Genomic DNA, 57,671 nt, shown 5'->3' with positions numbered 1-57,671 from the left:
GACACCGAAGCATTCGAGTTCCGCCAGATCTACGGCCTGGACGTGGTGGTTATTCCGACCAACAAGCCCATGGCGCGCAAGGACTACAACGATCTGGTCTACCTGACCATCGATGAGAAATTCGCTGCCATCACCGCTGATATCAAGCACAGCATGGGTGAAGGTCGCCCGATTCTGGTGGGTACTGCGTCGATCGAATCATCCGAGGCGGTGTCCCGTCTGCTGGACGCGGAAAAGATCCCGCACAAGGTGCTGAACGCCAAGCACCACGAGAAAGAAGCCGAAATTATCGCCCAGGCCGGTCGCCCTGGCGCGGTAACCATCGCCACCAACATGGCGGGCCGTGGTACCGACATTATTCTCGGCGGTAGCTGGGAAGCGGAAGTAGCCAGTCTGGAGAATCCGACTGACGAGAAGATCGCCCAGATCAAAGCCGAATGGCAGCAGCGGCATCAGCAGGTGCTCGAATCCGGCGGTCTGCACATCATCGCCTGTGAGCGGCATGAATCACGCCGTATCGACAACCAGCTCCGTGGCCGTGCCGGCCGCCAGGGGGATCCGGGTTCCAGCCGCTTCTATCTGTCGCTGGAAGATAACCTCATGCGCATCTTTGCCTCTGACCGGGTGAAGAACTTCATGAAGGCGCTCGGCATGGAGAAGGGTGAGGCGATCGAGCACCGCATGGTCACCAATGCCATCGAAAAGGCTCAGCGCAAGGTTGAAGGTCGCAACTTCGATATCCGTAAGCAATTGCTTGAGTACGATGACGTCGCCAACGAACAGCGCAAGGTTATCTACGGCCAGCGCAATGCGATCCTGGCGTCGGAAAACGTCTCTGACACCATCCAGGCCATTCGTGAAGACGTAGTGGCTGGTGCCATCAGTCAGTACATTCCGCCCCAGAGCGTGCCGGAGCAGTGGGATGTCGCGGGTCTGGAGCAGCACCTGAGTGCCGAGCTGGCGCTCAAGGTGCCGTTGCAGCAGTGGCTGGATGAAGACGACACCCTGCACGAAGAAGGGTTGCGTCAGCGCATTCTGGACGAGCTGGTGAGGGCCTATGCCGAGAAGGAAGAGCTGACCGGCGCCGATGCGCTGCGCACCTTCGAGAAGCAGATGTTGCTGCGTGTGCTGGACGATTTGTGGAAAGAGCATCTGGCGACCATGGATCACCTGCGCCAGGGTATTCACCTGCGCGGCTACGCCCAGAAGAATCCCAAGCAGGAATACAAGCGCGAAGCCTTCAACCTGTTCGAGGAAATGCTCGAGTCGGTCAAGCACGACACCATTCGTATCCTCAGCCACGTGCAGGTACGCCGTGAAGACGCTGCCGAAGAAGAAGCGCGTCAGCGCCGCCAGGCAGAAGAAATGGCCAAGCGCATGCAGTTCAAGCATGAGCAGGTAGAGCCGCCTACAAGCGCAGGCAGCGAAGAAGGTGAGAGTGAGCAAAACGAAGCTGCATCCGCCGCCCCGGTCACCCGCGAAGGACCCAAGGTCGGCCGCAACGATCCTTGCCCCTGCGGATCCGGCAAAAAATACAAGCAGTGCCACGGCAAGATAGCCTGAGCTAGCGCCATCGCCCGAGCCAGTGCTCCGCCTTACCCGGGAGGGCCTTCGTCATTCCCGCGAAGGCGGGAATCCACCCCGACCATTGGCGTTCTAGCCACCACCGTCGGTCGAGATGGAACTCGACCTCCCCGGATGGGCACGCCGCCCCTGGGAGTGGCCGAGTTCCACCTCGGCAAGGTTGTTGCCGCCACACCGCCGGCCGAGATGGAACTCGACCCTCCCGGGCGGCTACAATATCCCTCTTATTTCATCCGGAGATTGCACCATGCCCGTCGGACTTGGCCCCCTACCTGTTTTGCATCCCGTTCCAGGCTTTCGCCTGGGCATCGCCTCCGCGGGCATCAAGCGTGCGGGCCGTAAGGACGTGGTTATCATGGAAGCCGCTGAGGGCTCCAGCATCGCGGGTGTGTTCACCCTCAACGCCTTTTGTGCTGCACCGGTAACGCTCTGCCGTCAGCATCTGGGCCAGTCTCCACGTTACCTGCTGGTCAATACCGGCAACGCCAACGCAGGCACCGGCAATCCCGGTATGCAGGCAGCCCTGAAAACTTGCGCGGCTCTGGCGGAGCTGGTCGGCGTCGACAGCAAACAGGTGCTTCCCTTCAGTACGGGTGTGATTGGCGAGTTGTTACCCGCTGATAAGGTAATAGGCGCCTTGCCGGCTGCCCTGGAAAACCTTGACGAGAACAACTGGGCCCAGGCCGCGGAGGGGATCATGACCACCGACACCCTGCCAAAGGGTGTCAGCCGTCAGATCACCCTCGCAGGTGAAACCGTGACAGTAACGGGCATATCCAAGGGCGCGGGTATGATCAAGCCAAACATGGCCACCATGCTTGGCTATATCGCCACTGATGCAAAGGTAGCGCAGCCTGTGTTGCAGGGTTTGTTGCGCGAAGCGGCCGATCTCTCCTTCAACCGCATCACCATCGACGGCGACACCTCCACCAATGATTGCTGCATGTTGATCGCCACGGGTCAGACGCAGGCGGTTGAGATAACAGAGGCCGCAGGCGAGGACTACACGCTGCTGGCCGATACAATCAAGGCCGTCATGCTTGAACTGGCGCAGGCAATCGTCCGTGACGGGGAAGGGGCTACCAAATTCGTTACCGTGCAGGTGAATGGTGGGAATAACCGGGATGAGTGTCTGGATGTGGGCTACGCCATATCGCACTCTCCCCTGATCAAGACCGCACTTTTCGCCTCCGATCCCAACTGGGGTCGTATTCTTGCCGCGGTGGGTCGTGCAGGTGTGCCGGACCTGGATGTGGAGAAGATCGATGTATATCTCGATCAGGCCTGTATTACCCGCAACGGAGGCCGTGCCGAGGAATATACAGAAGCGCAGGGCGCAGCGATCATGGCCCAGGCGGAGATCACCATCCGCATTGAGCTTGGCCGAGGCGAGCATTCAGAAACGCTATGGACAACCGACCTGTCCCACGAATACGTGCGTATCAACGCCGAATACCGAACCTGAAGCGCCGGAGTGACGGGCCCAGCCCCGTCACTCCGGTCCCAGTACCTCTTAATCGCGTCAGTCCTCCCGTCACTCCCGCCAGTCTTCCCGTCACTCCCGCCAGTATCCCCGTCACTCCCGCGAACGCGGGAGCCCATTTTGACCTACCGCTTTACCAGCAAAAACATCAAGGCCCACAATACTTCGCAGCTATCACTGTGCGCTCGACCCGCCACCGCCCCACCTGATTGATTACCAATTTCCGCCCCTCTGCGCCCGACTTGGAAGGGCAAAACCGAAAGGTACCGGCCTGAAAGCCACCATTGAGAAGCTCGGTCTGACCATGGGCATTGAACCGCACATACCTGGAAACCGGCTTGTTTGCGTGTACGCGCAGTTGGGTATCCGGAGGCAGATGGCGTAAAACCTTTTCTCCCCCATCGGGCACCCCGTCGTTATTGGTGTCGACAAAGATCACCCAGCCCTCGTTCCAGTCCCCGCTGATAGGGGCGAGGGTCAAAGTGCGGTTCATTCGCACGGCCTCATCCCTGGTCATTGTCAGACCCAAACCCAGATTATTGAGTCCTGTGCTCATTCGCTGCTGGTCTATCATGCTGCCGAAACCGGGGACCGCAATGCCGATCAGCAGCGCGAACACTGCCAGCGCCACCATAAGCTCAATCAAAGTAAAACCACGGGAACGCATGGGGTATCCTCCCTGAAATGTGAAACAGGCCTACTGCCGTGTATGCCTTGAAAATGACGTCTCGACCTGTCATCACCTCGATCTTACCGGTTATCGAAACGAACGCGACCGCTTGCGGCGGGCTTTCTATAGTGTCAGCACGTGATAAAGGGGATTTTGATGAAAAGTGTGAAGGGTTTCACTCTTATTGAGTTGATGATCGCAATAGCGGTGCTGGCTCTGGTCACCGTTATTGGTTTTCCCGCGTTTAGCGGGATCTTCGAACGCTCACGCGCTGACTCTGATCTCAGCGATTTGCTCCGTGCATTCAGTTTGGCGAGGCTTGAGGCTATCAATCACAGCGAGGATGTAAATGTTAGCGCCCTCACTGATGATGATTGGACTCAGGACCTGGAAATTGTTCGCGATGGGACAGTCATACGGCGTTATGCAGGGCTTCCCTCTGGAGCGACTATTACAGCCACAGGTGATGTTGACACGATTGTGTTCGACAGCCTGGGCGGCCTGAAAACGCCGGCCAATTCTGTCGTATTCAATTACACCCGGGGCGACTCTACCAAAAGTATGGTGGTGTGCCCGACCGGGAGAATTCTCACGGGAGCGTCCTGCATATGAGAAGTAAACTCGGATTGGTACGCAGCAAACGTCAGCGCGGGGTTTCGTTGCTTGAAGTCATGATTGCCGTTTTTGTAACGGCTATTGGTGTGCTCGGAGCTGCAGCAATGCAGCTTAATGCGTTGAAATACACCGACAGCTCGCGACTCAGCTCACAGGCGAGCTTTATCGTGTATGACGTAATAGATCGCATCAGGGCGAATGCCGACCCGGTGCAACTGGATCAATATGATATTGCGAACATAGAGGCCGTGCCCGGCTCAGCAAACAGTGTATTGGCCACTGACCTGATCGATTTCGCCAATGCAGTCAGTGCTTTGCCTGATGGGGCTGGCTCGATAGACGTTAACGGCTCGCAAGTCAGTGTGGAAGTGAGCTGGTCGGAAGGTCGTGCTGGCGGATTAGACGCTGAGGGTAATGTCCAGCGAGGCGAACTGGCGATCACGACCAACGTGGCAGTCAATGCAGTGGGAGCGGCCCCATGAAGTTCAAGAATAGCAGCAAGGGTTTCGGTCTTATCGAGATCATGATTGCGCTGGTGCTGGGCTTGGTGCTGGTGCTGGGCATAACCCAGATTTTTGCCAGCAGTCGTCAGACCGCGTTAGTTCAGGATGCCTCCGCCACCTTGCAGGAAGATGCACGTTACGTGCTGACTCGTATGACGCAGGAGTTGCGCATGGCCGGCATGTTTGGGTGCCTCTCACTTGCGTCGGGCTCCATTACAAATGTACCGGCTGCCTTTGACAATCCGATTGCCTGGGATGGTCCCAACGCTACGCTGCGGATTATCACCTCCAACGCGACACAGGCGGTGGGTCAGAGTTCCAACGCCGACTGGACGCTGGTGACAGACTGCCGGACTGGTGGAAGTGTGGAGGTGGGGTCGGCTACCCCACCGGCTGGTGAGATCGCACTGCCCATCCGCCAGATCGAATATCAACTCGACGCTGCTGAGAATGTCCTCCAAGTACGTTATGGCGGCGGCGCGGGTTTCGAACCACTGATAGGTAACGTCAAGTCCCTGGATATCCAGTTTGGTGTTGCAGCTAACGCTGGTGATACCTACGTGACTGGTAACTATGTTGCTCCAGGGTTAGTCCCCAATCCGGCCGTTATTCGCAGCGTACGAATTGCACTCGTGCTTGAAGACGAAAATCAACGAACCGCCGAGCAGGAATACACGGTGGTTGCAGCCTTGCGGAATCGGTTGTTATGAGGAAGCCCTTTATGTTCAATACCACACCGAAAAAGGCCCAGGGTGGCGTGGCTTTGTTCGTTAGCCTGATTTTCCTGCTCCTGCTGACCATTGTTGGTGTGTCAGCAATGAAGAGTGCGACCTTGCAGGAAAAGATGTCGGGTAATACCCGATTCAAAACTATCACCTTCCAGTATGCGGAAGCTGGTTTGCGCGAAGGTGAGGGCTTTATTGCCAACCTCAACAGCGCGGCCGCGCTGGCAGCTTGTGCGCAATGTAATGGTAATGGGTGCCGAACACCCGACTTCGATAACGCAGCTGCCCAGAACGGTAACAGCGCTTGCGGTATATGGAGAGCAGCGACTGATGGCAATAGTCTCTATCAGATTCAGAAACTGGGTACTTCCAGCGCAGCCATTAATGTCGACCCAGGCGAAAGTGTGATGTTGTATCGCGTCACCTCAGTGGCAACTGTGGGCAATACCACTACCGCGCTGGAGAGTATTTATGCAAAGAATTAATCAGTTTGTCTCCGCGCGATTACCAAGCCAGCCGACACCGGTTACGGCAGGGAGAACTACAATGAAAAAGTTAATCAGCTTTGCCTCGGGTGTCCTGTTGAGCGGATTCGTCACCGCTCCAGTTTACGCCTTCTCTCCCGTGCAAGCGCCGATTCTGAGTGCCTCAGCTGTGACGCCGAACGTACTTGTTCTGCTGGATAATTCGGGGAGTATGCGGAACGCGATAGCTCCTTCAGGAGTAGCAGCTAGCAACTACGATAATGTGGCTTATGCTACAAGCAGGGTTGAAAGGCGATGTAATTTCTTTGGCTGTCGTAATGTGACCGTCGAATTATACCTTGAAGCGGACAACGATAATATAACACTCGGAAATTTGAGCAGAGGTATCGGGTCATTATGTAGTACAGGCCGTGTTGCCTTGTACCTTTTGAGTGGTAATAACGTAAGCGACCGTCGCTGTTTTATGCTTCCAGATCCAGTTGGGAATGGACTTACTCGATATACCAGAAAATATTTATCCTATATTTATAACACTTGGCCTTCTACCTCGAACAACGGGGTCGACTTGAGGAACGTTTTGCCTGACGATTATCGTATGAACGTTGCACGGGAGGTGACCAATCAAATCGTTTCTGATAACCGAGGTTTAAGATATGGGCTTTTTACTTTCAACCCACCTGCTGATGGTAATCGCGGACCGGGTGGGTCTTTACAAATCGAGGTCAAGGATTTTTCTGAAACCGTTTCTCCTGCCGGTTCAGTGATCACTAGTGCGTCTCAGGCTCAAACCAATTTCGAGGACTTTGTAGACGAGGTGAATGATGTAGATGCCTCGACCAATACTCCACTGGCTGAAAGTTATTATGAGATGACGCGATATCTCAGGGGGCTGGCTCCCGATCAAGGATTGCAGACTCTATCGGGCAGCAGTACTTACGAGAGTCCTATTGAGTACCGTTGTCAGCGAACTTTCAGTATCGTGGTAACTGATGGTCTGCCGACCTTTGACCGAAGTTTCCCTAATGACGACCCCAAGCGCAATAATCCCAGTGTGACCGGCAATAACAACCTGCCTAACTGGGATGGTGATAGTGGAAATGACGGTAATGATTCATCGGGCGACGCCGAGGGTGACACGCTCTTTCTAGACGATATAGCCAAATTTGCTTACGATATTGACTTGCGCGATACGACCGCACCTGACTTGGCTGGCAAAAGCTTTAACGCGGCAGGCTTTGCTAAACAGAACATGCAGACATACACCGTCGGCTTTGCTACCAGCAACGACATGCTTGAAGATGCTGCTGATTACGGCAATGGCGAATATTACACTGCCAATGATGCTAGCGAGTTAAATGATAGTCTGTCTAAAGCAATCAACGCCATCACTGCTCAGGCAGGTTCCGGTGGGGCAGGTGCTTCGAGTTCCGCGACTTTAACCGCCGATACGGTCTATTACAAAACCCTTTATGAGCCCTCCTCATGGAGTGGCACGATTGAAGCATATCGTCTCAACTCCGTTACAGGGCGCGCCGATACGTTGCTTTGGACTACGGATAACACCTTCACACCAAGCCTCAATCCCGCGAGTTATCAGGGCTATAACACCGCTACTAACGCGCCGGTAACTCTCGCTTACGGTAATCTTTCCCCTGCGCAGCAGGCACAGTTGAATGGTTCGGTAAGTTCGCCTATTACGGGTGCTGATTTGTTGTCCTGGAGCAAAGGCGCATCGATTAGCGGATTACGCAGTCGTTCAGTTTTGCTGGGCGATGTCGTCAACTCTTCCCTTGAGCGAGTAGCTCCCGAAACGCAAAGCGTGTCTGCGATTGTTGGAGATTTAAGTTACGATAGTTACTTGGCTTACAAGACTTCTGAGCTCGAGACCAGTCTGATCGTTAATGCCAATGACGGTTTTTTCCATATTCTAAACGCGGACAATGGTCAGCACCGTTATGGCTACATGCCCTCAAGTGTGCTCCCTTCCCTGAATATCGTAGCTGAACCTGATTATGCCGAGTCCGGCACTCACCGGTTCCTGGTAGATGGGCAGATATCGGTATCAGATGCCCAGCTTGGCTCTACCTGGTCAACTGTTGCCGTCTCTGGAATGGGCGCAGGCGGCAAGAGCATGTTTGCTGTCAGGTTATTCCAACAAACCGCTACCAATCCAAATACGCCATCTGCGCTCTGGGAGCTCTCTCCTCCGGCTGCCAATACGCCGTCCAACCAGTGGAATGACCTTGGCTACACATACTCCCGTGCTGCGATTGCTAGAACCAAGGATAACCAGTGGGTCGCAGTTTTCGGCAATGGATATGGTAGTCATACTGGCAAGGCAGCTCTTTACATTGTCGACCTGGCAACGGGCGCCCTGGTTCGCAAGATTGTTGTAGATGAGAACACCTCCGGGACAGCAGCTGAGCAGGCGAGGGGCTCGGGGCTGGCCTCTCCACAGATCGTGGTAAACGCGCAGCACCAGATCGAGAAGATCTATGCCGGTGACCTGCGCGGCAATCTCTGGAAGTTTGATACCTCTTCGACATTGGAAAGCGACTGGTCTGCAAGCAAATTGTTTGCTGCTGGTTCAACACAGCCGATTACAACGTATCCGCTGATTACCGAACATCCCCAAGGGGGGCACCTGGTATCGTTCGGCACGGGTAAGTTGGCCGAAGCCCCAGACAAGCTGACAAAGACTCAGCAGGCGTTTTACTCGATCTGGGACTCTCCGACAAACACCGGGGAGGTTGTGCTGGCAAATCTGCAGCCTCAGTCCATTACTGATGAGGTTACGATCGGTGGTCAGGACTACTTCCGCACCAGCGCCAACCCGGTCGACTTCAACACGCAGAAAGGGTGGTATCTGCCTTTGATTTATAACGGTGTCGCCGAGGGTGAGCGGGTGATCTTCCCGGCTCAGACAACAGAGGGCCGGGTAGTCTTTGTAACGGCGATCATTGATGCTGAGGACCCTTGTGTTAGCTCGGGTAGTGGTCGACTTGTTGAGCTCGATCTACTCACAGGCGGTATGCTCAATTATGAGGTGCTGGATACCAACAGGGATGGCAGGATCGACGATAATGACTCGATTGTTGCGGGCATCGATATCAATGAGGGGCTACCTGGTTTGCCTGTCATTATCGATCGAGGTGATGACAAGCCGACGCAAACCAAAGCTGTCTTGCTGTCCACAGGTCAGACTCTATTCCTTGATGAAAGAGCTGCCGCTTCTGGGCTATCCCGTCGTATCATGTGGCGACAGCTGCAATAAGGAAGTGCTATGAGAAGCAAGGGATTTACTTTGATCGAGGTCATGATTGTGGTCGCCATTGTAGGCATTCTGGCGGCCATCGCGTACCCGAGTTATGTTGAGTACACGAAGAAGACCCGTCGCGCGGAGGCCTCCGCGGTGCTGTTTGAGGCCGCGCAGGTGACGGAGCGTCAGTTTTCGCGTACTGGTGCCTACGCCGGCGCGCCGATACCCACTCGCAGCCCTATAACAGGGGACGCTGTTTATAACGTGGCTCTCGCCAACGGAGCGGGCACTGACGGAGGCTATCTTATTACGGCTACCGCAGTTGCTGGTGGTGTAATGGCGGGAGATGACTGTGCAACCATGACGATAAATGCGCTGGGTCAGACAACTCCGGCAGACGATAAATGCTGGAGAGAGTGACGCCTTGCCAGGCGCTATCAGACTCTTTCCAGCAACACCCCACTCTCCATATGGTGGGTATAGGGAAACTGATCAAAGAGTGAGCATCGGGTTACCCGGTGCGTGCTGGACAGGTCCAGCAAATTCGCCGCCAGGGTTTCCGGATTACAGGAAATATAAAATATTCGCTTGTAGCCCCTGACCAGCTCCAGCGTGGCCGGATCAAGACCTGCTCGGGGTGGATCGACGAACACCGTACCGAAGTCGAAGCTCTGTAGGTCGATACCCTGTAACCGGCGGAATTCGCGTACGCCAGTCAACGCCTGGGTTACTTCTTCACTTGCCAGCCGCACCAGGGTGACGTTTTCTACGCCGTTCATTTCCATATTGGTAATAGCTGAATAAACCGAGCTTTTGGCCAGCTCGGTGGCCATCACCTTGCGAAAGCATGTCGATAGCGGCAGCGTGAAGTTGCCGTTACCGCAATAGAGCTCCAGCAGGTCGTCATCGTTGCTGCCGGCAGCGTCCTGAGCCCAGCTCAGCATGTGCTGATTCACGTTGCCGTTGGGCTGGGTGAAGCCGCCTTCTACCTGTTGGTAGCGCCAGGTCCGGCCATTGACTTCCAGTTCTTCAATGACATGGTCCCGTGAAAGCACACGCTTACGGCCTCGGCTTCGGCCAATCACCAGGATGTCGAGCTGGTCTGCAAGGCGCTGCGCAGCCGCGTCCCAGGTTTCATCAATCGGGCGGTGATAGCACAAGCTGACCAAGGCTTCGCCCGACAGCGTGGTGAGAAACTCGACCTGAAACAGCTTGCGCCCCAGCATTGGTTCGGCTCTGCAGGCTTCTAATAACGGCCCCATCAGTTCGTTGATGCGACGGCTGGCGATGGGCAGTTGGTCGATCAGGATTGGCTTGTATTTGTTGCCCTTCTCAAACATGGCGTAGTACGGCTTGCCATCCTCATACCAGAGCCGGAATTCGGCTCTCAGGCGGAAATGCTCCCGCGGAGACTCGAACACCTCCGGTTCAGGGGCGTTGAAGGGTTTCAGGAGCTCAACCAGGCGCTGGCGCTTGGCTGCAAGTTGCTGTTCGTATTCGGCAGGATCGAAGGACAGGCTCATCAGTTGAACAACGCAAGTTTGATGATGAAAAGGGCCGCCAGAGCATAGAGGCTGGGGTTCAGATCACGCCAGCGGCCGGCCAGTAGCTTGATCAACGTCCAGCTGATAAAGCCCAGTGCAATGCCGTTGGCGATGGAGAAGGTCAGCGGCATGGTGATGGCCGTGATAACCACAGGGGCTGCGACCGTCAGGTCTTCCCAATCGACCTGTACCAGGCCGCCGGTCATCAATACAGCAACAAACAGCAACGCAGGTGCCGTGGCAAAGGCAGGAACGGCGCCGGCCAGTGGCGAGAAGAACAGGCTGATCAGAAACAGTAAGGCCACAACGCAAGCGGTCAGGCCGGTACGGCCGCCTGCAGCCGTGCCTGCCGCCGATTCTATATAGCTGGTAGTGGTGGAGGTGCCCATGGCGGCGCCGGCCATGGTGGCGGTGCTGTCGGCCATGAGGGCGCGGCCCAGGCGCGGTAATTTGCCGTCTGCTTCTACCAGGTTGGCCCTCTGCGCCACGCCGATCAGTGTTCCCGAGGTATCGAACAGGTCTACGAACAGAAAGGCGAAGATCACGCTGAGCATGCCTATCTCCATGGCTCCGCGGATATCCAGTGCCAGGAAGGTCGGTTCAAGGCTCGGCGGTGCCGAAACTACGCCATTTGCCTGGCTAAAGCCGGCAAGCAGGCTGATGCCGGTAATCACCAATATACCGATCATCACCGCTCCGGTGATTTGCCGATACGCCAGGGCTACGATAATGGCGAATCCCAGGCCTGCCAGCAGCGGTGCGGGTTGCGACAAGTCACCCAGGGTCACCAGCGTGGCAGGGTGGTCAACGACCAGGCCGGCGTTCTTCAGTGCGATCAGCGCCAGAAAGAGTCCAATGCCGGCGGCTATTGCTGAGCGCAGTGCCATTGGAATGCTGTTGATGATCCATTCGCGGACCTTGAATATGCTCAGCAGAAAGAACAGAAAGCCTGAGATAAAGACCGCGCCCAGTGCGACTTCCCAGCTGTAACCCATAGAACCGACGACGGTGTAGCTGAAGAAGGCATTCAAACCCATGCCCGGTGCCAGTGCAATCGGGTAATTCGCCCACAGGCCCATGATCAGCGAGCCGATGGCTGCCGCCAGACAGGTCGCTACGAAGGCAGCACCGGGATCGATACCCGCGTCTGCCATCATCATCGGGTTGACGAAAATGATATAGGCCATGGTCAGAAACGTCGTCAGGCCGGCAATCACTTCGGTGCGCACGCTGGTGCCGTGAGCTTGCAGTTGGAATAGCTTTTCCAGCATGGCGGTATCTCGTTTAGGGAGGACGAAAAAGGCCGGCATTGTAACGGACTGGCGCCGTTTAATGAATTCCTCCCAGCTTTATGGCAGGCTTTATGGCTAATTTCCAGGGAGTACCGGTATGAGCGATACCTTTGATACAGACGAAAAGCGCGTCAGCTACGGCATTGGCCGACAGATGGGCGACCAATTACTGACCAGCAACATCCCTGATCTGACGATTGATCTGGTGGTCGCTGGCCTGCGCGATGCTTTTACTCAGCAGCCGAGCCAGGTGGACGAAGCTGCACTGCAGGAGGCCTTCCAGGGTTTGCAGGCGAAAATGCAGGCCGTTGCTGAAGAGGCGGCTCGCGAGGCAGGCAAGGCAGGAATCGATTTCCTGGCACAGAATGCGGAGCGCCCTGGTGTGATTACCCTGGACTCGGGTCTGCAATACGAGGTCGTCAATGCGGGCGACGGAGCGACTCCTGTCGCGTCCTCCACCGTGCGCACCCACTACGAAGGTACCTTGATTGGCGGGGAAGTGTTCGACAGTTCATACAAGCGCGGCGAGCCTGCGGAGTTTCCGGTGGGCGGCGTTATTGCCGGCTGGACCGAGGCCTTGCAGCTCATGCAGGAAGGCGCCAAATGGCGGCTGTTCATCCCGCCGGAACTGGCTTACGGTGGCCGCGCCGCGGGTAGCATTCCGCCGCACAGCACGCTGATATTCGATATTGAGCTGATCAAGGTACTTTAAGATCGCTTCGCGACGGGGTCGGCGCTCCTACCGGCAGGAGCGCCGGCTCCGGCCCGAAGGGGTGGCTCAGAAGCGGCGTTCGATCGCGAACTTGGCCAGCTGCTCCAGAGAGTCGCGGTAGACCGAAGGTGGCAGCACCTGGAGCAGCTTGACCGCTTCGTCGATGTGCGTGCGCGCGAGTTGCGAGGTGTAATCCAGCGCCCCACATTCACGCACAGCTTGCTGTATTGCCGTGATGTCTTCGATTCCGCCCTTCTGGATCGCCTGGCGCACTTTCTGCGCCTGCTCAGCCGTTCCCTCACGCATGGTATAGATCAATGGCAGGGTAGGTTTGCCTTCGGCCAGGTCGTCTCCCACATTCTTGCCCATGGCCTCGGCATCGCCGGTGTAATCGAGTACATCATCGATCAGCTGGAAGGCGATGCCCAAGGCATTGCCGTATTGGCGCAAGGCGTCAATCTGCTCCTCGTTGGCTCCTGCAAGAATGCCCGCGCTGTGAGTTGATGCCTCAAACAGCATCGCGGTCTTGCTGCGGATAACTTCCATGTAGGTGGCTTCGTCGGTGCCGGCGTCGCGGACCTTGGTCAACTGCAGTACTTCACCCTCGGCAATCACGTTGGTGGCGTTGGCTAGCACCTGCATGATGCGCATGTCACCCATTTCGACCATCATTTCAAACGCACGGGAATACAGAAAGTCTCCTACCAGTACGCTGGGCGCGTTGCCCCACTTGGCGTTCGCGGTAGAGCGACCGCGACGCTGGTCGGATATGTCGACTACGTCGTCGTGCAGTAGGGTGGCGGTGTGCAGAAACTCGATAATTGCGGCCAGGCTGTGTTGGCGTTCATCGCTCAGGCCGCAGGCCCGGGCGCTGAGCAGTACCACCAGAGGTCGCAGGCGCTTGCCTCCGGCGTTGATGATGTAATTGCCGATTTTCTCAACGAGAGGAACGCGCGAATGCAGCTGGCGAATGATCAGCTGGTTGACTGAGTCAAAATCATCGGCGACTGCGTTGTAAAAAGGCAGGGTGGACATTAACTGCACATTCCTCGTAGGTTGCGCGGCATGCTAGGCGGCAGGCCCCGCGCTGTCAAGAAAGCCGCTGCCTGGTAACCTATAAAAGGCTGTTAACAGGCCTGTTGGGTGAAGAAGGTAAGTCTTGCGCAAGCGGCACGCATTGCGTAGAATTCCCGCCCCTGAAAACCGTATTTACGGCTAAGCAGATTTACAGCATCCCTGTTTTAACAATGGCAAGGTAGGGCCCGATAGGCGGGTTCACTTGCAGCCATGCCGGCCACTAACGATTATACCCAAGCGCCGGGTGAGCAGGATTACGGAGAAAGCATCATGTACGCAGTGATTGTTACCGGTGGTAAGCAGTACAAGGTCGCCGAAGGCGAATACCTGAGAGTAGAGAAGCTGGACGTTGAAACTGGCGCCAGCATTGATTTCGACCGCGTGCTGCTGATTGGCAATGGCGATGACGTACAGATCGGCGCGCCTGTTGTTGAAGGCGCCAAGGTGACTGCTGAAGTTAGCGCCCACGGTCGTGGCGATAAAATCCGCATCATCAAGTTCCGTCGTCGCAAGCACCACATGAAGCGTCAGGGCCACCGTCAGTGGTACACCGAAATCAAGATTACCGGCATCTCTGCCTAAGCCCATTGAGGAGATAAACACCCATGGCACACAAAAAAGCAGGCGGCTCCACACGTAACGGTCGCGATTCCGAATCGAAACGCCTTGGCGTGAAAATGTATGGCGGCCAGGCAATCATCCCCGGCAACATCATCGTTCGCCAGCGCGGCACTGAATTCCATCCCGGCAAGAACGTCGGCATGGGCAAGGATCACACCCTGTTCGCCAAAGCGGCTGGCGTGATCAAGTTTGAAGTGAAGGGCAAGTTGGGTCGTCGCTACGTAAACGTCGTAGAAGCCTGATACCACCCTCGGTTCGAAAAAGCCCTGTCTGACGACGGGGCTTTTTTGTTTGTTCTTTTTGTAGCAACCTTTAGTCCATCCCGTTGCGGGAGGGAGCAAGATGAAATTCGTTGATGAAGTGTCCATCACGGTCAAGGCCGGCGATGGGGGCAATGGCTGCATGAGCTTTCGCCGGGAGAAATTCATCCCCAAGGGCGGGCCTGACGGCGGTGATGGTGGTGACGGTGGCTCCATTTATCTGGTGGCCGCGGAAAACTGCAATACCCTGGTTGATTACCGCTACAAGCGGCGTTTCAACGCCCAGCGTGGCGAAAACGGTCGTGGCAAGGACTGTTCCGGCGCCAAAGGTGAGGACATGTTCCTCGAGGTGCCGATTGGCACTACCGTGATCGATGCCGGTACTCAGGAAATAATCGGTGACTTGACCGAAGCCGGTCAGCGCCTGCTGGTTGCCCAGGGCGGTTTTCATGGTCTGGGTAATACCCGGTACAAGTCCAGCGTGAATCGTGCGCCGCGGCAGACGTCGCAGGGTAGCCTGGGTGATCTGCGGGACCTGAAGCTGGAGCTGAAAGTTCTGGCGGACGTGGGTCTGCTCGGTTTGCCCAATGCGGGCAAGAGTACGTTTATTCGCGCGGTATCTGCAGCCAAGCCAAAGGTAGCGGATTATCCGTTTACCACCATGGTGCCAAATCTGGGTGTTGTGGATGTTGGGCAGTTGCGCAGTTTCGTGATTGCGGACATTCCCGGTGTTATAGCCGGTGCCGCTGAGGGCGCAGGCCTGGGAACGCGATTCCTCAAGCACCTGTCGCGCACTCACCTGTTGCTGCACCTGGTCGACATGGTGCCGCCGGATGACAGTGATCCGGTGGAGTCCATCGAGACGATCATTCATGAACTGGGCAAGTTCAGCCCCGCGCTAACGCTTCGTGAGCGCTGGCTGGTGCTGAACAAGTGCGACCAGTTGATGGAAGACGAGCAGCAGGCGTTGCTGGATGACGTGGTCGAGCGGCTGGAGTGGGAGGGTCCGGTGTTCGTCATTTCCGCCTCCGAGCGTCAGGGTACCGACGAGCTGGCCAAGGAAGTAATGAATTGGCTGGACGAGCGTACGCTGCGTATGCAGGAAGATGAGGAGTACGCCGCTGAGGTGCGCGCTCTGGATCAGCAGATCGAGGATGAAGCCCGCGCCCATATCCAGAATCTGGACGATCGCAAGGCGCTGCGCAAGCAGGGTCTGCTCAACGAAGATGATGATGCGGATGATGACGACGAAGATGACGAAGATGGTCCGGAGATCATCTACGTGCATTGATTGCTGATACTGCTGCCTACTGGGAGTGTCGAGTTCCATCTCGACGAGGCGGCGCCAATCACGCCACCGTTGGCCGAGATGGAACTCGGCCCTCCCGGAAAGCTAGTCTGTCTGGCGAGGCCCGTTCGCGTTAGCTGCGGATAGGGTTAGAATGCGCTAATTCTATTGACTCTTCGTTTCTGGATCGAATATGCGTGACAAAGTAACCAACGCCCGTCGCTGGGTAGTCAAGATCGGCAGCGCCCTGTTGACCGGTGATGGTCGCGGTCTCGACAAGGAGGCGATGGCGGTCTGGGTAGAGCAGTTGGTCGAGCTGCGTAAAAGCGGCGCGGAACTGGTTCTGGTTTCATCCGGCGCCGTAGCGGCAGGCATGAGTCGTCTGGGCTGGACTGAGCGCCCCAAGACAATCCACCAGATGCAGGCGGCGGCGGCAATCGGCCAGATGGGTCTGGTGCAGGCCTGGGAATCCAGTTTCCAGGCTCACGGTTTGTCTACTGCCCAGGTTCTGCTGACTCACGATGACCTTTCTGACCGCAAACGCTACCTGAATGCCCGCAGCACCCTTCGTGCCCTGCTCGATCTGGGCGTCATCCCGGTGGTTAATGAAAACGACACCGTGGTCACTGACGAGATCCGCTTCGGCGACAACGACACCCTGGGCGCGCTGGTGACCAACCTGGTCGAAGGCGATCTGCTGGTCATCCTTACCGACCGCGATGGCTTGTACACCGCTGACCCTCGAAGCAATCCCGAGGCAGAGCTGGTGCGCGAAGCAATGGCGGACGATCCGTCTCTGGATGCGATGGCGGGCGGCAGTGCTGGCGCGCTGGGCCGCGGCGGTATGCTCACCAAGCTGCGTGCAGCGCGGCTGGCGGCTCGTTCCGGTGCGGGTACGGTGATTGTCGGTGGCAGGATTGATCGTGTCATAGGGCGGCTACAGGGCGGCGAGGAGCTGGGTACGCTGTTGCTGCCAGAGAAAGGCATGCTGGCAGCCCGCAAACAATGGCTCGCAGGACACCTGCAGACCCGCGGTCGGCTGATTATCGATGAGGGCGCTGTAAAGGCCCTGGCCTCCGGACGCCGCAGCCTGCTACCCGTAGGTGTAGTCGCTGTTGAAGGTGCTTTCCGCCGTGGCGAAATGGTTGTTTGCGTTGGGCCTGACGGCAAGGAAGTGGCGCGCGGACTGGTCAATTACAGTGCCCTGGATGCCAGCCGCATCCTCGGCCAGCCAACCGATTCGGTGGCCAAAATACTGGGATATATCGATGAGCCGGAGATGGTGCATCGGGATAATTTGGTGCTGGTATAGGTTGAACGCAGGCGTCACCGTCCTCACACCTTGTTGTATGGCTTTGGGAGAAGGAATCCCTGAAATGTGGAAGCGGATACGGATACTCAGCGCGAACAACTTAGCCTCATGAAGTGCATGACAGGCAAGATCCCGCTGTGCATTGATCTTGACGGCACACTACTTCGGTCGGACATGTTGCTTGAGAGCGGTCTGGCGTTCCTGCGTCAGTACCCTCTTGGCGTGATCAAGCCATTCCAATGGTTGCACGAGAGTAAGGTCAAGCTAAAGGAGGAGCTTGCCAGAGCTACCGAAATAGATGTGACTGTACTTCCCTATGACCCGGCCGTTCTGGAGTTGATCGAAAACGCGCGCGGTGAAGGGCGTGAGATAGTTCTTGCCACTGCGAGCCATGAGATATTGGCCAACCGCATTGCCAAACATCTTCAACTGTTCGACAAGGTTTTGGCGACCAACGCCAGCCGGAACCTTTCAGCTCAGAGCAAGTGTGACCTGCTGGTTGAGCATTACGGCCGAGGCGGGTTTGACTATGCCGGCAACTCTTCAGACGACATATGCATATGGACTGCAGCTCGCCGAGCCTATGTGGTCAACCCTCAAGCTGGCGTTCTGATTGCGGCGAGGCGAAAGGGCAATGTGGAAGCTGTCATGGATTCTGGCCGGGCGGGGATACGGGTCTGGTTCAAGGCGTTGCGGATTCATCAGTGGCTAAAGAATTTACTGATTTTTGTTCCCCTGCTCGCTGCGCATCAGTTCGATCAAAGCTCGCTTCTTCTGCAAGGCATTCTTGCCTTTGTTTTTTTTGGTTTATGCGCATCATCGGTTTACATCTTCAACGACCTACTCGATCTTGAGGATGACCGTCACCATTCGACCAAGCATGCAAGGCCGTTTGCCTCGGGGGCGCTGTCCATCAAAGCTGGCTTGCTGGTCTTTCCGGCCCTGCTTGTTGTCGCCTTTACGGGCGCTGCACTATTTCTGCCATGGAAGTTTGTCGCCGCATTAGCTTTGTATTATTTCATCACATTGACATACTCGCTCTGGCTGAAGCAGCTAATGACGATCGATGTCATTACATTAGCGACGCTTTATACGATGCGCATTATCGCTGGTACCGCAGCGTTCAACTTATCCCCCACTTTCTGGCTGCTGGCCTTTTCCATGTTCGTTTTTCTCAGCCTTGCGCTGGTCAAGCGATATGCCGAGCTCAACGCGGCGCGAAGTAGCGGCGAGACCGAAAAAACCCGTGGTCGAGGATACTTCCCTTCCGATCTAGAAATGGTTGCATCACTTGGCGCCTCCTCGGGCTATCTGTCTGTGATGGTCCTGGCATTGTATATCCACGATCAGGAAACTACCGGGATGTATACGGAACCACGCCTCATATGGCTGGCTTGTCCGCTACTGTTATTCTGGATTACCCGCATTTGGATGCTGACCCATCGCGGGGTCATGGATGATGACCCAGTGGTATTCGCCATCCGCGACCGCGTAAGCCTGATGGTGGGTGTGCTGTTCGGTATGGTTTTCTGGATTGCAGCGTAATGGATACAGCTCTTTCCTGGGGGCGTTATCCCCATTTTCCCCAAACCTTGCATCCTCTTGTTTGGCGCAATCAGGTTGCTGATCAAATAGCCTCTATCGCGCGTGCGCATGGAGAACTGCTGCCTTTTGGAAACGGCAGAAGCTACGGAGACAGCTGTCTTGCGACATCGGGCCACGTGCTTCAGATGCGCTCGTTGGACAGGTTCATTGCAGCTGACTGGGTAAACGGTATTCTTCGCGCCGAAGCTGGAGTAACGCTGGGCGAGATCCTGCAGCTCTCGATTCCGCGCGGTTGGTTTCTGCCAGTCACACCCGGAACGCAATTCGCGACACTGGGCGGTGCGCTAGCCAACGACGTCCACGGGAAAAATCATCATATACGCGGCACATTTGGCAGTCATGTGAATCAATTTAGTCTTGTCCGCTCCGTCGACGGTGCGCTGATCTGCTCACGAGAAATACACGCAGAGCTTTTCGCGGCGAGCATTGGAGGGCTCGGCCTGACTGGTGTGATCGAATGGGCCGAAATTCAGCTTATGCCGATATCGTCGAGCCAGATCAGCGGCGTCGTTAGACGCTTTGATAATCTAGACCGATTTTTCGAACTGTCAGAACAGTTAGATGACCAACATGAGTACAGCGTTGCTTGGATTGATTGTCTGGCCACGGGATCCTCAGCGGGCAGAGGTGTTTACTTCGTCGGTGATCACGCCCCTTCCGGTACTCTCGATCACAGCTCGCCCCCCCGATTTAACGTACCTTTTGCTCCCTCTGTTTCGTTAGTTAACAATCCGTCGTTGCGGATATTTAACGAGTTGTACTGGCGCAAGCACCAAAGCGCCCCCACCCCGCAGCGCAGCGATTATCAACCGTTCTTTTACCCGCTGGATGGTGTGTCCAACTGGAACCGTATTTATGGTCGAAGCGGATTTCAACAGTATCAGTGCATAGTGCCGCATCACTCCGCACGAGAAGCAATACGCGACCTGCTGGATGTAATCTCAAGTTCCGGCCAGGGTTCATTCCTCGCAGTTCTTAAGCGCTGTGGCAACGGTATAAGCCCCGGCCTGCTGTCGTTTCCGCAGCCGGGTATTTCTCTAGCCTTGGATTTCCCCCAGGTTTCAAAGTTGGCAAGTCTGTTCAACCGGATGGATCTCGTGGTTCGCGAGGCAGGGGGCCGGCTTTACCCAGCAAAAGATGCACACATGTCCGGGGCGGACTTCCGCTCCGGGTATCCAGCGTGGGAGCAGGTCGAGTTGCTGCGTGATCCCTCACTTAACTCTAGATTCTGGAAACGGGTAACGGAATGAATCTACAAATAACGAACGGAGAATACGCTTTTTCGCTCAGCGTAGCGGGAGATTTTTTATGAGTCAGGCTAATCAAAACACGAGTTCTTCGGGTCGATGGTTGAATCTCTTTGCTAAAGGGCTGTTGTTGTTTGCAATGCTCGCGGTTTTGGTTCCGTTGTTGCCACTTATGCCTGTGGCTGGTCTTGATCCTTCGTGGCGACTGGGAATGAACGTAGGTGTGGCCGAAGGAATGAAGATCGGTGAAGATATCATATTCACCTTTGGCCCCTATGCGGCTGTTTTTACTCGGTACTTTCATCCGGCAACGGACGAACTGATGGTATGGGGTAGTTTATTTCTGGCCTTTGCCGGCTGGGTAGCAGCTCTCATGGCGGCAGGTAGGCGCTCTTCTCTCCCGCTGGTAATATTGGCGCTGGCGTTACCAACTAGCCTTTTCGCAAGAGATGCTCTTTTGTTCTTGCTCCCACTTTTGATTGGATTAGCGATAGTTGGGCTTCGCGATAGATATCATAGCCGGTTAGCAAGTGCGCTCGTGATGATTATTGTGCTTGCCCCGCTTGGCTTCTTGCCCCTGATTAAGGGAACCCTCCTGATCGCTTGCATAGCGGTAATGGTTTTGGCTGCGGTGTTGCTGATCGCCCGGCGAGAGTGGCTTATGGCCACGCTTACAGTGTGCATCCCGCCTATCGTTATAGTTGCAGCGTGGCTTATCGCAGAGCAGCCGTTAGATACACTACGGATTTATATTACGAATATGCTGCCGATCGTTCAAGGTTACACTGAAGCCATGGCGTTGACGGGATCTTCTCTTGAAGTCATAGTTTACTTGGCGGCTGCTTGCACCATATCCCTGGCGGTGCTCTTGCAAGAGCAGCCGCGTTGGGAAAAAATATACGTATTTCTGATGTTCTGCTTGATTCTTTTTCTTTCCTTTAAGTCGAGTTTTGTTCGGCACGACGGCCATCACGCTCTGATAGCTAGCATTGTGCTTATTTTGGTGTCTATTTGCACTTTGCTATTTCGCTTTAATCGAGCTTCAGGTTTTGCGGTTGTTATTGCGTGCACGAGCGGTTTTTTTATCAGCGCTAGTTACTTGCACTCTCCAGTGCGAGACTATCTTTCATCTAATAAAAATGTTTATGGTGCGGCCGCCTATGGAGCCTATCTTAGGCTTTTCCAGCCGGCATCACTTAAAGCTTCCTACGATCTATCGTTAGAAAACCTCGGGAGACTTTCTCCGATACCACTGTTAGAAGGAGGATCTGATATTTACTCCCATCAGCAGTGGGCGCTCATAGCCTCGGGGAACAACTGGGCCCCCCGCCCAGTCTTTCAGAGTTATTCAGTTTATACGGACTCGTTGGCCGAGCAAAACCGAGCTTATTTAGCTAGTAATAGCGCACCTGGTAACATTTTTTTTAATGTGGAGCCCATTGACGGGCGTTTTCCTGCGATAGAAGACGGTTTAAGTTGGCTGGAGCTGCTTGGGAGATATAAACCTGTGCAGTTCCTTCAGTCCCATTTACAGCTTGAGCGCACAAGCGGTTACTCCATGTCTCGGCAAGAGATTTTCAAAGGAACCTACAGGCTGGGAGAGCTTGTAACTATTCCGCATCGAGATACGCCAATTTTTATGAGCATGGATATCACCCCTTCACTCCTTGGCAGGCTTGTTTCTTTTTTATTCAAGCCGAATCAGCTTAAGCTAGTGGTCCGGCTGCAGGATGGAAGAACTTATAGTTATCGCTTCATAGCGACCATGGCTCGCAGTGGCTTTGTGGTCAGTCCGCTCATTAATAATACTAAGCAATTCGGATTTTTCTGGGGGCGGACAAATTACTTATCTGCAGAATCAGTGGAATCGGTCCAAGTGACAAGCAGTTCGTGGGGGAGTTGGTTCTGGCAAGAAAACATTCACGTAGTGATCGAATCATTGGATGGTGTTTCCAAGTTCGCGGTGGAGGATATCTATAAATTTTCGAAAGCTGAGCCAAACCTATTTAGCGAAGCAGAAACGCGAATGGTAACCTGTGAAGGTGCTTTTAAAATTGTGGATCGGGTGTCAGCTGCTGATGAAATTCTCCATGCAAGTGGCTGGCTGATAAGCTCAGAAAAACAACCCCTTGTGCCTGCATTAACCTACTTTGTGCTGCAAGACTCAGAAGGGGTATCACACTGGTTCGAGACAAGCTCCGAAATACGGCCTGAGATAGGCGATCATTTTGGCGATGAAAAGCTATCAGCTTCAGGGTTCTCGATTGCCGCGGTGGTGGGCAAGCTACAAGGTAGTTTTGAGGTAGGGTTGGCTTTCGTTCAGGAGGGCGCGGTCCACAGGTGCTCAAATATACGTTCAAACTTGGAAGTTCGGGCCCGCCAGCCTGATTGGGAACAGAGTACAGAATGAACATATTGATTCTAGGGGCCACGTCGGCCATCGCCGTCGCTTGTGCTCGGGGTTGGGCGGAGCAGGGGCACACTTTCTTTCTTGTCGGCCGGGACGAAGAAAAGCTTGAGCAGATTAAGAACGACCTTGATGTCCGGGGTGCCAGCTCGGTGATTCTCTTCAAGATGGACGTGAACGACCTGGATACACATCCCGAGATGCTGAATGCCTGTCTTCGCGAGCTGCACCATATAGATGTTGCTCTGGTCGCCCATGGCACACTCCCTGATCAGACTAAATGCGAAAACGATGTAGGTGTGCTGCTGGATACTTTCGCAACCAACGCGGTCTCGACAATTATGTTGCTTTCGGTGATCGCCAACCATCTGGAGATCCAATGCAGTGGAACCCTTGCGGTCATATCTTCGGTGGCAGGTGATAGGGGGCGCCAGAGCAACTATGTATATGGGGCGGCGAAAGCTGCAGTTTCGACGTTCTGTGAAGGGCTGCGCGCTAGGCTTTACAAGGTGGGAGTTCATGTTGTAACGATCAAGCCTGGATTTGTCTCGACCCCTATGACCGCAGGTCTTGACCTACCAAAAAAGCTCACTGTGTCGCCTGAGCGTGCTGGCCAAGCTATTCGTAGAGCCATTGAGCGCAAAATGAATGTTGTTTACGTGCCCGGTTTTTGGTGGTGGATCATGCTTATCATCCGCTCGATGCCCCACGACATACTGAAACGAACCCGTCTGTAATCCGCGGCTAGCATTATGTTTATGGAGAGCCGCCAGGTGTCCTCTGCGATCCATCACGCTGATGATGTCATTTGACTGATGCCAACGAGGTCTTTCGCTGATGAGTTCACTGTAATTTTTTCGAATTACAGGCACCGCTAAGTGATTGGTAGACTAAAGCCATCAGTACCAACCAACTGGATCAAGGATTACGCTGATGTTGCTGACCGATAAAATTGTTTTGCCTGGGGGCGCCGGGCTGGTTGGTCAGAATCTGGTGGCGAGGCTTATTGCCAAGGGCTGTTCGAACATCGTTGTGCTGGATAAACACCAACACAACGTGGATGTGTTGAAATCGGTACATGGCGGGGTGCTGGCAGAGTGTGTCGATTTGGCGCAGCCGGGCGATTGGCGACAGCATTTCGAAGACGCCAAAGTGGTAGTGATGCTGCAGGCGCAGATTGGCGGAACAGAGTACGAGGAGTTTCTCCGTAACAATGTCGAGGCTACGGCATTGATACTATCAGCAGTTAAAGAGCACCAGGTTTCGAAGCTCGTGCATATCAGTTCCTCGGTTGTGGTTTCTGTTGCTGGCGATTTTTATACCAGGACCAAGATCCTGCAAGAAAACCTGGTATTGGAGAGCGGGATTTCGTGCCCAATCCTCCGGCCGACTCTGATGTTCGGGTGGTTTGACAGGAAGCATCTGGGCTGGCTTTCCCGCTTTATGAAGAAGGTGCCCGTATTTCCTATTCCTGGTAATGGTGAATACATGCGGCAGCCATTATATGTCGGAGATTTCTGTAACGTGATCATTAGCGCCATGGAGGGCCGGGCAGCGGACGGGATCTATAACATCTCCGGTCATGAAAAGGTCGATTACATAGATATTATTCGGCACATCAAGCGCGTGACCGGCGCACGGACTGTCATAACCAAGATTCCCTACAGCATGTTTCATTCTCTACTCTGGATATGGGCACTGTTCGACAGAAATCCGCCTTTCACGACTCAGCAACTGGCGGCGTTAACCGCCAAAGATGAGTTTGAAGTGATTGATTGGCCGGCTATTTTCGGTGTTCAGTGCACGCCTTTTGCGGAAGCGATCAACGAGACGTTCAATGATCCCCGATACAGCCACATTGCTCTGGAGTTCTGAATATGGGTAAGCGCGTAGCAGTTTTAGGCGCAGGTCCGATGGGGCTGGCAGTTGCGTATCAATTAGCGCTGGATGGCCATCAGCCGATTGTCTTCGAGGCGGATGATCGAGTGGGCGGCATGGCTGCTCCGTTTAACTTCTCTGGGTTGAATATCGAACGCTACTACCATTTCCATTGCACCTCCGACGACGCATTTCTTGAGCTGTTGGAGGAGCTGGATCTGACGGACAAGATGCACTGGGTGGCTACCAGAATGGGTTACTGGTACCAGGGTGAACTTCAGCCCTGGGGCAATCCAGTTGCATTGCTGAGATTTCGAGGGCTTGGCATGATCGCCAAGTTTCGATACGGATTGCATGCTTTTCTGTCAACCAAACGCAATGATTGGACGCCGCTGGATGACGTGGAGGCGACGGGCTGGATCAAGCGCTGGGTAGGTCCAGAGGCGTACGAAGTGTTATGGCGCAAACTTTTCGATTACAAGTTCTACGACTATTCAGATAACCTTTCTGCGGCATGGATATGGAGTCGCATCCGCCGTATCGGTCGCTCCAGATACAATCTGTTCAAGGAAAAGCTTGGGTATCTTGAAGGCGGATCAGACACTCTCCTTCAAGCTATGCGTGCGTCGATTGAAGAGCGGGGCGGAGAGGTCAGGCTCAATACGCCGGTTTCGCGAATCGTTATGGAAGGGGGGAGCGTCCGTGGTATCGAGGCGAAAGGCCAGTTTGATCCTTTTGAAAGGGTCATAAGCACGATCCCTTTGCCTTACATTCCTCAAATTGCCCCGGATCTGCTCGTTGAGCTACTAGACCGTTTTTGTTCCGTGCGGAACATTGCCGTCGTTTGCGTAATTGCGAAGTTGAACAAGCCGGTCAGCTCGAATTTCTGGGTGAATATCAATGATCCGGACATGGATATACCCGGTTTGGTCGAATACTCGAACTTGTATCCCCTGGAAGAAAGTATCGTTTACGTGCCGTTTTACATGCCGGCAGAGCACCGGAAGTTTGCCGATCCTGATTCGGTTTTCGTGGACAAGGTGCGAAGCTACCTCAAGAAAATCAACCCGGCTTTGGATGATGATGACTTCCTGGATATTCATGCCAGCCGCTATCGCTTCGCGCAACCGATTTGCGAGCCGGGTTTTCTGCGCAGGCTTCCTCCGCCCAAGTTGCCGATAGCGGGACTGTGGGTCGCTGACACGTCCTATTACTACCCGGAAGACAGGGGGATATCGGAAAGCGTTAAGTTCGGACGTGCAATCGCCAGAGACGCCGCAGGATGATCCGGCAATTCCTTTCCGGAAAATTCCTGGCGTTTCTAATAACGGGTGGCATCGCAGCGCTGGTCAATCTGGCGTCGCGGATTGTTTATGACGTTTGGACCAGTTTTTCTACTGCCGTGGTTCTAGCCTACCTTACCGGAATGGTGACCGCTTTCGTGTTGGCCAGATTGTTCGTGTTCCGTGAGACCCGGCAGTCTTTACGGCTTTCTGCAGGGTGGTTTGTTCTGGTGAACTTCGTGGCGATTTTGCAGACATGGGGGCTCAGCATGTTTCTGGCTTTCGTAGTGTTTCCGTGGCTCGGGATTGAAAGGTTTGCGCGCGAAGCAGCCCACGCGATTGGGGTTGTTGTTCCTGTGTTCACTAGTTATCTCGGTCATAAATATTATTCTTTCCGGTAATCACGTTTGAATTTCAGTCGCGCCGTACTCGGGCTCATCGTCCTGTCTGCACTCTACTTGCTTGGCTTGATCTGGGCAGATACCCGAAACGACACTTTCAAGCTGATGGACCAGGTCGTGCGGGTTCTTCCAGTATTGGTTGGTTTCGCATGTTTGTCATGGTTCGTCCGCTATCTGAGGTGGCATTGGTTGCTTAAGCGGGCCGGGTATCGGACGGGGTGGATCTTCGGTTATCTGGCTTACCTTTCAGGTTTCGCTTTTACGGCAACGCCAGGCAAGATAGGAGAGCTGATTCGAATCCGATATTTGGATCGCCAGTCGGTGCCTGCTCAGGTCGTTTTCGGGGCGTTTGTATATGAAAGATCGTTCGACCTGGTCGTAGTGTTTCTGCTGGGTATGGCTGCATTTGGTGAGCACGGCATTCTTTGGCTAAGCGGTATCTTCGTAGTGCTTTTCACCAGTGCGGTTCTGCTGCTTGGACGCTTCCCGCAGACACTGCACGTAATCGAGAGTTTTGTTGTCAGGTACGGGATGGATCGGTTGGGCGGGATGGTGAAGGTTGTCGAGGATGGGCTCATATCCTGCCGGGTTTGGATGAACGGCCCTGACGTTGCACTCTCTTTTGGGCTTGGCTTATTGGCGTGGTCGGTTACCGCTCTTTCTTTTTGCTACCTGCTTGAATGGCTCAATCTGACAATCCCTTTTCTGAGCGCATTCGGTAGCTATCCGCTGGCGATGCTTGCTGGCGCGGCGTCCATGTTGCCCGGCGGCATCGGTTCGACGGAGATTTCTCTGATAGCGATTCTGGGTGTCTATGGTATTTCGGTGGAGGTTGCAGCTGTCACCGCGATAGCGATTCGAGTCGCAGGAATGTGGTTTTCCATTCTTTTTGGATTTGCTGCTATAGGAATTCTGGAAATGTCCGAAAGAAGAGAGTCTCGGCGTTAGTGCGGGATGGGGCCGCCTTTTCTATTTCTAAACAACACCCACAAAAAAACCGACTCAAGGCCGGTTTTTTCTTCCACAAGAAACGCAGATCAGGCGGCGGTAGCCATTGCCTTGATGTGTGCGTTCAGGCGGCTCTTGTGACGAGCGGCTCGGTTCTTGGGGATGATGCCCTTGTCAGCCATGCGGTCAATAACCGGCACTGCTGCGGTGTAGGCAGTCTTTGCTTTTTCCAGGTCTTTGGCGTCGATAGCCTTGACCACGTTCTTGATATAAGTACGAACCATGGAGCGCAGGCTTGCGTTGTGATTGCGGCGCTTCTCGGCCTGCTTGGCGCGTTTCTTGGCTTGAGGTGAGTTTGCCACCGTCGTGCTCCTCAGAAAATCGTTATGAATAAGGGTACAAATAAGGCCGCGTACTATGCCGCCAGCCTGTACCAATGTCAAGGGGTGTCGATCGGCTGCAAACCAGAAGTTTCAGGCCGTTTACCGTGGGGCAGTAGCTTGAGGCTTTTACGCTCCGGCCACAAGCTTTTGCTAAGGCTCGGTTCTCGCCAGAGAGTACGTCGGGAGGCTATCATCGCGGCTTTACCTGGCGACTCGAATCCATGACTGAGCAGGTCCCTCCCGCAGCTCCCGAACCCAAAGCCCCGACGTTACTGCGTTCAGGCATGGTTGTGAGCATCATGACGCTGCTCTCGCGTGTACTCGGGATGGTGCGCGACGTGGTGGTTGCGGCCTATTTCGGTTCCCAGTCCGAAGCCGATGCCTTTTTTATCGCCTTCAAGATCCCCAATTTTCTGCGCAGACTCTTTGCCGAGGGCGCTTTTGCCCAGGCATTTGTGCCGGTGCTGTCCGAATATCGCGCCAAACGCAGTCTGGAGGATGTCAAATACCTGGTGAACGGCGTTGCCGGGACATTGGGAATCACTCTGGTTGCCATCACGGCGCTGGGGGTTGCGGGCGCGCCGGTGCTGATAACCATTTTTGCACCGGGTTTCCATGGCGATACGGAAAAGCTCGCCCTGGCGACCGATATGTTGCGTATCACCTTTCCCTATCTGCTGTTGATCTCACTTACTGCCCTCTGCGGGTCGATACTGAACAGCTACGGTCGATTTGCCGTGCCGGCTTTTACCCCGGTACTGCTCAATCTGAGCATGATTGGTGCGACGGTTCTGATGACGCCCTATTTTGCCGAGCCCATCATGGCGCTGGCGTGGGGCGTGTTTATTGCCGGTGTAGTGCAACTGTTATTCCAGTTGCCGTTTCTTGCGCAGATCAAACTGTTGCCGATGCCGCGCCCCAACCGCAAGCATGAGGGGGTCAAGCGCATCATGACCCTGATGCTACCGGCGTTGTTCGGTGTGTCGGTAAGCCAGATCAATCTGCTGCTGGATACTGTGCTCGCGTCCTTCCTGGAAACGGGCAGCATTTCCTGGCTGTACTACGCTGATCGTCTGTCAGAGCTGCCGCTTGGCGCCTTTGGTATCGCGATTGGTACGGTCATTCTGCCAGCGTTGTCCCGCCAGCACGCGGGGGAGGACCCCAAGGCGTTTTCTGCCACTCTCGACTGGGCGATTCGCATGGTTTTGTTGGTGGGCGTGCCGGCCGCGTTGGCGCTTCTGCTGTTGGCTGAGCCGCTGATTGCCACCCTGTTTCACTATGGCGCCATGACTGAACGCGACACTCTGCAAGCCGCCGCCGCACTGAGAGCTTATTCAATAGGCGTGATGACCTTCATGCTCATCAAGGTATTAGCTCCGGGTTATTTCGCGCGCCAGGACATCAAGACGCCAGTAAAGATCGCGATCATCTGCATGGTGGTCAATATGGGCTTCAACCTGATCCTGATCTGGCCTTTGGCCCACGTTGGGTTGGCGCTGGCAACCTCATTGTCAGCCGTGCTCAATGCGAGTCTGCTCTGGTGGGGGTTGCGCAAGGCAGGCATCTATCAGGCCCAGGCGGGCTGGGGGGTGTTCGCTTTCCGGTTGGTCACAGCCTGCATCGCGATGGCATTGGTTATCGTTTGGATGGTGCCGGGTATCGAGCAGTGGTTCGCCTGGGCGTGGCAACGCAAGGTGCTCGAGATGGCTCTTTTGGTTGGCGCCGGCATAGGTATCTTTGTGTTGACGCTAATCGCCACAGGAATGCGCATGCGTCATCTGCGTCAGGGCTGACAGCAGCCCCGAAAGCCGAGGTGGAACTCGGCCATTCCCAGGGGTGGTTTCCCGGAGGGTCGAGTTCCATCTCGACCAGCATCCTGGCGGTCAACTCGGCGCCTGCGCATGACGCGCACACCGCTTACCCTGTATACTCGCGCGTTTGATCCCTCAGCCAAACAACGAGCATTATGGAACTGGTCCGCGGTCTACATAACCTGCGCCCCCGGCATCGGGGTTGTGTAGCGACAATCGGTAACTTCGACGGTGTGCATGCCGGGCATCAGGCCATTCTGAAGCGCCTGCGTTCGCACTCTGCCCGTATGGGACTGCCCGGCTGTGTGGTGATTTTCGAACCGCAGCCTCGGGAATACTTCGCGCCCAACGCCGCGCCCCCGCGCCTTACCCGCTTGCGCGACAAGCTCATGCTGCTTGAAGCTGAAGGGGTTGATCGCGTGCTTTGTCTGGCCTTTAATCGCCGGCTACGCGAGCTCAGCGCAGAGGAATTCGTTCAGCAGGTGCTGATCGACGGCCTTGGTGTAAAGCATCTGGAAGTGGGTGACGACTTCCGCTTTGGTTGCGATCGCAGTGGTGATTTTGCTTTTCTGGAGGGTAGCGGCGAGCGCCACGGCTTCACCGTCGAGGCGGCCAATACGGTGGCAGAGAGCGGCGACCGCATCAGTAGCACGCGGTTGCGCCAGGTGCTGGCCGACGGCGACTTCGAGCTGGCTGAGCGTCTGCTGGGGCGTCCATTCAGTATCAGCGGTCGTGTGATGTACGGTCAGCAGCTGGGCCGCACCCTGGGTGCACCCACCGCTAATGTGCAATTAAAACGCCTGCACGCACCGCTCAAGGGGGTATTCCGTGTGAGTGCGGTGCTCGACGAAGACCCTTTCAAGGGGTCACATCAGGGCGTGGCCAACATCGGCATGCGTCCCACGGTTGAAGGTGATGGCCAGCCGCATCTCGAGGTCCATCTGCTGGACTTCAAGGGCAATCTCTATGGCCGCCACCTCACCGTCCTATTTCATGAAAAACTGCGTGACGAACAGCGATTCGATTCCCTGGATGCCCTGCAGGCAGCTATCACGGCAGATATTGCAGCTGCCCGCGCCCAATGGGCCTCTGACTCAAACAAGTGAGCCTGGACCAGATGACTGATTACAAAGCGACGCTGAACCTGCCAGAAACGGCATTCCCGATGAAAGCCGGCCTGCCCAACCGTGAGCCGGAGACGCTCAAGCGTCTTGAAGGTATCGACCTGTACGGCAAGATCCGCGAGATCAGCCGCGGCCGGCCCAGCTTTGTGCTGCACGATGGCCCGCCCTACGCCAACGGCGATATTCATATTGGCCACGCAGTCAACAAGATCATCAAGGACATGATTACCCGCTCCAAGACGCTGTCGGGCTTTGACGCACCCTACGTGCCCGGCTGGGACTGCCATGGTTTGCCGATCGAGCACAAGATCGAAGTCACCCACGGCAAGAATCTGGAGCCAGCTAAAACCCGCGAGTTGAGTCGTGCCTACGCGGCCAAGCAGATCGAAGGCCAGAAGACCGACTTCCAGCGTCTGGGTGTGCTCGGGGAGTGGGATAATCCCTACAAGACCATGGATTATGCCAACGAGGCGGGCGAGATCCGTGCGCTGGGCAAGATGGTCGAGAAAGGTTTTGTATTCAAGGGTCTGAAGCCGGTCAACTGGTGCTTCGACTGTGGCTCGGCCCTGGCTGAAGCTGAAGTGGAATATGCCGACAAGCAGTCGCCAACCATTGATGTCGGTTTCCCCTGCGCCGAACCTGCCAAACTCGCCGCCGCCTTTGGCCTGCCAGAGCTGAGCAAGCCGGCGCAGATGGTCATCTGGACCACGACTCCCTGGACGATCCCGGCCAACCAGGCGCTGAACGTGCATCCGGAATTCAACTACGCCCTGGTTGATGTCGGTGACCGATTGCTGGTGCTGGCTGAAGAACTGGTCGAAAGCTGTCTGGCCCGTTACGGCCGTGAAGGCGAGGTTGTTGCTGTTACTACCGGCGACACGCTGGAGTTGATCAATTTCAATCACCCGTTCTATAAACGCAAGTCGCCAGTTTATCTGGCTGATTATGTCGAGTTGGGTGCGGGTACCGGTATCGTGCACTCAGCGCCTGCCTATGGTGTGGACGACTTTCATACCTGCAAGCGCTACGGCATGGTCAATGACGACATTCTCAGCCCTGTTCAGGGCAATGGTGTGTATGTCGAATCGCTGGAATTCTTCGGTGGCCAGTTCATCTGGAAAGCCAACCCCAATGTGGTCGCCAAGCTTGAAGAAGTCGGCTGTCTGCTGGCCCACGAGCAGGTCAGCCACAGCTACATGCACTGCTGGCGTCACAAGACGCCGGTGATCTACCGCGCAACAGCGCAGTGGTTTGTCGGCATGGATACCGAGCCGAAGGAGGGCGAGAGCCTGCGTAAGCGCGCTCTGGCCGCTATTGAAACAACCGAATTCGTTCCCGCCTGGGGCAAGCAGCGCCTGCACAACATGATTGCCGGCCGTCCTGACTGGTGCATTTCGCGCCAACGCAACTGGGGTGTGCCGATCCCCCTGTTTTTGCACAAGGAAACCGGCGACCTGCACCCGCGCACGCTCGAGCTGATCGAAGAAGTTGCCAAGCGAGTCGAGCAGGGGGGAATCGAGGCCTGGTTCAAGGCAGACGCACAGGAGCTGCTGGGTGCCGAGGCAGAGCAGTATGACAAGATCAGCGATACGCTGGACGTCTGGTTCGACTCCGGTACCACCCACTGGCACGTTATGCGCGGCTCACACCCGATGGGTCACGAACAGGGCCCGCGTGCGGACCTGTATCTGGAAGGCTCCGACCAGCATCGCGGCTGGTTCCATTCATCCCTGCTGACCGGCGCCGCCATCGATGGCCACGCGCCCTACAAGGCGCTGTTGACCCACGGTTTCGTCGTCGACGAGAACGGCCGCAAGATGTCCAAGTCCCTGGGCAACGTGGTCGCACCCCAGGAAATCAACAACAGCCTGGGTGCAGACATTCTCCGTTTGTGGGTGTCCTCGACTGACTACTCGGGCGAGATGGCGGTTTCCAAGGTGATCCTGCAGCGCAGCGCAGACGCCTACCGCCGTATTCGTAACACCGCTCGATTCCTGCTCTCGAACCTGACCGGCTTCGATCCAAAAGAGCACCTTCTCGATCCTGAGCAGATGCTGGATCTGGATCGCTGGGCAGTTGATCGCACTTTGCTGCTGCAGCAGGAGATCATCGAGGATTACAACAGCTACAAGTTCTGGAACGTGTATCAGAAGGTGCATAACTTCTGTGTACAGGAGCTGGGCGGCTTCTACCTGGATATCATCAAGGACCGCCAATACACCACTGGTGCCAACAGCACTGCGCGGCGGTCCTGCCAGACGGCCATGTATCACATCGTGGAGGCGCTGACGCGCTGGATAGCCCCTATCCTGGCGTTCACCTCTGAAGAGTTGTGGGAGCACCTGCCGGGCGAGCACAACGAATCCGTGATGCTCAATACCTGGTATGAACAGCTGGCCGCGTTGCCAGAGAGTGCTGCGTTCGGCCGTGAATTCTGGGAAGAAATCATGGCAGTGAAGGTGGCAGTGAATCGCGAGATGGAAAATCTGCGCAAGGAAAAAGTCATCGGCGGCAGCCTGCAGGCGGAAGTGACCTTGCATGCCGACGAAGCACTTGCGGACAAGCTTGCGCGCCTTGGCGACGAGTTACGTTTTGTGCTGATTACGTCCCAGGCGGCTATTGCGCCGCTGGATGCTGCGGGCTCAGACTCGGTCACAACAGAACTACCGGGCTTAAAGCTGAGTATCGTCAAATCCGGTCACGCCAAGTGCGCCCGCTGCTGGCATCTGCGCCCCGACGTGGGCTCACATGCTGCGCATCCCGAACTCTGCGGTCGCTGCATAGATAACATCGAAGGCCCGGGTGAGGTGCGCAAGCATGCCTGATTTGCGTCAGGGAGGCCTGCGCTGGATCTGGATTTCCGTACTGGTCATTGCACTGGATCTGCTGACCAAGTGGGTCGCCTTGAATCAGTTGCAGTTACACCAGCAGCTACCGGTCATTGATGGATTGTTCAGCTTTACCTTGGCCTATAACCCAGGTGCAGCCTTCAGTTTTCTGGCGGGTGCAGGCGGCTGGCAGCGCTGGTTCTTTACCGCGATTGCGGTTGGCGTGAGTGTCATGCTGGTGATCTGGATGGCCCGTTTGCCGCGCAGCAGGCGGTTGGAGTCGATTGCACTGGCGCTGATCCTGGGCGGCGCGCTGGGTAATCTGTACGACCGGATCATGCACGGTCATGTAGTCGATTTTATTTTGGTGCACTGGCAGCAAAGTTGGTTCTTTCCGGCCTTCAACATCGCCGATAGCGCCATAACGGTCGGTGCAGCGCTGTTGATTCTGGACATGTTCATAACCAAACCCGCAAAGGCAAACCCATGACTGAAACGCGCATCAACCATGACACCCAAGTGACGCTGCATTTCACCCTCAAATTGCCTGGTGGTGAGGTGATAGACACGACCACCGATAAATCTCCGGCCACGTTCAAGGTAGGCGACGGTAGGTTGCTGCCGGGCTTTGAGCAGAGCGTATTCGGCCTCAAGGCGGGGGATCAGCGCAGCTTTCAGATAGAGCCAGAGCGCGGCTTTGGTCCGGGTAATCCGCAGAATATTCAGAGCATTGCGCGAGACCAGTTCAATGAAATGGAGTTGGAGCCAGGTCTGCTGGTGATTTTCCGCGATGCGGCCGGCGGAGAGATGCCCGGTGTGGTCAAGACCATCCATGACACCACGGTGGACGTTGACTTCAATCACCCGCTGGCCGGGAAGACAGTGACCTTTGATGTCGAGATTCTGGATGTGCAGCCGGTTTGAGGCGTAGTTGTTGAGTCCAGATGCGAATGGATCCCCGCGTTCGCGAGGATGACGATTTGGGGGAGGAGCGGAGTCCTGTTTTGGCAGCGCGTAGCGCCCGCTTCAGGCGCAAGCGCTAAACCAAAACCTCGTCACTCTCCCGCACGCGGGAATCCACGGCCGCCTGTCAGGGTGCGCTCGTACTTGTACCCGTCATTCTCGCGCACGCGGGAATCCATTCTGACCTTGTTGCATACACCATTCCATCAGACCAGCCCCCATCGATTCTGTCCCGCTTATCGTGGATAATGCGGTCATTCAGCACCCAACCACGAGGCTCTCCATGCAGATCAAATTGGCCAACCCCCGCGGCTTTTGCGCCGGCGTAGACCGCGCCATCGAGATCGTCAATCGTGCGCTCGAAGTGTTCGGGCCGCCGATCTATGTGCGGCATGAAGTGGTGCACAACAAGTTTGTGGTTGAGGACCTGCGCAATCGCGGTGCGGTCTTCGTGGAAGAGATAGAACAGGTCCCTGACGACGTTATCGTGATCTTCAGTGCCCACGGCGTCTCCCAGGCGGTACGAAAGGAAGCTGAAGATCGCGGGCTGAAGATTTTCGACGCTACTTGTCCGCTGGTTACCAAGGTGCATATGGAAGTGGCACGCTATAGCCGTGATGGGCGCGAGTGCATCCTGATCGGCCACGCGGGTCACCCTGAAGTTGAAGGCACCATGGGTCAGTACGACGCCCGCAACGGCGGAGCCATTTATCTGGTTGAAGACGAGAATGATGTCGGCAAGCTGGAAGTGAAGGATCCCCAGCGATTGGCTTTCGTCACCCAGACGACGCTTTCCATGGACGATACCGCTCGGGTGATAGACGCGCTCAGAGCACGTTTTCCGGCGATTGATGGGCCACGCAAGGATGATATCTGCTATGCCACCCAGAACCGTCAGGATGCGGTCAAGCAGCTTGCGGCGGGGTGCGATCTGGTATTGGTGGTGGGTAGTCCGAACAGCTCTAATTCTAATCGGCTGCGCGAGCTTTCCGAGCGTATGGGTACGCCGGCTTATCTGATCGACGGCGCTGAAGAGATCCAGTCAGCGTGGCTGGATGGCGTAAAGCATATCGGTATCACCGCGGGCGCCTCTGCGCCGGATGTTCTGGTGCGCCAGGTTATCCAACATCTCCACGGTTTGGGTGCGACTGGCGAAGAGGAGTTGGCTGGTCAGGAGGAGAATATCGTCTTCAGCATGCCCAAGGAGTTGCGGGTAGTTTCGCTGGACTGATCAGAGGTCAGTCTTGGGCTTCCATAATCCGGATATGCCCGCGATGCCCTGGGCGCCAGCCTGAAAAGCCTGCTCCAGATTGTCAGTCGACAGCCCGCCCAACAGGTAAACCGGGATATTCACCTGCGCAATCAGATTTCGTGCTTCTTCCCACCCCATGCCTTTGGCTTCCGGGTGCGAAGTCGTCGGCAGCACCGGTGAGAGAGTCACGAAGTCTGCGCCGATCTCTGCTGCCATTCGTAATTCCTCTGCATCATGACAGGAAGCGGCCAGCAGATTATTGCCAGCTGGAGCTCCTTCGCGGCCAGGCAGCCGCTCCCACTCTGGTGCGGACCTAGGCCCGAGGTTGGGCGCTTGCACTGACCTTGGTGGGACCGGCGGCCCCGCCGGGAATGGTTCTCCCTTCCGCCATCCGGCTCTGTGCAGCTCTCGCAGCTGCGACGCAGTCACATGCCATCCATCGCCGCTCGCGGGTGGAGTCGCGGCCTTGAGCAACCAGATAAAGTCGTCGCCAAAGCTCTGCATCAATCTGGTCGTCAGCTGCTCATATTTGGCGGGCTGCATAGCTGTCTGCCTAAGCTGAACCATGGTAAGGCCCCGTTTACGGGCATCATCCAGTCCGGCAACAAGCGTTGAACTATCCTCGCAGTCGGGGGTAATCAGGTAGCTTTCCGGTAGTTGTGCGGCGGTGACGATAGGCACATTGGCTTGAGGAAAGTCGTACAGCCTCAGCTCGCCGGGTAATACCCATTGAACAGGCTGACCCTCGGCGCCATGGGCCTCGCCATTGAAATCATCTACAAGCCAGACATCCAGACGCACAGACTTGTCCGGATAATCGTGGTCGATATCAATCAAGGGCCGGGCAGAGGTGACCTCAATGCCCAGCTCTTCTTCCAATTCCCGTTTGAGGCCCTCGTAACGGTCTTCACCCGCGTCAAGCTTGCCGCCAGGAAACTCCCACAGTCCGCCCTGATGCGCGGCTTTGGGGCGCTGAGCAATCAGAATGCGGCCGCTCCGGCGAATCACCGCGGCCATCACATGGATCCGGGTCCGAGTCATCGCGCTATTGCTGCGGCAGATCGCCGGAATACAGATCCTGTTCCAGCTCCTCGCCGGGCACGACGTGTTCTTCGGAAGCCCAGGCCCCCAAGTCAATCAAGCGGCATCGAGGGGAGCAAAAAGGCCGGTCGGGAAAGGCTTCATCCCAGGTGACTGGAGCGGTGCAGGTAGGGCATTGCAGATTCAGGGTCATATGGTGTCTCCGGAAGCCAGTTTCAGGTATTGCTGGTGCAGCGCATCCACCTGCTTGTGGAGCGCTGCCAGGTCCTGATCATTGCTGACTATGTCGTGGGCATGTTTCAGACGCTCTTCCCTGGATGCCTGGGCTTGCATGATAGATCTGACCTGCTGCTCTGGCACATTGTCCCGTAACGCGGTCCGCATGAGCTGCGTTTCCTCCGATACATCCACCACCAGCACACGATCGGTCATCTTGTGCTGCCCGGATTCAACGAGCAAGGGAGAGACCAGCAACGCATATGGCGATGTGGCAGAAGCCAGATCAGTAATAATCTCTTCGCGGATCAGCGGGTGCAGCAAGCCCTCGAGCCATACTCTCTCTTGCGGATCGCTGAAGATTTTTTCGCGTAGTGCGGCTCGGTCCAGCTCACCGGAAGTCTGCAGGACAGCGTCACCGAAACGATCAACTATGGCGTGAAGAGCCGGCCTGCCTGGCTCGACCACAACGCGAGACTTGATATCGGCATCCACAACGTGAATGCCATGTTTAACTGCAAAGTGCAGTGAAACGGCAGACTTGCCACTGCCAATGCCGCCAGTTAAACCAATGATCATTATTCAGAATCCGGCAATTTGAAGATATTTGCCGGTTATTGTGTCACCCCAGATCAGCGCAATCCACCCGGCGATCGCCAGGTAAGGGCCAAAGGGCAGGGGAGTGGCATTCGACTGGCCGCGGGTCTTGAGAATGATGATGCCGAGAATGGCACCCACCAGCGAAGACAGCAGTATGGTCAGGGGCAGGATCTGCCAGCCACCCCAGGCGCCGAGCATGGCCAGAAGCTTGAAATCACCGTAGCCCATGCCCTCCTTGCCGGTTATCAGTTTGAACGCCCAGAACACCAGCCAGAGGCTGAGATAACCTGCTACCGCGCCCCAGAGGGCGGTGTGCAGGTCAGTGAAAAGTCCGAAGCTATTGGCTATAAGTCCTAGCCAGAGCAGGGGCAGCACTATCGCGTCCGGCAGCAACTGTGTATCGGCATCAATCAGGCTGAGACAGATAAGCGCCCAGGTGAGCACCAGCATGCTACCTGCCTGCCAGCCGAAGCCGAATTGCCAGGCAACCACCATGGACAAGACAGCGGTGAGTAGCTCGACAGAAGGGTAGCGCAAGCTGATGTGCTTCTGACAATGCCCGCAGCGCCCGCGGAGTAGCAAATAACTAATAACGGGCAGATTCTGCCAAGCCTTGATCTCGGTATTGCAGTGGGGGCAATGGGAGTGGGGAAGGACGATATTGAATGTTGGCTCCGGGGCCAATTCGACATCCGGCTCGAGCATTTCTCTGCTTTGCCTGAGCCAGGCGCGCTCCATCATGATGGGCAGGCGATGAATCACCACATTCAGAAAACTGCCCACAATCAAACCAAGCAGGCCGGCGAGCAAAATAAAGGCCAGCACATGGCTGGCCAGATAATCAATAAGGGTCATGGTTCAGACGACGGCGCCCAGCTGGAAGATCGGCAGGTACATCGCGATGATCAGGCCGCCAACCAGAATGCCCAGAACCACCATGATCATGGGCTCCATCAGGGTCGTCAGGTTATCCACGGCGTTATCCACCTCGGCCTCGTAATAGTCGGCTACCTTATCGAGCATGCCGTCAAGGTTACCCGACTCTTCACCGATGCCAGCCATCTGGATAGCCAGTGACGGAAACACGTTTGTGGTCCGCATGGAGAAATTAAGTTGCGAGCCTGCGGAAACGTCTTCCTTGATCTGCATAACAGCGTTGTAGAACACCACGTTACCCGCAGCACCAGCCACCGAGTCCAAAGCGTCAACTAGCGGCACACCCGCGGCAAAGGTGGTGGACAGTGTGCGGGCATAGCGAGCCACCGCAGCTTTGTAGATAATGTCGCCAACGATGGGCGCTTTCAACAAAATCCGATCCTGGGCGTCACGGAACTTCTTTGATCGCAAGTGGGCCTGGGTGTATGCGTATCCGATGATGATAAAGCCGATAAGAATGATGAACCACCAGGACTGCAGCCATTCCGAAAGCCCAATAACCATCAGAGTGAATGCCGGCAGTTCAGCACCGAAATTAGCAAAAACTTCCTTGAACTGCGGTACCACCTTGAGCAGCAAAATTGCCGTGACCACAATTGCGACTACAACCACCGCGATGGGGTAGGTCATTGCCTTCTTGATCTTGGCCTTCAGGGCCTCGGTCTTTTCCTTGTAAGTCGCAATACGATCCAGCAGTGATTCAAGACGGCCCGATTGCTCACCCGATTCGACCAGGTTGCAGAACAAATCATCAAAATACTTCGGGTGTTGGCGTAGGGAGTCAGCCAGCGTATTACCTGCGGCTACATCGGTCTTGATTTCAAGGATCAATTTCTGGAAATTCGGGTTCGCGGTACCTTCGGCGATGATGTCAAACGCCTGAATAATAGGTACGCCCGACTTCATCATGGTCGCTAGCTGGCGGGTAAAAAATGCCACATCCAATGGCTTGATCTTCTTGCCGCGGCTGGCAAACAACGTGGATTTCTTGTTGACCTTGGTAACCAGCACTCCCTGCTTGCGCAGCTGGGCCTTGACCAGAGCAGGATTGGTGCTCTGCATCTCGCCGGATACCTTGGTGCCTTTACGATCCTTACCTTCCCATTTGTAGGCGGAAGGCTGTATTTCCTTTACTGCAGCCTTCCTTTTAGCAGGAGCGGCCTTTCTTTTTATCGCTGCTTGTTGCGCCATGACTTAATCCTTGGTCACACGGTTGACTTCCGCCAGGCTGGTCACACCCTGCTCCACCTTCATCAAGGCTGATTGGCGCAGGTTGCGGAACCCTTCGCTCTGGGCGACGTCTGAAATCTCGATGGAGTTGCCATCTTCCATGATAATACGCTGCATTGCCGGCGTGATCTTGACTACCTCATAAATCCCCACACGTCCTTTATAACCATCTTTACAGCTTTCGCAACCCACAGGGCCATAAATTGTGATTCCGGCATCAATTTTTTCGGCGCTGAAACCCTCTTCCAAGAGTACGTCTCGAGGTACTTCCATCGGTTGCTTGCATTGCTTGCACAAGCGCCTGGCCAATCGCTGGGCGATGATCAGGTTGACTGATGTTGCGATGTTAAATGAGGGAACGCCCATATTGCGCAAGCGGGTCAGAGTTTCGGCAGCACTGTTGGTGTGCAGTGTGGAGAGCACCATGTGGCCTGTTTGCGCAGCTTTGACTGCGATTTCCGCCGTTTCCAGGTCCCGAATCTCACCCACCATGATGATATCCGGATCCTGGCGAAGGAACGCCCGCAAGGCCTTGGAGAAATCGAGCCCTTGTTTCAGGTTAACGTTTACCTGATTAACGCCCTCAAGGTTGATTTCAACCGGATCTTCCGCGGTGGAAATATTTCGCTCCACGGTATTCAGAATATTAAGGCCGGTGTACAGCGACACCGTCTTGCCCGAGCCAGTAGGGCCGGTCACCAGAATCATGCCCTGTGGTTTGGCAAGGGCGGTCATGTACATCTCTTTCTGATCGTCCTCATAACCCAGCGCATCAATACCCATTTTAGCGCTCTCAGCATCCAAAATACGCAATACGACTTTTTCGCCCCAGAGGGTGGGCAGGGTGTTCACTCGAAAATCGATAGCCTTGTTTTTGGATATCTTCATCTTGATCCGACCATCCTGCGGTTTGCGTCTCTCAGCCATGTCCATTGCGGACATCACTTTAAGGCGTGCAGCGATACGAACGCCCAGCTGCACAGGAGGTTTGGCTACTTCGTGCAAAATACCATCTGTACGAAAACGTACGCGGTAGATCTTCTCGTAGGGCTCGAAATGCAAGTCTGAAGAACCCATCCGCACTGCATCAAGAAGCATCTTGTTGACGAAGCGAACAATAGGGGCGTCATCTGCATCGCCGCCGACTCCCTCGTTTTTGTCATCGTCCTTGACGCTCTGTACATCGAGTGCGTCCAGGTCCTCGTCAGCCATATCGCCAAGACCGCCAGTGGGGCTGTCGAGAAATTTCTCAATTGCCGCTTGCAATTTATCGTCTTCGACAATGACCGCGTCAGTCATCAAGCCGGTATTGAACTGAATATCGCTCAGGGCCTGCTGATTGGTCGGGTCTGACAGTCCAAGGAAAAGACGCGACCCTCGCTTAAATAGTGGGATGACGCTGTGCTGGCGAATCAGCTTTTCACTCACCAGGTCTCGCGGCTGTGATTCGCCGTCAATTGCAGTGAGATCGCAATAGGGATAACCGAATTCTTCAGCGCATAGCATGGCGAGGTCTTTGGCGTTAGCCAGCTTGTGCTGAACCAGATAGGTAATGAAGGGGATCTTGTCCTGCGTTGCCTGCTTGCTGGCCTTGCTGGCAGCCTGTGCGTCCAGGAGTTGATCCTGAACAATGCGCCGGGCCAGGCCGGAGAGAGCGGGAGTATCCATAGGCTAAGGCTGTCTCGATCCGTTATTAGTAGCATTTCATTTGGGACTATAGTACAGCAGTGCCTGACAGGAGACATAGTCTCTGCGCAAAGATCACCGATGTGACAAATTACGTCACACAGTGACGAGCTAGGTGATGAATTTCCGGTAACAAGTGGTAGCATCTGAAACGCAGGGCAGCGTAGCCGGGCTATCATGGATCTGGCACGGATTATGCATTTAGAAAAGCAGCCTCTAGGCTAAATCACATAAATGGAGTTGACTATGAAAGCTCAAAAAGGTTTTACATTGATCGAACTGATGATCGTTGTAGCGATCATCGGTATTCTGGCTGCCATCGCGCTGCCGGCATACCAGGATTACACTAACCGCGCTAAGGCCTCTGAGATTGTTCTGGCTGCTAGCTCGGCGCGGACATGTGTGACTGAGATAGTTCAGTCTGAAGGTTTTTCAAACCTTGATACTTGTTCCACAGGTTTTAGCTCGACCCAGTATGTTTCTACTCTTCTCGTAGACGCAAGTTCAGGCGAAGTTACAGCAACAGGTAAGAACTTCGGCGAGACAGTGACTGTTACCCTAACTCCGTCGGATACTTCCACAAACCGTATAGGCGAGTGGGTATGTTCTGGTCTGCCTCTTAAGTGGATGCCGGGCTCTTGCCGCGGTTGATTTAGTAGACTAAAAACCCCGGCCTTCATGCCGGGGTTTTTTTATGGTGAATATGAAAAAATTAATAATTTCTCGATCTTTAATTTTACTTGCGGCACTTATGCTGCTTGGTCTTGCATATTATCCAGGTACAACCGGCGCCTTATATTATGATGACTATTCGAATCTCAGTGGATTAACCACCCTCGCCTCTTCCGGAGACATTCAGTCATTCGTGTTTGGTGGACATTCAGGGCCTTTAGGAAGGCCATTGGCGCTTCTAAGTTTTGTGCCGTTCGCTGATGGTTGGCCCAGAAACACACAAGCAGTTTTGTTGTTCAACGTACTCATACATCTGTTGAATTTTCTATTGCTGGTTTACATAGGTCATCGGCTAGTAAAGTTGTCGGAAGCTAAAGTTGTAGGGAGTTCTTTTAGGGTATCTGTCGCAGCTGCTTTTATGTGGGCCATATTGCCAATATTAGCGTCTACGAGTTTAATTGCGATTCAACGTATGACTGGTTTAGCGACCTTGTTTGGTCTTTTTGGCGTGAGTTTGTTTTTGCACGGATATAAGTTTTACCAAAATAGCCCAAATAAAGCGATGTTAATACAGGTTGGAGGCGTAGGGGCATTTAGTGTTCTCTCGGTGTTCAGCAAAGAAATTGGTCTAATATTCCCCGTTTATGCGCTAGTAATCGAGTTATTATTCGCTCGCAAGGTGCCAGAAGCTCAAGCTTTTCAAAATATTAGGCGTTTGACATTACTCCTCCCATTATTAGTGATTTTATATCAGATTTCGCCATTGAGTATTAATTGGTTTGAATATAGCGAACACCGAGGGTACACACCCTGGGACAGACTGCTGACCGAAACTTATATCCTTTGGCAATATCTTTTTTCAGCTTTTTTCCCTCAATCCCCAACGTCATATGGGCCGTTTCACGATTATTTTGGGGTTCTTGGTTTTGAACTGAAAACTATACTCGCAATGTGTGGTTGGGCAGTTATTTCGATTTTAGCTTTTAAAATGAGAAAGCGAAGTGTTTGGCTTTTGTTTGCTTTGGCGTGGTACTTGACAGGGCACCTGATTGAGTCCACCACCGTGCTGCTGGAGCTATATTATGAGCATCGAAATTATACTGCTCTATATGGTGCTGTATTGTCCCTGACTGTAACAGTTTTCATGGTCCGTGGCCGAGTCGGTAGAATTGTTAGATATTCTTATGCTATTTACTGCTGCTTGTTACTTGTAATATTATATGGTCTTACAAATTTATGGGGGCAGCCCGCAAAGGCTGCTGATGTTTGGAATCAAAAGCATCCCGGTTCAGTTAGAGCCGCTTTGCATTCTGTATTTATTGAAATGGAAGGCCTACCCAACGGCCAAGCCAAAAATTTGTATGATGCTAACCAAGACTTTATTGTTAAAGAGAAGCATGCAATCTCATTAAGAATAATGGATAAGACTTTCAAGGCATGTCCAGACTGCATAAATATTAGAATACAAGCATTGTTATTTGCCTGTGTGGTTGAAACGTCAGATCAAATCCTTGAACGGTTCAAATCACTTCTAGAACTTGTACCCTCAGGAAATTTAGATCAAAGTGTAATAAATTTGTTATTTGATCTGCATGAATTTATCGCCTCTCAATCATGCGGTGATTTGGACTACGGCCACCTTTCAGGACTGCTGGATGCTATGATTGAGAATAAGGCAGCTCAGGTACCTGAATACAATACAAAGCTATTTTTCTTGTATGCAATGACTGAGGAAGGTAGGGGTGATATATCAAATGCTCTTACCAAGCTTGATATCGCTGAGCAGGCCGGGCCTCAGGTTGCTCCAGTTTTGCAATATCAGGTTTACCTGCACCTTAAAGACGGAGACAAGAAATCTGCTTACGATGCAGTTAGACGCAGAGAAAAGTTATTAGCTAAACCAGATACGAATAGTAAACTAGCGTCGATGATTCAAGAACTTAAGTCAGAGATTGAAAGCAATGATGAAACTCTCAGAAGAAGTAGTAAAATTGAAAATATCGGTGGTAATACCGGCCAAGAATGAGGCCGCAACCATAGGCACTGTAGTGGAAACTGTAAGGGCACTTGCGCTTGATTTGGAAGTTATCGTGGTTGATGATGGGTCAGACGACGATACAGGAATAATCAGCTCTGTTGCTGGGGCAATAGTTATTAAGCACCCCTATTCTAAAGGGAATGGGGCGGCGATCAAGACCGGTGCGCGACATGCTAAAGGTGATGTTCTGGTATTTATGGATGGGGATGGCCAGCACGATGCTGATTCTATTGTGAAGCTTGTTGATCGCCTGCTTTCGGGGCACGATCTTGTCGTAGGGTCGCGCCAACGAGGATCTCAGGCCAATGTGTGGCGTGGGACTGCTAACCGATTTTATAACTGGCTTGCAACATACATGTCCGGGCATAAAGTGAGTGATTTAACTTCAGGGTTTAGAGCGGTACGTGCAGAAAAATTTCGGGAGTTTATTTATTTATTGCCCAACGGATTTTCTTATCCAACCACCAGCACTATGGCATTTTTTAGGGCTGGTTATTCGGTAGCATATGAGCCTATCCATGTCGCAAAACGGGTTGGTACTAGCCACATCAGGCCTTTAAAGGATGGCACTAGATTTGTTTTAATTATATTCAAAATTGGAACGCTTTATTCTCCCTTGAAAATATTCGCCCCAATTTCACTTCTTATTTTCATGTTAGGTATGGGATGGTACGGTTATACCCTTTCTGCATTTGATAAGTTTACTAATATGAGTGCTTTATTGTTTACCTCTAGCGCAATGATTTTCTTGATGGGGCTAATATCCGAACAGATAACAATGCTCATGTATAAGAGAAGTGAATGAGAAATATAGAAGGTAGTGCTTGGTTGGTCGGGCTTGGAGAGAGCGCCCGGATAAAGCTTGTGTGGAGTAGTTTTTTCTTGGCGGCTATTATTGCTCTCGTGCTGGCAGCTATTTATCTCCTAAAAACAAAATCAAAACTTCCTTTAGATTTAAACTTTTCACCTGTAGCGACCATGTTGGTAATGGCTTTGATGTTGTCAGTATATTTCCTGTCAGCGTTTCTTTGGCAGCGATATCTTCGAATTTACAATATATTTAGAAGCTTTCAAGACATACTAATTGATACCGGTTTTTTGGTAATAGGTAAATATTTCCCAGGAAAAATAGTTGGGATTCTGGGAAGAGGTATTGTATCAAAACAAGGGGTCAAGCTCAGTCGTATAAATTCCATCGTTTCAGTTGGGGAGCAAATTTCCTCCTTGTGTATTGGAGTCCTAACGGCTGGCTGGGTGATTGCGCTAGTTTATATTTCGGGCCTGGTGTCTCTCTCAGTCGTAACTGTATGTTACTTTTTTCTGTTATGTATATCCATCCGATTTTCGACTTCTGTTACGTCAATGGTTCTAGGAAAAGGTTTGTCGGTAACAACAGTATCGATCTATAGTTCCTTCACGCTTGGTATAGGATATGCTTCAACATGGCTCTTTACCGGAATCTCAATAATACCTCTGTTTGGAGAGGGTTGGTTGGCTGGTAGTACTGGCCTTCTGCTTGCCGCTTTTTTAATTTCAGTGATAGCTGGCTGGCTTGCTTTTCTTGCACCAGCAGGTATCGGCGTGCGAGAAGCCATATTTACAAGTTTGGCAGGTTCAATTGTTCCTTGGGAGCATGCATTGTCATGGGTGCTTATGCATCGGCTGATTTGCTGTGTCATTGATGTAATGTTTGGCGTCACATGCGTGGTATTAACAACATTTCGCTATGGTAAAAAATGAAAAAATTTATCAGCGCACCTGCTCCCCGTTTTATTATGCGTTTCTTTGAAATTGATCGCCTGCTCCGTCGGTACGTTTTGTCTTACAAAAGAGCGATTAGGGTCGCAGAAATAGGTCCGGGGCTTGGTGATGTTGCTGCTTGGTTTAACAGTTTTGTTGCTTGTGAATCGGTAGTGCTGGTCGAGTCATCTATAGATGCTAGGGATCTTTTGGTTCAACGGTTTAATGAAGCTAATAATGTAAAGATAGTCGATAGTTTTGACTCTGTAGGGAAGGAGTTCGACCTGATTATGGCTTTTGAAGTCTTGGAGCATATTGAAGATGACCAGAATTTTTTGAGTAATATACACAGCTATATGACTGCTGGTGGGTTGTTTATTGGCTCGGTACCGGCTTACATGAATAAATGGCAAGCGGTCGATGTTTGGGCAGGTCATGTTCGCAGATATGAGCGCTCTGAGTTGAAAGAAAAGTTGGAGGTGGCAGGTTTCTCAGTTATTACTATTGATATATACGGATTTCCTGTAACTAATGCCCTTTACTGTTTGCGAGAGCTGTATTATAAGAAAGCCGCTGTTCTAAGTAGAGATGCAGCCACCGCTCAAAGCGGTATATCTCGAAGTGGACTGCGATTCTTTAATAAAAGCATAGTTTTCTTGTTGCTTTGGTTTTTTAAAAATATACAGAGGGCCCCAATGGTTCGCGACTTTGGCGACGGTTTTATCTTTCTCGCTAAAAAAAATGTTTAAAAATTCATATTGAATAATGCTGTTGTTAACTTGGCTCGAATCACATCGATAGATAAATGAGTGAAATACATTTTTCTGCCTTCGATTCCAATTTTCTCTAAACGGTCCCTGTTGTCCCAACACCAGGTGATATTCTCCGCTAGTGATTTGGGGTCGTTTTGTTTGGTTATCAAACAATTTTCTTTATGCTTGAAATTCTTTACCTCGTTTGTTTCTCCAATAATGGTTGTTCGGGCAAGGGCTAGGCATTGTGATGTTTTTCCGGTAATAACGCGATGCGCTTGCTTGGTGCCACCGAAAGGCCCGCCCAAACAGACGTCTGCCATGGGTATATAGAAATCAATCAGTTGGTCGAAAGGAACGCTTTCTATATATTTGTAGCTCAACGTTGGCGTTCTTTTTGCAAAAGCTTTTTTTAGTGTCTTCTCATACTCCAACTTACCACCAATGAAGATGAAATGTAACGGAATGTCGGGGATAAAAGCGATAGCGTCAACGATAGTGCTAACGCCGTGGAGGGGTAAAAAAGATCCATAAAATAGTATGGTTAAAGATGATTCTACCGGTGTCCGGGTTAGGTGGTCTATTTCTATGGCGCCCACAGGTACTGTCACTATTTTTTTTTCGCTGATAGAAAAGGTTTCTGAGTAATATTTTGAATGTGAGTCAGTGTCAGTGATTATTAGGTCTGCGCTCTTTAAAATCGTTGATTCCACTATTTTAATAATATTAGAAATAATTAACCCTGCTTTTCCAAGTTTACGTTCTTCTACCAATGATGCATATGGAGACATTAGTGCGTCAATAACAATGGGCCTATTTCCTGCAATCAATTTTAATAGCCAATAGAGCTCGTGCCCCCTGAAGCCTAATATATATATATCCGGTCGTCCTCTGAATGCTTGAATAATAAGCTTCAAAGTTGTTTCTAGGTATCGAAAAGTATTTGTACTAGAGTTTGTCGCGACGGTGAGGTGGATTTTTTCTTCTCGTTCTAAGGCCTGGATAATGCTCAATGTTCTTATATATTTTGGAGCCTTGTACGCAAGTGCGTAACAGACCTTTAGTTGAGGAGTTGGCTCAAGATTCGACTGCGTTTTCAATGCTCGTACGCCTTATGTTATGCGGAAACAATTTGTGGATGAATTGGAAGGCGCCCTCGCGTATCGATTAATAGCTTGGGAAAGATTGTTAGATTACCGTAGTTGAATGCGTCATGGTCGGTGGCCAGTACGAGGCAATCATAGGCAGCTATCGCAGCGGGTGTTAGGTCGACCGATTTCAGGTCAAAACTATAATCCCGCTTCTGCGGAAAAATAGGCACATGCGGATCCGAATACTCCACTAGCGCCCCCTTATCCTGCAACAGCGCCATGATTTCCACCGCGGGTGACTCTCTTGTGTCATCAATATTCTTCTTGTAGGCCAAGCCCAATACCAGAATCCTGCTGCCCTTGACCGGCTTGCCGTGATCATTCAGCGCGTCTGCTACCTTCTGTACTACCCAGTGCGGCATGTAATGATTTATCTCACCAGCCAGCTCTATGAAACGCGTATTGATCCCGTATTCCTTGGCTTTCCATGTCAGGTAGAAGGGATCTATGGGTATGCAGTGGCCGCCAAGGCCGGGACCCGGAGTGTAGGGAACGAAACCAAAAGGTTTGGTGGCGGCTGCCTTGATGACTTCGTGGATATTGATGCCCATTTTGTCGGCGACGATCTTCATTTCATTCACCAGGCCGATATTGACGGCCCGGTGAATGTTTTCCAGGAGCTTGGTCATTTCAGCGACTTTAGGCGTGCTTACGGGCACCATGGTTTTTATCGCTAAACTGTAAAGCGATACTCCGAGGTCAAGGCAGCGCTGTGTGGTCCCGCCTATCACTTTAGGAATGTCTGCGGTCTGGTATTGGGCGTTGCCTGGGTCTTCTCGCTCTGGTGAGTACACCAGTGCACAGTTTTCTCCGGGTATGAAGCCCTTGGCGCGTAATCTCGGTTCCAGCAATTCTTCGGTGGTGCCGGGCCAGGTCGTACTTTCCAGACTGAGTATCTGACCCTCACGGAAGTAGGGGAGAATGCTGTCTACCGTGTCCGTTACATAGCTCAGGTCGGGTTGGTGATGACTGTCTAGTGGCGTTGGGACGCAGATGATCTGAATATCAACGTCAGTGGTGAGAGCGAAGTCGTTGGTAGCGATGAACCCTGCCGCCTGGGCTGTTGCAATCTGTTCTGACGTTATGCGCTCGATGTAGCTGTGCCCGCCGTTCAGGGTTTCCACTTTGTGCACGTCTATGTCGAAGCCGGTGACCCTGATGCCCACTTGCGCAAACCGCAGCGCTAACGGCAAGCCCACGTATCCCAGGCCGTAGATGCCCACATGACAGATCCGCTCGCTGATTCGCTTTTCAAGGGTTTCGAGCGATGTATTAGCGGGATAGGTCATGGTGCTGGCATTGTCTGTTTGTTGCTGCGGCATGGGTTGGTTCCTTGACCGTGACGATGATGCTGGTAAGTGATCATTGCAAAGAGGCTGAACAGGAGCAAGGTTTCTTCTGGTCCTTTTGGTCGAGCGCTGTGTGGATGCTCTTGAAGGCCTGCGCTTGGAAAAATAGAGCTATTACTCTATCCTCGATTTCCCAATAAAAATAATGAGGTATCTGCTATGTCGTCTTCCTTATCCCCGTCTGCCGTTGCTTTACTGGGCCTTGCGGCCTGGATGCTGATTTTGTTGTTTGTGATGGTCAATCAACGCGGGCTCTTGGTGTTGTCGGGCAAGATGAAAGTCAACGCATTTGCTCCAGACGGCAGTAATACGCCGGAGGGCTTTGGTCGTCGCCTGGTTCGCGCGCATGCCAATTGTGTCGAGAATCTGCCGTTGCTTTTTGCGGTACTACTCTATGCGTTGGCTACAGGTAATAGCGCTGTAACGGATGGCCTTGCGCTGTTGCTTTTAGCTGCGCGGATTTTTCAATCGGTTATGCATCTGATCAGTACGGCTCAGATTTTTGTCTGGTTGCGTTTTGCCGGTTTTCTAGTGCAGTTGTTGATTGTCGCGTGGTGGTTGCTGCGGTTGTCCGGGTTGGCTGGTTAGGTCTAGCGCTGAAGATCAGGGACAGGGCAAGGCGGATAGCCATGCCCAACCGTGTTCAATCAGTTAGACCCCGTTGATACAGACCTCGGCTGGCGGGCGCTATGTAAATTCTGTTTAAAGTCGGGTTCTGTTTGACAAGGATCAAACGCAAGTGGGTTTGGTGCGAGTAGCGTCTTACCGGACACAGGTCGCTCACAAGGTTTCCCATGGCGCGTATATCGGTTTTTTTCTGGGGTTTGATTGCACTGGTCACGGGCATCTGGTTTATGTCGGACACCCTGTGGGTCAGCCCGTTTGCGTACTTTCCGTTTCGCAAGGTATTCGTGCAGTACTCCGGAATCCTGGCGGTGTTCATGATGTCTGCGGCCCTGGTGCTGGCATTACGGTTGCGATTGCTGGAACGTTGGCTCGGTGGCCTTGACAAGGTTTACCGCGTGCATAAATGGCTGGGCATTGGCGCCCTGGTATTGGCTACTTTGCACTGGTGGTGGGCGCAGGGTAGCAAGTGGATGGTGGGCTGGGGCTGGCTGGAAAAGCCGGCCCGCAGAGGCGCCGGACAAGAGCTCGCCGGCATCGAAACCTGGTTACGCAGCCAGCGCGGGCTGGCAGAAACCTTGGGGGAGTGGGCGTTCTATATTGTCGCGCTATTGATTGTGCTGGCTCTGGTAAAGGCTTTTCCGTACCACCTGTTTCGCAAGACCCACAAGCTGCTGGCGGTGGCGTTCCTGCCTCTGGCCTGGCATAGCTTTATTCTGATGAATTTCGATTATTGGGCCGACCCTATCGGATGGCTGACGTTCCTTGTTGTGGTGGCGGGTAGCGTAGCGGCAGTGTTGCTGCTGTTAGGCTGGCCGTCGAGGGCGCGACAGGTGTCGGGCGAAGTGGTCTCGGTGCACCATTATCCCGGTCTGCGGGTGTTCGAATGCCTGGTCAGGGTGGAGGATGGCTGGCAGGGTCACCAGCCGGGTCAGTTTGCCTTTGTTACTTCCGACCCCCGGGACGGTCCGCACCCCTATACCATTGCCTCAGACTGGGATCCGCAGACCCGTTTCCTGAAGTTTGTTGTGAAGGAGCTGGGTGATCACACCCGGCTGGCCAGCGCGAAGGTGTGCCAGGGTATGCCGGTAACGGTGGAAGGACCTTATGGTGCTTTCAACTTTGAAGATGACAGCCTTACCCAGATATGGGTGGGCGGCGGGATTGGTATTACTCCCTTTATTGCCCGCATGAATTACCTGGCCAGGCATCCGGATCACCGCACCGTATACCTGTTCCATACCACAGAGGATGTCAACGAAGAGGCGCTCGATAAGCTGCGCGCCGATGCCGAGGCTGCAGGTGTCAATCTGATCATTCGGCGTAGCAAAGCAGAGGGCAGGCTGACAGCGCAGGATATCCGTGATGCTGTGCCCGATTGGCAGCAGGCCAGCCTGTGGTTCTGCGGCCCGGTGAAGTTCGCCAGTGCGGTGTTCGGTCAGTTTCGCAAATGGGGCGTACCGGCCAGGCGCATGCACCGGGAGTTTTTTGATATGCGTTAATGGTGTTGGTTGGGCCAGATTTCGAATCAATGGAGATCAATGGGGGGCAGAGTCATCGATCCCTGGGTATCAGTCAGAGCGTATTTGGTCGTTGCCCGGGATCCTGCGTGCGTGGGTAAGGACGAGCCAAGCCCAAGTGATCTGGGCTAAGAGCTCCACGAAAAGCCGGCAAGTATTAACCACGACACGGCAATGAGCAGCGCAAGAATCGCGCCCAGAAAGGCAGCCCTCAGCTTTGTACCCGCTTCAGGGAAGGTCACACTGCCAGTAGAGCTCTGCGAGAGAAAAGCTCATGGGCGACAATGCGAGTGCGAAGATATGGTTCATCCATGATTTCACTTGTTCATACTCCTGGGTAACGGTAATTCGCTTTTGATAAAAACTAGATTGCCTATTGATCGCTGTCAGTGAGAGGGATGGGGCTCTGAAGGGCGCAGCGGAAGGTGTACTCCGAAATGCTGTCCCATTCTTCATTGAGTGCACTGGGGAGCGACTCTGGCATGCCAATACGTGAAAAGCTGAAATCCATGTTACGGACAATCCTTTCGGCGCCCTCGTCGGGCCCTTTTGGATCAGTTATCTCCGGATTTTCCCGATACCATGTTTCCGAGAACCAGTCGTTGACCCATTCCATACCGTTGTCGGCCATATCGTAAATGCCTAACGGATTGGGGGGCAACCGGCTTCCCACTGGGACGTACTCTCCGGTGTCGTGGACTCGCTCGGATAGCTCGGGATGAGCGCTTAGTGGTTGTCCGTCATGGGTAGAGTAGATCCAATTCTTACTGCCTCGGTTGCGTCCAACAAACTCCCATTGGGCCGAGGTGGGTAAATCCAGTGGCAGGTCGGTCAGGCTGCCTAGCCACTGACAATAGTTCTTGGCGTCCTGCCAAGTGACTCGAGCAGGCTTTTCGACAAATAGGCGGCTAGCCGGATCTTGCTCAAAAGGATTTCTTTCCCACGTCTTGGACAGGCCCCGCTCGATCAATGGCAGGTCATTCGCTAGCAGATAGGTATCAAAATCATGCCATGTGGTCTTGTATTTACTCAATGAATAGCTGGACAGAGTTACTTTATGAGGCTGGTCTTCTTCAATTGTTGGCGGGAAATAGGGTCGCCATACGCCATCTTCTCCGACGGCGCCGAAGTCGCCCATGATAAAAGTGCCGCCTTCGATGAAGGCCAGGTTGTCTCGGGTTCTTTCGGTTAGCAGGGTGACGAGCTTAGGCAGATCATAAGTTGCGTTAGGAGGCTGACTGTTCTGACAACCATTGAGAAGTGTGCTGCAGCTAATCAATATCGTTACGAGAGATAGGTTACGCATAGTAGGTTCCCGTCAGTTGGACATGTTTGGCTAGTTGCACTGGTTGGTTGGGGACCGCCCGCTTTCCCCGTAGTTCGCTCTCGATACGGTCTATCTGCAGGCTGGGAAACAGGCGCATTAGATTGCGTAAGCGAGTGCGGTTGTGGGCGAAGCTGCCCTTTGTGCCTGCCGGATTGATGCGGGTGACGGTTTCCTCGTAGTCACGCCAGCTCTGGCTAACTTCAAGGAGAGATAAAACGGCTCTTTCACGGCGGTTATAACCCATCGTATAAGTGTCCCAAAAGCTCGGGCCGTAGTCGAAACAGAAAATGTCCAGAAGACGACCCTTTACTTCAGGAGGTGCGTACCTGACCCAGCTTTCACCCCCCCTGGCGAGGTCGGAAATGACGTTGTTGGCCGTTGTTATGGCCAACTGTTCTCTTTCAAGGGCGCTTCTGTGATCAGATCTGATTCTATTGATATCGTCGCCGATTCGTTCGGCAATTCTTGTACCCAAGCGCACCGTTACGGCAGCATGAGTTGCGCCAGCAAGGATTCCAAGAAAAGCAAAGTTGATCAACTGACCAAACGCATCAGAATCAATATCCTCAACCTTATGAAAATCCACGGTGAGTAGGCTGTTGTAGACGCACTTGACCATAGCCAGGAATGTACCCGCATCTACTTCGGCACCTAATTCTCCAGAGGCGCCAGCGCCTGCTACCAGACCGGCCTGCACGTTAAAGTAGAATTTGTGCGTCCGGGCGCTCCACTTGAGTTTCAACTTGGCTTCACCACCCAGGCCAAGAGCAGCGCCAGCTCCCACTCCGAGGGTGCACAAAGCTGTCCATGCGGCTGGCTCAGCAAGCGTGTCCTGCCATTCCACGCTGCCTTCCAGCTTGCCGTCGGCGCGGACGCCGGCGAAGGCGCTGGCTTCTGCGGATGCAGGACCGTCGTTGCTTTGGCTGCTGCTTGAGCCCCCGGTGCCGCGCAACTGCGGGAGGCCATTTTTCATGTCGACATGCACGTTGGCGCTAAGCAGGGCGCTGGCGCCGGCAAAGCCGGTTAGTTCGGCCTTGATCAGAGCGCGAAACTTACCCAATGATGCTTCCTGCAAACTGTTGAATTCATCTCTATAGCGAATTATCCACTCACTGTCCTCCTCGGCTGGCCAGGAGCTTTCAGCATGAGCTTTCGCTTCTATGAGGTTGGCGCTGACGCTGGCCTTGGCTGCGACGTGGGCATTCATCTTCTTTGCGTCGAAGCCGGCGTTCAGGCTGGCGCCCATGGCATAGCGCATGGCCTGTGCTTGGGTGCCGATGACGATGGGCGGCATGCCGTCGACAGGTGTCCAGCGCGTTGGATCACTTTGCCATTCGAGCAGACACCAGTCGGTAAAACTACTGTGAAGGGTCAGCTTGGCTTTTAGCGTAGGGCTGCGCATATCCTTGGCTATTGAGTCGATCAGCTTCTGACCGTCTACTCTTCCGCTGGCAGGGTCATACCAGCCTTTGGTGCTCGCTCTGTCCTGAGACTCGATGCTGTAGCTGCGGTGGCGCCGCCAACCTGAATCCTTCCGTACATAGGCATAGTGCCGATTGCCCATCAGTCGCCTTATTTCGGTGAGCTGCATGGGCTCGGTTGGCTTGGCGCTGTCGATTACCCGCTCTTGCTGGAGGCGCTCGATAAAGCTGTCCTTGAAACCGGCGATGCTTTCCTCAGTGCCTTCCATTTCAGAGTGAAACTGCTGGATAAGCTGCTCCAGAACGGCCTCCTCTTGCTGAATTTCCCGTTGGTGCTCTGCGGTCAAGGGGATGAAAACGGCTTCATCTGCCTGGTGCAGCAGGTCCACATAGTCGTCTGCGCACTCACTGCAATCGGTGATCTGCCCAACCTCACGGGTTTGCCGGGCGTCGTCTGTGTCAGGCAGTCGGAGGCGCTGTTGCGGATAGATACTGTTGGCATCTTCTATCTCGGGGTTCAAGCGCATCAGTGTGGCGATAGTGGTGCCGTTGGCCCGCGCGATCAGACTGAGGTTGTCCCCGGATTTGACGATATATTCCATGGCTAGACGTCCTTGTTCAGACCAAAGAGCTGTTGTTCGGAGAATGCCAGGCGCTGATCGGCCGTATGGGTTTGATCGCCGAGGTACTCAGCCCAATAGGGACTGCTTAGCTCCTGGGGAAAGCGCCAGGCCAACTCGAGGTAATGGAGCGTCTGATGCTCAAGCCTGAAGCCATAGTCATGGGCTTTTTTGATCAGGGCGGCGATGTGCTCGCGTTGGTTCAAGTAACCCGCATGACCCTGATTGCAGCCCAGGTGATGCGTGGCCTTGTCGATAAATCGTTCATGTTCATCGGTTTGCCATTGAGAAAGTTGTTCCTCGCGAAGTAGGTACCAACCCTCCTCGTTGAGACCCCGAGGCTTGCCGTTGGCCGTACTGACGTATGCTTTCCACGCGCTGCCATCGTGAAGAAGCCATTGAGATATGGGGCCAGACCATGACTCGAATTCTTCAGGACGCATGGTGCTGAACAGTCTGTCGGCCCAGGTAGGGGCGTAGAAACGGCAATAGGCCAGTTGCCGGGAAGGTAGCAGTACGCTGATCAGGCTACGCAGATGATCGGCAATGGTGTCCTTGCCGGCTGCCGAGCGCAGCACTAGACCATAGTCTTGCCAGGTTTCAGGCTTGGCCAGCAATTGCCCTCCCGCACTGGGCTTGACCAGCCAGGGACTGGCTTCAATGACCTTGGCATGTCTGGTGCCGCGAAACAGCGGTACGATTGTGGGGTGGTCATCATGGGTATATGCGGTGAATGGTACGTCCATGTTCAAACCATCCAGCAACAGGTAGCAATCGTCGGAATAATCAGGAGCTGATGCCTGCCGTACATTCATGCGCTCAGACATGGACAAGCCTCCAATGGGCAGTGGCCATCCGGTTGGCGGTGACACTGGCTGGAGAGGAGCAGGTTATCTCTGGCCGCTGACTTGAGCCGGGACAGATCATTTGGCTGTGCATTCAGCGTCAATTGCCCTGCGACAGCCCGATCGGCAGCGCCAGGTATAGTAGGTAGTTGAATGCTTACGCCCGATCCCCGCCCGGCACTTCCCCCCGCATTAATCTTGACCGCCGGCCCGATCAGCGTCACCCCACTGGGATCAAGCTTCAGAAACGAGCCGCCACCTTTGGCGGTGAGTTCCATACCCGCATCAATCACAACCTTGTCGCCGGCGTAATAGTGAATTTCGTTACCTGCCTGGATGAACTGGCCGGTGCCGAGCTTGATGTGTTGGCTGGTGCCGACTGTCAGATGATCGTTGGCCTTGATCTCGGTTTTGCGATCGCTGTGGGTGGTGTGGTGCTCTTCGGCCATGAACTCGGTGTAGCTGTTGGCCTCCACACGATCGTGGCGTTCGTTGCCGACGCGGATCTTCTTGTCGTTCTCAATGTTTTCATCCCAGTCGCGCTGGGCGTGGATGTAGATCTGCTCCTGATCTTTCCTGTCTTCGATTCGCAGCTCGTTGTAGCCGCCACCACCCGGGGAACTGAGGGTCTTGAACACGCTGCGGGTTTTGTTGGCGGGTAGTTCATACGGGACTGGGTGGGTCTTGTGGTAGAGGCAGCCGGTGACCAGTGGCTGGTCCGGGTCGCCTTCGAGGAAGGTGATCAGTACTTCCATCCCTACTCTCGGGATGGCGATGCCGCCGTATTGATTGCCTGCCCAGCTGGACGAAACTCTAAGCCAGCAGCTCGTGCGCTCGTCGCCCTGGCCTTCGCGATCCCAGTGGAATTGCACCTTGATGCGACCGTACCTGTCGCAGTGGATCTCTTCGCCTACTGGGCCGGTAACCACGGCGGTCTGGGTGCCGAGCACTTTGGGTTTGGGGTGGTCGAGTTGCGGGCGGTAATGAATATCCCAAGGGGCAGCGGTGAATTGGTTGCGGTAGCCCTGAGTAAAACCGTCTGACTCCTTGGTATCACTGGTGACGGACTCTTCCAGTACCTGGGGCTGCTTGCCCTCGTGCCGAATGCTGAGGACTAGCCACAGGTCGTTCCATTCGGTGCGTGGATGCTCTGACAGGGTCAGGAAATGGCCGGTGACCAATGTGGGGACATCGCTTTTGCCCTCGGCGAGGCGGTAGTCGCTGCGGTGGCGTTCCAGGCTGCGTTTGGCTAGCTGTTTGCCGCGGGCGCGTTCGGTAAAGCGGCCGGGGTAGTCGTAGTCTTCCAGGTCGGGCAGGGGGGTGGGTGGCTGTTCGCTTTCGGCTGGCTGCTGTGCTTTGTGTGCGGCTTCCATCACCAGGTGAGGCTTTTCAAAGTCGTAATCGCGGCGGGTCACTCTGGTGGGGCGGGTTTCGAAGCGCATGGCGAAGCGTTTGATCACCGGCTCGTCGGCAACAAGGCCACTGTCTTGTATGTAAGCGGTGGGGCGATCCAGCTTGGGAAAGCCGGTCTGATCATCACCGAACACCAACAGGTGGTTATCGGTGCTGTGTTCAAAGTGGTAATGGATGCCTTCTTCTTCACACAGACGCTGGATGAAATGCAGATCGGTTTCGTCGTATTGGGTGCAGTAGACCCGCTGGGGGTATTCGCTGTTGAGCTGGAAGCGGAATGTATCTGCCTGGATGCCATGGTCGTTCAATACCCGGGCGATGATCTGCGGCACGGTGAGATGCTGAAAGATGCGCTGGTTGGTACGGTGGCCGAGGTAATACAAATGTGGCACCAGGTCGATGTGGTAACGGGTCAGGCGCTTGCCGGCGTCGCCCTGGGCAACGCGGTGGATCAGGCCATGGATGCCTTTACCCTCGCCGGCGAATCTGAAGAAAACCGGCTGCTGCAGCAGTGCTTCAATATTCAGATCAGGGCGTTCGCTAACCAGTTCCAGCTGGAAGCGGTAGGGCTGGCTGATGGCTTCGGTGCCGGTGAATGACAGCACTTTGAAGTCGTGGGCGATGCCTGAGATTTCCAGCGTAAAAGCGGCCATGTTGGCAGGGGCGAACATCCATTGTTCCTTGTGCTTGGGCTGTGGAGCGGCAGCATTATTGCAGATCGAGAAAATGAAAAACGTGAGGTGGTCGGCAAAACGGGCAGCGGTTGGAGGTTTCGCCAGACGTTGGTTGGAGGTGCGGGATAGAGCTGGCAAAGTGCGCAAGAATTGGCGCAGTTGGTTGTGGCCGGGAAGGTTGTTGAGCCGGTCACATAGGTAACACCACAAACCGGCCACATAGGTAACACCTATGTTGGCCGTATTACTCGTCCCC

General features: G+C 54.0%; 51 protein-coding genes (1 of these 51 running past the window's edge). 34 read left to right on the top strand and 17 right to left on the bottom strand.

What is annotated here, in order from left to right:
* Together secA and argJ are read left to right on the top strand one after the other, a co-directional pair.
* Positions 1-1,563: the 3' portion of a preprotein translocase subunit SecA gene (gene secA / locus IEV54_RS12370; RefSeq protein WP_150278142.1), read on the top strand. The gene continues 1,182 nt to the left of window position 1, outside the view; the window shows 1,563 of its 2,745 coding nt (coding positions 1,183-2,745); its start codon lies beyond the left edge, outside the window; it ends in the stop codon at positions 1,561-1,563.
* A gap of 268 nt (positions 1,564-1,831) precedes the next feature.
* Positions 1,832-3,049 carry a bifunctional glutamate N-acetyltransferase/amino-acid acetyltransferase ArgJ gene (gene argJ / locus IEV54_RS12365; RefSeq protein ID WP_150278143.1) on the top strand — a complete coding sequence of 406 codons (1,218 nt, stop codon included), beginning with the start codon at positions 1,832-1,834 and terminating at the stop codon, positions 3,047-3,049.
* Positions 3,050-3,215: 166 nt separating this feature from the next.
* On the opposite strand, the gene IEV54_RS12360 is transcribed toward argJ, so the two are convergent.
* On the bottom strand, positions 3,216-3,734 hold the full coding sequence (locus IEV54_RS12360) for a GspH/FimT family pseudopilin (protein WP_150278144.1): 519 nt from the start codon (positions 3,732-3,734) through the stop codon (positions 3,216-3,218).
* Between the two features lie 159 nt (positions 3,735-3,893).
* Here IEV54_RS12360 and IEV54_RS12355 point away from each other — a divergent pair, with 159 nt between their 5' ends.
* The 6 genes from IEV54_RS12355 to IEV54_RS12330 all read left to right on the top strand — a co-directional run bounded on the left by IEV54_RS12355 (position 3,894) and on the right by IEV54_RS12330 (position 9,744).
* Positions 3,894-4,349 (top strand): GspH/FimT family pseudopilin, encoded by a 456-nt coding sequence (locus tag IEV54_RS12355; RefSeq protein ID WP_150278210.1) that lies wholly within the window; start codon positions 3,894-3,896, stop codon positions 4,347-4,349.
* A complete protein-coding gene (gene pilV / locus IEV54_RS12350) occupies positions 4,346-4,834 on the top strand; it encodes a type IV pilus modification protein PilV (RefSeq protein WP_150278145.1) in 489 nt (162 codons plus the stop codon). The genes IEV54_RS12355 and pilV overlap by 4 nt, the downstream gene beginning before the upstream one ends.
* Entirely contained in the window at positions 4,831-5,565 is a 735-nt protein-coding gene (locus tag IEV54_RS12345; protein ID WP_150278146.1) for a prepilin-type N-terminal cleavage/methylation domain-containing protein, read from the top strand. The genes pilV and IEV54_RS12345 overlap by 4 nt, the downstream gene beginning before the upstream one ends.
* An 11-nt stretch (positions 5,566-5,576) precedes the next feature.
* On the top strand, positions 5,577-6,065 hold the full coding sequence (locus IEV54_RS12340; RefSeq protein ID WP_223825473.1) for a pilus assembly PilX family protein: 489 nt from the start codon (positions 5,577-5,579) through the stop codon (positions 6,063-6,065).
* 61 nt (positions 6,066-6,126) lie between these two features.
* Positions 6,127-9,339, top strand: a complete 3,213-nt coding sequence (locus IEV54_RS12335; RefSeq protein ID WP_150278147.1) for a pilus assembly protein — start codon at positions 6,127-6,129, stop codon at positions 9,337-9,339.
* A gap of 9 nt (positions 9,340-9,348) precedes the next feature.
* Positions 9,349-9,744, top strand: coding sequence for a type IV pilin protein (locus tag IEV54_RS12330; protein ID WP_150278148.1), 396 nt, complete (start codon positions 9,349-9,351; stop codon positions 9,742-9,744).
* A 17-nt stretch (positions 9,745-9,761) separates the two neighbouring features.
* On the opposite strand, the gene trmA is transcribed toward IEV54_RS12330, so the two are convergent.
* Both trmA and IEV54_RS12320 read right to left on the bottom strand, forming a co-directional pair.
* Entirely contained in the window at positions 9,762-10,847 is a 1,086-nt protein-coding gene (gene trmA / locus IEV54_RS12325; protein ID WP_150278149.1) for a tRNA (uridine(54)-C5)-methyltransferase TrmA, read from the bottom strand.
* Positions 10,847-12,139, bottom strand: coding sequence for an NCS2 family permease (locus IEV54_RS12320; RefSeq protein ID WP_150278150.1), 1,293 nt, complete (start codon positions 12,137-12,139; stop codon positions 10,847-10,849). The genes trmA and IEV54_RS12320 overlap by 1 nt, the downstream gene beginning before the upstream one ends.
* A 118-nt stretch (positions 12,140-12,257) precedes the next feature.
* Between IEV54_RS12320 and bamJ the strand changes: the two genes are divergently transcribed.
* A complete protein-coding gene (bamJ, locus tag IEV54_RS12315) occupies positions 12,258-12,872 on the top strand; it encodes a BamJ family beta-barrel-assembly machinery protein (protein ID WP_150278151.1) in 615 nt (204 codons plus the stop codon).
* A gap of 66 nt (positions 12,873-12,938) precedes the next feature.
* On the opposite strand, the gene IEV54_RS12310 is transcribed toward bamJ, so the two are convergent.
* Entirely contained in the window at positions 12,939-13,907 is a 969-nt protein-coding gene (locus IEV54_RS12310) for a polyprenyl synthetase family protein (protein WP_150278152.1), read from the bottom strand.
* A 312-nt stretch (positions 13,908-14,219) separates the two neighbouring features.
* Here IEV54_RS12310 and rplU point away from each other — a divergent pair, with 312 nt between their 5' ends.
* From rplU to IEV54_RS12250, 12 genes are all read left to right on the top strand, one after another.
* Complete coding sequence (rplU, locus tag IEV54_RS12305; protein WP_150278153.1) at positions 14,220-14,531, top strand: 50S ribosomal protein L21; 312 nt, start codon at positions 14,220-14,222, stop codon at positions 14,529-14,531.
* Positions 14,532-14,554: 23 nt separating this feature from the next.
* On the top strand, positions 14,555-14,812 hold the full coding sequence (gene rpmA / locus IEV54_RS12300; protein WP_150278154.1) for a 50S ribosomal protein L27: 258 nt from the start codon (positions 14,555-14,557) through the stop codon (positions 14,810-14,812).
* A gap of 100 nt (positions 14,813-14,912) precedes the next feature.
* Positions 14,913-16,121 carry an Obg family GTPase CgtA gene (cgtA, locus tag IEV54_RS12295; protein ID WP_150278155.1) on the top strand — a complete coding sequence of 403 codons (1,209 nt, stop codon included), beginning with the start codon at positions 14,913-14,915 and terminating at the stop codon, positions 16,119-16,121.
* A gap of 190 nt (positions 16,122-16,311) precedes the next feature.
* Complete coding sequence (gene proB / locus IEV54_RS12290; RefSeq protein WP_150278156.1) at positions 16,312-17,430, top strand: glutamate 5-kinase; 1,119 nt, start codon at positions 16,312-16,314, stop codon at positions 17,428-17,430.
* Positions 17,431-17,538: 108 nt separating this feature from the next.
* Positions 17,539-18,975 carry a UbiA family prenyltransferase gene (locus IEV54_RS12285; RefSeq protein ID WP_150278212.1) on the top strand — a complete coding sequence of 479 codons (1,437 nt, stop codon included), beginning with the start codon at positions 17,539-17,541 and terminating at the stop codon, positions 18,973-18,975.
* Positions 18,975-20,285, top strand: coding sequence for an FAD-binding oxidoreductase (locus IEV54_RS12280; RefSeq protein ID WP_150278157.1), 1,311 nt, complete (start codon positions 18,975-18,977; stop codon positions 20,283-20,285). The genes IEV54_RS12285 and IEV54_RS12280 overlap by 1 nt, the downstream gene beginning before the upstream one ends.
* A 58-nt stretch (positions 20,286-20,343) precedes the next feature.
* Positions 20,344-22,692, top strand: a complete 2,349-nt coding sequence (locus IEV54_RS12275; protein ID WP_150278158.1) for a hypothetical protein — start codon at positions 20,344-20,346, stop codon at positions 22,690-22,692.
* A complete protein-coding gene (locus IEV54_RS12270) occupies positions 22,689-23,426 on the top strand; it encodes an SDR family oxidoreductase (RefSeq protein ID WP_150278159.1) in 738 nt (245 codons plus the stop codon). The genes IEV54_RS12275 and IEV54_RS12270 overlap by 4 nt, the downstream gene beginning before the upstream one ends.
* 196 nt (positions 23,427-23,622) lie before the next feature.
* On the top strand, positions 23,623-24,564 hold the full coding sequence (locus tag IEV54_RS12265) for an NAD-dependent epimerase/dehydratase family protein (RefSeq protein WP_223825474.1): 942 nt from the start codon (positions 23,623-23,625) through the stop codon (positions 24,562-24,564).
* A 2-nt stretch (positions 24,565-24,566) separates the two neighbouring features.
* Entirely contained in the window at positions 24,567-25,853 is a 1,287-nt protein-coding gene (locus IEV54_RS12260) for an NAD(P)/FAD-dependent oxidoreductase (protein ID WP_150278160.1), read from the top strand.
* Complete coding sequence (locus IEV54_RS12255; RefSeq protein ID WP_150278161.1) at positions 25,850-26,251, top strand: GtrA family protein; 402 nt, start codon at positions 25,850-25,852, stop codon at positions 26,249-26,251. Before IEV54_RS12260 ends, IEV54_RS12255 begins: the two co-directional genes overlap by 4 nt.
* 6 nt (positions 26,252-26,257) lie before the next feature.
* A complete protein-coding gene (locus IEV54_RS12250) occupies positions 26,258-27,199 on the top strand; it encodes a lysylphosphatidylglycerol synthase transmembrane domain-containing protein (RefSeq protein ID WP_150278162.1) in 942 nt (313 codons plus the stop codon).
* An 89-nt stretch (positions 27,200-27,288) separates the two neighbouring features.
* On the opposite strand, the gene rpsT is transcribed toward IEV54_RS12250, so the two are convergent.
* Positions 27,289-27,561, bottom strand: a complete 273-nt coding sequence (gene rpsT / locus IEV54_RS12245) for a 30S ribosomal protein S20 (RefSeq protein WP_150278163.1) — start codon at positions 27,559-27,561, stop codon at positions 27,289-27,291.
* A gap of 242 nt (positions 27,562-27,803) precedes the next feature.
* On the opposite strand from rpsT, the gene murJ reads away from it, so the two are divergent.
* The 6 genes from murJ (at position 27,804) to ispH (ending at position 35,539) form a co-directional block, all read left to right on the top strand.
* The gene (gene murJ / locus IEV54_RS12240; RefSeq protein WP_150278164.1) at positions 27,804-29,375 is read left to right on the top strand and encodes a murein biosynthesis integral membrane protein MurJ; all 1,572 of its coding nucleotides are present in this window, start codon (positions 27,804-27,806) and stop codon (positions 29,373-29,375) included.
* A gap of 173 nt (positions 29,376-29,548) precedes the next feature.
* Complete coding sequence (gene ribF / locus IEV54_RS12235) at positions 29,549-30,499, top strand: bifunctional riboflavin kinase/FAD synthetase (protein ID WP_150278165.1); 951 nt, start codon at positions 29,549-29,551, stop codon at positions 30,497-30,499.
* Between the two features lie 11 nt (positions 30,500-30,510).
* Entirely contained in the window at positions 30,511-33,342 is a 2,832-nt protein-coding gene (gene ileS, locus IEV54_RS12230; protein ID WP_150278166.1) for an isoleucine--tRNA ligase, read from the top strand.
* Entirely contained in the window at positions 33,335-33,835 is a 501-nt protein-coding gene (gene lspA / locus IEV54_RS12225; protein WP_150278167.1) for a signal peptidase II, read from the top strand. Before ileS ends, lspA begins: the two co-directional genes overlap by 8 nt.
* Positions 33,832-34,269, top strand: coding sequence for an FKBP-type peptidyl-prolyl cis-trans isomerase (gene fkpB, locus IEV54_RS12220; RefSeq protein WP_150278168.1), 438 nt, complete (start codon positions 33,832-33,834; stop codon positions 34,267-34,269). The genes lspA and fkpB overlap by 4 nt, the downstream gene beginning before the upstream one ends.
* Positions 34,270-34,591: 322 nt before the next feature.
* On the top strand, positions 34,592-35,539 hold the full coding sequence (gene ispH / locus IEV54_RS12215) for a 4-hydroxy-3-methylbut-2-enyl diphosphate reductase (RefSeq protein WP_150278169.1): 948 nt from the start codon (positions 34,592-34,594) through the stop codon (positions 35,537-35,539).
* Here the strand turns inward: ispH and mutT are convergent, their stop codons facing one another.
* The 6 genes from mutT to pilB are packed head-to-tail and all read right to left on the bottom strand — an operon-like array spanning position 35,540 to position 41,251.
* Positions 35,540-36,601, bottom strand: coding sequence for an 8-oxo-dGTP diphosphatase MutT (gene mutT / locus IEV54_RS12210; RefSeq protein WP_150278170.1), 1,062 nt, complete (start codon positions 36,599-36,601; stop codon positions 35,540-35,542). It lies immediately after the preceding gene.
* Positions 36,602-36,605: 4 nt separating this feature from the next.
* Positions 36,606-36,794: a DNA gyrase inhibitor YacG gene (yacG, locus tag IEV54_RS12205; RefSeq protein WP_150278171.1), complete on the bottom strand. Its 189-nt coding sequence runs from the start codon at positions 36,792-36,794 to the stop codon at positions 36,606-36,608.
* A complete protein-coding gene (gene coaE, locus IEV54_RS12200) occupies positions 36,791-37,396 on the bottom strand; it encodes a dephospho-CoA kinase (protein WP_150278172.1) in 606 nt (201 codons plus the stop codon). Before coaE ends, yacG begins: the two co-directional genes overlap by 4 nt.
* A gap of 3 nt (positions 37,397-37,399) precedes the next feature.
* Entirely contained in the window at positions 37,400-38,272 is an 873-nt protein-coding gene (locus IEV54_RS12195; RefSeq protein ID WP_150278173.1) for a prepilin peptidase, read from the bottom strand.
* Between the two features lie 3 nt (positions 38,273-38,275).
* Positions 38,276-39,544 (bottom strand): type II secretion system F family protein, encoded by a 1,269-nt coding sequence (locus tag IEV54_RS12190; protein WP_150278174.1) that lies wholly within the window; start codon positions 39,542-39,544, stop codon positions 38,276-38,278.
* A 3-nt stretch (positions 39,545-39,547) separates the two neighbouring features.
* On the bottom strand, positions 39,548-41,251 hold the full coding sequence (gene pilB, locus IEV54_RS12185) for a type IV-A pilus assembly ATPase PilB (protein WP_150278175.1): 1,704 nt from the start codon (positions 41,249-41,251) through the stop codon (positions 39,548-39,550).
* Positions 41,252-41,515: 264 nt separating this feature from the next.
* Between pilB and IEV54_RS17440 the strand changes: the two genes are divergently transcribed.
* Genes IEV54_RS17440 through IEV54_RS12160 form a run of 5 tightly spaced genes read left to right on the top strand, consistent with a single transcriptional unit; the run spans position 41,516 to position 46,468 of the window.
* The gene (locus IEV54_RS17440) at positions 41,516-41,920 is read left to right on the top strand and encodes a pilin (protein ID WP_150278176.1); all 405 of its coding nucleotides are present in this window, start codon (positions 41,516-41,518) and stop codon (positions 41,918-41,920) included.
* A gap of 52 nt (positions 41,921-41,972) precedes the next feature.
* A complete protein-coding gene (locus IEV54_RS12175; protein WP_190325447.1) occupies positions 41,973-43,967 on the top strand; it encodes a hypothetical protein in 1,995 nt (664 codons plus the stop codon).
* Positions 43,903-44,784 (top strand): glycosyltransferase family 2 protein, encoded by an 882-nt coding sequence (locus tag IEV54_RS12170; RefSeq protein WP_223825475.1) that lies wholly within the window; start codon positions 43,903-43,905, stop codon positions 44,782-44,784. Before IEV54_RS12175 ends, IEV54_RS12170 begins: the two co-directional genes overlap by 65 nt.
* Positions 44,781-45,719: a hypothetical protein gene (locus IEV54_RS12165; protein ID WP_150278178.1), complete on the top strand. Its 939-nt coding sequence runs from the start codon at positions 44,781-44,783 to the stop codon at positions 45,717-45,719. The genes IEV54_RS12170 and IEV54_RS12165 overlap by 4 nt, the downstream gene beginning before the upstream one ends.
* Positions 45,716-46,468: a class I SAM-dependent methyltransferase gene (locus tag IEV54_RS12160; protein ID WP_150278179.1), complete on the top strand. Its 753-nt coding sequence runs from the start codon at positions 45,716-45,718 to the stop codon at positions 46,466-46,468. Before IEV54_RS12165 ends, IEV54_RS12160 begins: the two co-directional genes overlap by 4 nt.
* Here the strand turns inward: IEV54_RS12160 and IEV54_RS12155 are convergent.
* Positions 46,465-47,571, bottom strand: coding sequence for a glycosyltransferase family protein (locus IEV54_RS12155; protein WP_150278180.1), 1,107 nt, complete (start codon positions 47,569-47,571; stop codon positions 46,465-46,467). The two genes, IEV54_RS12160 and IEV54_RS12155, sit on opposite strands and share 4 nt — an antisense overlap.
* Positions 47,572-47,588: 17 nt before the next feature.
* Entirely contained in the window at positions 47,589-48,944 is a 1,356-nt protein-coding gene (locus IEV54_RS12150; RefSeq protein WP_223825476.1) for a nucleotide sugar dehydrogenase, read from the bottom strand.
* Between the two features lie 186 nt (positions 48,945-49,130).
* On the opposite strand from IEV54_RS12150, the gene IEV54_RS12145 reads away from it, so the two are divergent.
* Positions 49,131-49,559, top strand: a complete 429-nt coding sequence (locus tag IEV54_RS12145; protein WP_150278181.1) for an MAPEG family protein — start codon at positions 49,131-49,133, stop codon at positions 49,557-49,559.
* Positions 49,560-49,765: 206 nt separating this feature from the next.
* The gene (locus tag IEV54_RS12140) at positions 49,766-51,097 is read left to right on the top strand and encodes a ferredoxin reductase family protein (RefSeq protein WP_150278182.1); all 1,332 of its coding nucleotides are present in this window, start codon (positions 49,766-49,768) and stop codon (positions 51,095-51,097) included.
* 391 nt (positions 51,098-51,488) lie between these two features.
* Here the strand turns inward: IEV54_RS12140 and IEV54_RS12135 are convergent, their stop codons facing one another.
* Genes IEV54_RS12135 through IEV54_RS12120 form a run of 4 tightly spaced genes read right to left on the bottom strand, consistent with a single transcriptional unit; the run spans position 51,489 to position 57,412 of the window.
* A complete protein-coding gene (locus IEV54_RS12135; RefSeq protein ID WP_150278183.1) occupies positions 51,489-52,421 on the bottom strand; it encodes a formylglycine-generating enzyme family protein in 933 nt (310 codons plus the stop codon).
* Positions 52,414-54,465, bottom strand: coding sequence for a LysM peptidoglycan-binding domain-containing protein (locus IEV54_RS12130; protein ID WP_150278184.1), 2,052 nt, complete (start codon positions 54,463-54,465; stop codon positions 52,414-52,416). The genes IEV54_RS12135 and IEV54_RS12130 overlap by 8 nt, the downstream gene beginning before the upstream one ends.
* 2 nt (positions 54,466-54,467) lie before the next feature.
* On the bottom strand, positions 54,468-55,310 hold the full coding sequence (locus IEV54_RS12125) for a DUF4123 domain-containing protein (protein ID WP_150278185.1): 843 nt from the start codon (positions 55,308-55,310) through the stop codon (positions 54,468-54,470).
* Positions 55,295-57,412, bottom strand: coding sequence for a type VI secretion system Vgr family protein (locus IEV54_RS12120; protein ID WP_150278186.1), 2,118 nt, complete (start codon positions 57,410-57,412; stop codon positions 55,295-55,297). The genes IEV54_RS12125 and IEV54_RS12120 overlap by 16 nt, the downstream gene beginning before the upstream one ends.
* Positions 57,413-57,671: the final 259 nt, after the last annotated feature.

Source organism: Halopseudomonas salina (genome assembly GCF_014637955.1).
Lineage (GTDB): Bacteria > Pseudomonadota > Gammaproteobacteria > Pseudomonadales > Pseudomonadaceae > Halopseudomonas > Halopseudomonas salina.
This window is presented reverse-complemented; position numbering and strand designations above follow the sequence as displayed.

Coding starts and splice junctions, on each gene's coding strand:
- IEV54_RS12160 (WP_150278179.1), top strand. CDS start 45,716: ATGAAAAAATTTATCAGCGCACCTGCTCCCCGTTTTATTATGCGTTTC.
- IEV54_RS12330 (WP_150278148.1), top strand. CDS start 9,349: ATGAGAAGCAAGGGATTTACTTTGATCGAGGTCATGATTGTGGTCGCC.
- IEV54_RS12345 (WP_150278146.1), top strand. CDS start 4,831: ATGAAGTTCAAGAATAGCAGCAAGGGTTTCGGTCTTATCGAGATCATG.
- IEV54_RS12320 (WP_150278150.1), bottom strand. CDS start 12,139: ATGCTGGAAAAGCTATTCCAACTGCAAGCTCACGGCACCAGCGTGCGC.
- argJ (WP_150278143.1), top strand. CDS start 1,832: ATGCCCGTCGGACTTGGCCCCCTACCTGTTTTGCATCCCGTTCCAGGC.
- bamJ (WP_150278151.1), top strand. CDS start 12,258: ATGAGCGATACCTTTGATACAGACGAAAAGCGCGTCAGCTACGGCATT.
- ribF (WP_150278165.1), top strand. CDS start 29,549: ATGGAACTGGTCCGCGGTCTACATAACCTGCGCCCCCGGCATCGGGGT.
- IEV54_RS12140 (WP_150278182.1), top strand. CDS start 49,766: ATGGCGCGTATATCGGTTTTTTTCTGGGGTTTGATTGCACTGGTCACG.
- IEV54_RS12175 (WP_190325447.1), top strand. CDS start 41,973: ATGAAAAAATTAATAATTTCTCGATCTTTAATTTTACTTGCGGCACTT.
- pilV (WP_150278145.1), top strand. CDS start 4,346: ATGAGAAGTAAACTCGGATTGGTACGCAGCAAACGTCAGCGCGGGGTT.
- IEV54_RS12135 (WP_150278183.1), bottom strand. CDS start 52,421: ATGCGTAACCTATCTCTCGTAACGATATTGATTAGCTGCAGCACACTT.
- fkpB (WP_150278168.1), top strand. CDS start 33,832: ATGACTGAAACGCGCATCAACCATGACACCCAAGTGACGCTGCATTTC.
- IEV54_RS12340 (WP_223825473.1), top strand. CDS start 5,577: ATGTTCAATACCACACCGAAAAAGGCCCAGGGTGGCGTGGCTTTGTTC.
- IEV54_RS12190 (WP_150278174.1), bottom strand. CDS start 39,544: ATGGCGCAACAAGCAGCGATAAAAAGAAAGGCCGCTCCTGCTAAAAGG.
- IEV54_RS12150 (WP_223825476.1), bottom strand. CDS start 48,944: ATGCCGCAGCAACAAACAGACAATGCCAGCACCATGACCTATCCCGCT.
- IEV54_RS12255 (WP_150278161.1), top strand. CDS start 25,850: ATGATCCGGCAATTCCTTTCCGGAAAATTCCTGGCGTTTCTAATAACG.
- IEV54_RS12170 (WP_223825475.1), top strand. CDS start 43,903: ATGATGAAACTCTCAGAAGAAGTAGTAAAATTGAAAATATCGGTGGTA.
- IEV54_RS12265 (WP_223825474.1), top strand. CDS start 23,623: ATGTTGCTGACCGATAAAATTGTTTTGCCTGGGGGCGCCGGGCTGGTT.
- trmA (WP_150278149.1), bottom strand. CDS start 10,847: ATGAGCCTGTCCTTCGATCCTGCCGAATACGAACAGCAACTTGCAGCC.
- IEV54_RS12195 (WP_150278173.1), bottom strand. CDS start 38,272: ATGACCCTTATTGATTATCTGGCCAGCCATGTGCTGGCCTTTATTTTG.
- rplU (WP_150278153.1), top strand. CDS start 14,220: ATGTACGCAGTGATTGTTACCGGTGGTAAGCAGTACAAGGTCGCCGAA.
- IEV54_RS12270 (WP_150278159.1), top strand. CDS start 22,689: ATGAACATATTGATTCTAGGGGCCACGTCGGCCATCGCCGTCGCTTGT.
- ispH (WP_150278169.1), top strand. CDS start 34,592: ATGCAGATCAAATTGGCCAACCCCCGCGGCTTTTGCGCCGGCGTAGAC.
- IEV54_RS12280 (WP_150278157.1), top strand. CDS start 18,975: ATGGATACAGCTCTTTCCTGGGGGCGTTATCCCCATTTTCCCCAAACC.
- murJ (WP_150278164.1), top strand. CDS start 27,804: ATGACTGAGCAGGTCCCTCCCGCAGCTCCCGAACCCAAAGCCCCGACG.
- IEV54_RS12130 (WP_150278184.1), bottom strand. CDS start 54,465: ATGGAATATATCGTCAAATCCGGGGACAACCTCAGTCTGATCGCGCGG.
- IEV54_RS12260 (WP_150278160.1), top strand. CDS start 24,567: ATGGGTAAGCGCGTAGCAGTTTTAGGCGCAGGTCCGATGGGGCTGGCA.
- cgtA (WP_150278155.1), top strand. CDS start 14,913: ATGAAATTCGTTGATGAAGTGTCCATCACGGTCAAGGCCGGCGATGGG.
- IEV54_RS12275 (WP_150278158.1), top strand. CDS start 20,344: ATGAGTCAGGCTAATCAAAACACGAGTTCTTCGGGTCGATGGTTGAAT.
- mutT (WP_150278170.1), bottom strand. CDS start 36,601: ATGACTCGGACCCGGATCCATGTGATGGCCGCGGTGATTCGCCGGAGC.
- proB (WP_150278156.1), top strand. CDS start 16,312: ATGCGTGACAAAGTAACCAACGCCCGTCGCTGGGTAGTCAAGATCGGC.
- IEV54_RS12360 (WP_150278144.1), bottom strand. CDS start 3,734: ATGCGTTCCCGTGGTTTTACTTTGATTGAGCTTATGGTGGCGCTGGCA.
- coaE (WP_150278172.1), bottom strand. CDS start 37,396: ATGATCATTGGTTTAACTGGCGGCATTGGCAGTGGCAAGTCTGCCGTT.
- IEV54_RS12125 (WP_150278185.1), bottom strand. CDS start 55,310: ATGTCTGAGCGCATGAATGTACGGCAGGCATCAGCTCCTGATTATTCC.
- ileS (WP_150278166.1), top strand. CDS start 30,511: ATGACTGATTACAAAGCGACGCTGAACCTGCCAGAAACGGCATTCCCG.
- pilB (WP_150278175.1), bottom strand. CDS start 41,251: ATGGATACTCCCGCTCTCTCCGGCCTGGCCCGGCGCATTGTTCAGGAT.
- IEV54_RS12310 (WP_150278152.1), bottom strand. CDS start 13,907: ATGTCCACCCTGCCTTTTTACAACGCAGTCGCCGATGATTTTGACTCA.
- IEV54_RS12355 (WP_150278210.1), top strand. CDS start 3,894: ATGAAAAGTGTGAAGGGTTTCACTCTTATTGAGTTGATGATCGCAATA.
- IEV54_RS12120 (WP_150278186.1), bottom strand. CDS start 57,412: ATGTTCGCCCCTGCCAACATGGCCGCTTTTACGCTGGAAATCTCAGGC.
- IEV54_RS12335 (WP_150278147.1), top strand. CDS start 6,127: ATGAAAAAGTTAATCAGCTTTGCCTCGGGTGTCCTGTTGAGCGGATTC.
- IEV54_RS12145 (WP_150278181.1), top strand. CDS start 49,131: ATGTCGTCTTCCTTATCCCCGTCTGCCGTTGCTTTACTGGGCCTTGCG.
- yacG (WP_150278171.1), bottom strand. CDS start 36,794: ATGACCCTGAATCTGCAATGCCCTACCTGCACCGCTCCAGTCACCTGG.
- rpmA (WP_150278154.1), top strand. CDS start 14,555: ATGGCACACAAAAAAGCAGGCGGCTCCACACGTAACGGTCGCGATTCC.
- IEV54_RS17440 (WP_150278176.1), top strand. CDS start 41,516: ATGAAAGCTCAAAAAGGTTTTACATTGATCGAACTGATGATCGTTGTA.
- IEV54_RS12285 (WP_150278212.1), top strand. CDS start 17,539: ATGAAGTGCATGACAGGCAAGATCCCGCTGTGCATTGATCTTGACGGC.
- lspA (WP_150278167.1), top strand. CDS start 33,335: ATGCCTGATTTGCGTCAGGGAGGCCTGCGCTGGATCTGGATTTCCGTA.
- IEV54_RS12165 (WP_150278178.1), top strand. CDS start 44,781: ATGAGAAATATAGAAGGTAGTGCTTGGTTGGTCGGGCTTGGAGAGAGC.